Source organism: Streptomyces sp. AHU1 (assembly GCF_045343905.1).
GTDB lineage: Bacteria > Actinomycetota > Actinomycetes > Streptomycetales > Streptomycetaceae > Streptomyces > Streptomyces triticiradicis.
Window position 1 is genome coordinate 4,949,989 of record NZ_CP174283.1, and the last position, 56,768, is coordinate 5,006,756.

The 56,768-nt window shown below is 72.3% G+C and carries 49 protein-coding genes and 2 pseudogenes (2 of these 51 only partly in view); 28 read left to right on the forward strand and 23 right to left on the reverse strand.

The annotated features are described in order from the left end of the window. The 3 genes from hpt to folE form a co-directional block, all read left to right on the forward strand. Window positions 1-47, forward strand: partial view of a hypoxanthine phosphoribosyltransferase gene (gene hpt, locus ACICHK_RS22095; protein WP_151472548.1) — the final stretch only. It extends 514 nt beyond the left edge of the window; the window shows 47 of its 561 coding nt (coding positions 515-561); its start codon lies beyond the left edge, outside the window; its stop codon occupies window positions 45-47. 199 nt (window positions 48-246) lie between these two features. After that, a complete protein-coding gene (ftsH, locus tag ACICHK_RS22100) occupies window positions 247-2,274 on the forward strand; it encodes an ATP-dependent zinc metalloprotease FtsH (protein ID WP_151472562.1) in 2,028 nt (675 codons plus the stop codon). A 145-nt stretch (window positions 2,275-2,419) separates the two neighbouring features. After that, the gene (gene folE / locus ACICHK_RS22105) at window positions 2,420-3,025 is read left to right on the forward strand and encodes a GTP cyclohydrolase I FolE (protein WP_406838255.1); all 606 of its coding nucleotides are present in this window, start codon (window positions 2,420-2,422) and stop codon (window positions 3,023-3,025) included. 31 nt (window positions 3,026-3,056) lie between these two features. Here the strand turns inward: folE and ACICHK_RS22110 are convergent, their stop codons facing one another. From ACICHK_RS22110 to ACICHK_RS22135, 6 genes are all read right to left on the reverse strand, one after another. Then, window positions 3,057-3,545 (reverse strand): DUF3180 domain-containing protein, encoded by a 489-nt coding sequence (locus ACICHK_RS22110; protein WP_151472550.1) that lies wholly within the window; start codon window positions 3,543-3,545, stop codon window positions 3,057-3,059. Between the two features lie 73 nt (window positions 3,546-3,618). Continuing rightward, a complete protein-coding gene (gene folK / locus ACICHK_RS22115) occupies window positions 3,619-4,230 on the reverse strand; it encodes a 2-amino-4-hydroxy-6-hydroxymethyldihydropteridine diphosphokinase (RefSeq protein WP_151472551.1) in 612 nt (203 codons plus the stop codon). Then, a complete protein-coding gene (folB, locus tag ACICHK_RS22120) occupies window positions 4,227-4,586 on the reverse strand; it encodes a dihydroneopterin aldolase (protein ID WP_037625942.1) in 360 nt (119 codons plus the stop codon). The genes folK and folB overlap by 4 nt, the downstream gene beginning before the upstream one ends. A 268-nt stretch (window positions 4,587-4,854) precedes the next feature. Next, complete coding sequence (locus ACICHK_RS22125) at window positions 4,855-5,349, reverse strand: nuclear transport factor 2 family protein (protein WP_151472552.1); 495 nt, start codon at window positions 5,347-5,349, stop codon at window positions 4,855-4,857. Further along, window positions 5,346-6,257, reverse strand: coding sequence for a dihydropteroate synthase (folP, locus tag ACICHK_RS22130; protein ID WP_406838256.1), 912 nt, complete (start codon window positions 6,255-6,257; stop codon window positions 5,346-5,348). Before folP ends, ACICHK_RS22125 begins: the two co-directional genes overlap by 4 nt. Before the next feature lie 359 nt (window positions 6,258-6,616). Continuing rightward, complete coding sequence (locus tag ACICHK_RS22135) at window positions 6,617-8,446, reverse strand: phosphatidylglycerol lysyltransferase domain-containing protein (protein WP_406838257.1); 1,830 nt, start codon at window positions 8,444-8,446, stop codon at window positions 6,617-6,619. Window positions 8,447-8,645: 199 nt separating this feature from the next. On the opposite strand from ACICHK_RS22135, the gene ACICHK_RS22140 reads away from it, so the two are divergent. Then, window positions 8,646-9,776, forward strand: a complete 1,131-nt coding sequence (locus tag ACICHK_RS22140) for an alpha/beta hydrolase (RefSeq protein WP_406838258.1) — start codon at window positions 8,646-8,648, stop codon at window positions 9,774-9,776. Between the two features lie 298 nt (window positions 9,777-10,074). Then, complete coding sequence (locus tag ACICHK_RS22145; RefSeq protein ID WP_406838259.1) at window positions 10,075-11,841, forward strand: hypothetical protein; 1,767 nt, start codon at window positions 10,075-10,077, stop codon at window positions 11,839-11,841. A 197-nt stretch (window positions 11,842-12,038) separates the two neighbouring features. Here the strand turns inward: ACICHK_RS22145 and ACICHK_RS22150 are convergent, their stop codons facing one another. Then, the gene (locus ACICHK_RS22150; RefSeq protein ID WP_406841286.1) at window positions 12,039-13,355 is read right to left on the reverse strand and encodes a PH domain-containing protein; all 1,317 of its coding nucleotides are present in this window, start codon (window positions 13,353-13,355) and stop codon (window positions 12,039-12,041) included. 92 nt (window positions 13,356-13,447) lie between these two features. Beyond that, window positions 13,448-13,951, reverse strand: coding sequence for a PH domain-containing protein (locus ACICHK_RS22155; RefSeq protein ID WP_151474328.1), 504 nt, complete (start codon window positions 13,949-13,951; stop codon window positions 13,448-13,450). 25 nt (window positions 13,952-13,976) lie between these two features. Between ACICHK_RS22155 and ACICHK_RS22160 the strand changes: the two genes are divergently transcribed. Then, window positions 13,977-15,134 carry an NADH-quinone oxidoreductase subunit D gene (locus tag ACICHK_RS22160; protein ID WP_406838260.1) on the forward strand — a complete coding sequence of 386 codons (1,158 nt, stop codon included), beginning with the start codon at window positions 13,977-13,979 and terminating at the stop codon, window positions 15,132-15,134. On the opposite strand, the pseudogene ACICHK_RS22165 reads toward ACICHK_RS22160, so the two are convergent. Further along, window positions 15,099-15,641 (reverse strand): annotated as a pseudogene (locus ACICHK_RS22165) (hypothetical protein); the annotation flags it as partial. The gene ACICHK_RS22160 and the pseudogene ACICHK_RS22165 sit on opposite strands and share 36 nt — an antisense overlap. 486 nt (window positions 15,642-16,127) lie before the next feature. Next, window positions 16,128-16,664, reverse strand: a pseudogene (locus ACICHK_RS22170) (SAM-dependent methyltransferase); the annotation flags it as partial. 118 nt (window positions 16,665-16,782) lie between these two features. Here ACICHK_RS22170 and ACICHK_RS22175 point away from each other — a divergent pair. Genes ACICHK_RS22175 through ACICHK_RS22185 form a run of 3 tightly spaced genes read left to right on the forward strand, consistent with a single transcriptional unit; the run spans window position 16,783 to window position 19,390 of the window. Beyond that, entirely contained in the window at window positions 16,783-17,988 is a 1,206-nt protein-coding gene (locus ACICHK_RS22175; RefSeq protein ID WP_406838261.1) for a sensor histidine kinase, read from the forward strand. Between the two features lie 53 nt (window positions 17,989-18,041). Continuing rightward, window positions 18,042-18,713: a response regulator transcription factor gene (locus ACICHK_RS22180; RefSeq protein ID WP_151474325.1), complete on the forward strand. Its 672-nt coding sequence runs from the start codon at window positions 18,042-18,044 to the stop codon at window positions 18,711-18,713. Between the two features lie 44 nt (window positions 18,714-18,757). Continuing rightward, on the forward strand, window positions 18,758-19,390 hold the full coding sequence (locus ACICHK_RS22185) for an AAA family ATPase (RefSeq protein ID WP_406838262.1): 633 nt from the start codon (window positions 18,758-18,760) through the stop codon (window positions 19,388-19,390). A gap of 147 nt (window positions 19,391-19,537) precedes the next feature. On the opposite strand, the gene ACICHK_RS22190 is transcribed toward ACICHK_RS22185, so the two are convergent. Next, a complete protein-coding gene (locus ACICHK_RS22190) occupies window positions 19,538-20,647 on the reverse strand; it encodes a DUF5937 family protein (protein ID WP_406838263.1) in 1,110 nt (369 codons plus the stop codon). Window positions 20,648-20,805: 158 nt separating this feature from the next. On the opposite strand from ACICHK_RS22190, the gene ACICHK_RS22195 reads away from it, so the two are divergent. Continuing rightward, window positions 20,806-21,024 (forward strand): hypothetical protein, encoded by a 219-nt coding sequence (locus ACICHK_RS22195; protein WP_151474322.1) that lies wholly within the window; start codon window positions 20,806-20,808, stop codon window positions 21,022-21,024. Window positions 21,025-21,125: 101 nt separating this feature from the next. On the opposite strand, the gene ACICHK_RS22200 is transcribed toward ACICHK_RS22195, so the two are convergent. Beyond that, window positions 21,126-22,361: a threonine aldolase family protein gene (locus ACICHK_RS22200; RefSeq protein WP_406838264.1), complete on the reverse strand. Its 1,236-nt coding sequence runs from the start codon at window positions 22,359-22,361 to the stop codon at window positions 21,126-21,128. A gap of 219 nt (window positions 22,362-22,580) precedes the next feature. Here ACICHK_RS22200 and ACICHK_RS22205 point away from each other — a divergent pair, with 219 nt between their 5' ends. The 11 genes from ACICHK_RS22205 to ACICHK_RS22255 all read left to right on the forward strand — a co-directional run bounded on the left by ACICHK_RS22205 (window position 22,581) and on the right by ACICHK_RS22255 (window position 32,554). Beyond that, window positions 22,581-23,519, forward strand: coding sequence for a Rossmann-like and DUF2520 domain-containing protein (locus ACICHK_RS22205; RefSeq protein WP_151474320.1), 939 nt, complete (start codon window positions 22,581-22,583; stop codon window positions 23,517-23,519). Beyond that, a complete protein-coding gene (panC, locus tag ACICHK_RS22210) occupies window positions 23,516-24,508 on the forward strand; it encodes a pantoate--beta-alanine ligase (RefSeq protein WP_151474319.1) in 993 nt (330 codons plus the stop codon). The genes ACICHK_RS22205 and panC overlap by 4 nt, the downstream gene beginning before the upstream one ends. Next, window positions 24,505-26,274, forward strand: a complete 1,770-nt coding sequence (locus ACICHK_RS22215; RefSeq protein WP_406838265.1) for an L-aspartate oxidase — start codon at window positions 24,505-24,507, stop codon at window positions 26,272-26,274. Before panC ends, ACICHK_RS22215 begins: the two co-directional genes overlap by 4 nt. 5 nt (window positions 26,275-26,279) lie before the next feature. Continuing rightward, on the forward strand, window positions 26,280-27,257 hold the full coding sequence (nadC, locus tag ACICHK_RS22220; RefSeq protein ID WP_406838266.1) for a carboxylating nicotinate-nucleotide diphosphorylase: 978 nt from the start codon (window positions 26,280-26,282) through the stop codon (window positions 27,255-27,257). Window positions 27,258-27,265: 8 nt separating this feature from the next. Further along, the gene (locus tag ACICHK_RS22225; protein WP_406838267.1) at window positions 27,266-28,063 is read left to right on the forward strand and encodes a type III pantothenate kinase; all 798 of its coding nucleotides are present in this window, start codon (window positions 27,266-27,268) and stop codon (window positions 28,061-28,063) included. A 117-nt stretch (window positions 28,064-28,180) separates the two neighbouring features. After that, a complete protein-coding gene (locus tag ACICHK_RS22230; RefSeq protein ID WP_406838268.1) occupies window positions 28,181-29,824 on the forward strand; it encodes a hypothetical protein in 1,644 nt (547 codons plus the stop codon). A 131-nt stretch (window positions 29,825-29,955) separates the two neighbouring features. Further along, window positions 29,956-30,582: a hypothetical protein gene (locus tag ACICHK_RS22235; protein WP_225860993.1), complete on the forward strand. Its 627-nt coding sequence runs from the start codon at window positions 29,956-29,958 to the stop codon at window positions 30,580-30,582. Between the two features lie 13 nt (window positions 30,583-30,595). Beyond that, complete coding sequence (locus tag ACICHK_RS22240) at window positions 30,596-30,781, forward strand: hypothetical protein (protein ID WP_151474316.1); 186 nt, start codon at window positions 30,596-30,598, stop codon at window positions 30,779-30,781. 213 nt (window positions 30,782-30,994) lie between these two features. Next, complete coding sequence (locus tag ACICHK_RS22245; RefSeq protein ID WP_406838269.1) at window positions 30,995-31,411, forward strand: BlaI/MecI/CopY family transcriptional regulator; 417 nt, start codon at window positions 30,995-30,997, stop codon at window positions 31,409-31,411. A 9-nt stretch (window positions 31,412-31,420) separates the two neighbouring features. After that, a complete protein-coding gene (locus tag ACICHK_RS22250; protein WP_406838270.1) occupies window positions 31,421-31,990 on the forward strand; it encodes an amino-acid N-acetyltransferase in 570 nt (189 codons plus the stop codon). A 228-nt stretch (window positions 31,991-32,218) separates the two neighbouring features. Then, window positions 32,219-32,554, forward strand: coding sequence for an Lsr2 family protein (locus tag ACICHK_RS22255; RefSeq protein WP_406838271.1), 336 nt, complete (start codon window positions 32,219-32,221; stop codon window positions 32,552-32,554). Here the strand turns inward: ACICHK_RS22255 and ACICHK_RS22260 are convergent. Continuing rightward, window positions 32,533-33,303: an SCO3374 family protein gene (locus ACICHK_RS22260; RefSeq protein WP_406838272.1), complete on the reverse strand. Its 771-nt coding sequence runs from the start codon at window positions 33,301-33,303 to the stop codon at window positions 32,533-32,535. The two genes, ACICHK_RS22255 and ACICHK_RS22260, sit on opposite strands and share 22 nt — an antisense overlap. Before the next feature lie 490 nt (window positions 33,304-33,793). Here ACICHK_RS22260 and ACICHK_RS22265 point away from each other — a divergent pair, with 490 nt between their 5' ends. Further along, window positions 33,794-36,319, forward strand: a complete 2,526-nt coding sequence (locus ACICHK_RS22265; RefSeq protein ID WP_103552418.1) for an ATP-dependent Clp protease ATP-binding subunit — start codon at window positions 33,794-33,796, stop codon at window positions 36,317-36,319. Between the two features lie 116 nt (window positions 36,320-36,435). Here the strand turns inward: ACICHK_RS22265 and ACICHK_RS22270 are convergent, their stop codons facing one another. After that, window positions 36,436-39,561 carry an NACHT domain-containing protein gene (locus tag ACICHK_RS22270; RefSeq protein ID WP_406838273.1) on the reverse strand — a complete coding sequence of 1,042 codons (3,126 nt, stop codon included), beginning with the start codon at window positions 39,559-39,561 and terminating at the stop codon, window positions 36,436-36,438. A gap of 558 nt (window positions 39,562-40,119) precedes the next feature. On the opposite strand from ACICHK_RS22270, the gene ACICHK_RS22275 reads away from it, so the two are divergent. Next, the gene (locus ACICHK_RS22275) at window positions 40,120-40,800 is read left to right on the forward strand and encodes a M23 family metallopeptidase (RefSeq protein WP_406838274.1); all 681 of its coding nucleotides are present in this window, start codon (window positions 40,120-40,122) and stop codon (window positions 40,798-40,800) included. A 139-nt stretch (window positions 40,801-40,939) separates the two neighbouring features. On the opposite strand, the gene ACICHK_RS22280 is transcribed toward ACICHK_RS22275, so the two are convergent. After that, window positions 40,940-41,539, reverse strand: a complete 600-nt coding sequence (locus ACICHK_RS22280) for a TetR/AcrR family transcriptional regulator (protein ID WP_406838275.1) — start codon at window positions 41,537-41,539, stop codon at window positions 40,940-40,942. 181 nt (window positions 41,540-41,720) lie between these two features. Between ACICHK_RS22280 and ACICHK_RS22285 the strand changes: the two genes are divergently transcribed. Next, window positions 41,721-43,334, forward strand: a complete 1,614-nt coding sequence (locus ACICHK_RS22285; RefSeq protein ID WP_406838276.1) for an MDR family MFS transporter — start codon at window positions 41,721-41,723, stop codon at window positions 43,332-43,334. Between the two features lie 125 nt (window positions 43,335-43,459). Here the strand turns inward: ACICHK_RS22285 and cseC are convergent, their stop codons facing one another. The 5 genes from cseC to ACICHK_RS22310 all read right to left on the reverse strand — a co-directional run bounded on the left by cseC (window position 43,460) and on the right by ACICHK_RS22310 (window position 48,078). Beyond that, window positions 43,460-45,004: a two-component system sensor histidine kinase CseC gene (gene cseC / locus ACICHK_RS22290; protein ID WP_406838277.1), complete on the reverse strand. Its 1,545-nt coding sequence runs from the start codon at window positions 45,002-45,004 to the stop codon at window positions 43,460-43,462. A 7-nt stretch (window positions 45,005-45,011) separates the two neighbouring features. Continuing rightward, entirely contained in the window at window positions 45,012-45,713 is a 702-nt protein-coding gene (gene cseB / locus ACICHK_RS22295; RefSeq protein ID WP_151474307.1) for a two-component system response regulator CseB, read from the reverse strand. 17 nt (window positions 45,714-45,730) lie between these two features. After that, entirely contained in the window at window positions 45,731-46,327 is a 597-nt protein-coding gene (locus ACICHK_RS22300) for a hypothetical protein (protein WP_406838278.1), read from the reverse strand. 41 nt (window positions 46,328-46,368) lie between these two features. Then, on the reverse strand, window positions 46,369-46,908 hold the full coding sequence (locus tag ACICHK_RS22305; protein WP_103552411.1) for a SigE family RNA polymerase sigma factor: 540 nt from the start codon (window positions 46,906-46,908) through the stop codon (window positions 46,369-46,371). 252 nt (window positions 46,909-47,160) lie between these two features. After that, window positions 47,161-48,078, reverse strand: coding sequence for an A/G-specific adenine glycosylase (locus ACICHK_RS22310; protein WP_406838279.1), 918 nt, complete (start codon window positions 48,076-48,078; stop codon window positions 47,161-47,163). A 191-nt stretch (window positions 48,079-48,269) separates the two neighbouring features. On the opposite strand from ACICHK_RS22310, the gene ACICHK_RS22315 reads away from it, so the two are divergent. After that, window positions 48,270-49,121 (forward strand): hypothetical protein, encoded by an 852-nt coding sequence (locus tag ACICHK_RS22315; protein ID WP_406838280.1) that lies wholly within the window; start codon window positions 48,270-48,272, stop codon window positions 49,119-49,121. Window positions 49,122-49,221: 100 nt separating this feature from the next. On the opposite strand, the gene disA is transcribed toward ACICHK_RS22315, so the two are convergent. Both disA and radA read right to left on the reverse strand, forming a co-directional pair. After that, window positions 49,222-50,346 (reverse strand): DNA integrity scanning diadenylate cyclase DisA, encoded by a 1,125-nt coding sequence (gene disA / locus ACICHK_RS22320; RefSeq protein WP_103552408.1) that lies wholly within the window; start codon window positions 50,344-50,346, stop codon window positions 49,222-49,224. Between the two features lie 68 nt (window positions 50,347-50,414). Then, window positions 50,415-51,824, reverse strand: a complete 1,410-nt coding sequence (gene radA / locus ACICHK_RS22325) for a DNA repair protein RadA (protein ID WP_103552407.1) — start codon at window positions 51,822-51,824, stop codon at window positions 50,415-50,417. Window positions 51,825-52,121: 297 nt separating this feature from the next. On the opposite strand from radA, the gene ACICHK_RS22330 reads away from it, so the two are divergent. Beyond that, window positions 52,122-53,918, forward strand: a complete 1,797-nt coding sequence (locus tag ACICHK_RS22330) for a BACON domain-containing protein (RefSeq protein WP_406838281.1) — start codon at window positions 52,122-52,124, stop codon at window positions 53,916-53,918. A gap of 36 nt (window positions 53,919-53,954) precedes the next feature. Here the strand turns inward: ACICHK_RS22330 and ACICHK_RS22335 are convergent, their stop codons facing one another. Further along, on the reverse strand, window positions 53,955-54,794 hold the full coding sequence (locus ACICHK_RS22335; protein WP_406838282.1) for a hypothetical protein: 840 nt from the start codon (window positions 54,792-54,794) through the stop codon (window positions 53,955-53,957). A gap of 126 nt (window positions 54,795-54,920) precedes the next feature. Here ACICHK_RS22335 and ACICHK_RS22340 point away from each other — a divergent pair, with 126 nt between their 5' ends. Both ACICHK_RS22340 and ACICHK_RS22345 read left to right on the forward strand, forming a co-directional pair. After that, window positions 54,921-55,853, forward strand: coding sequence for a Ppx/GppA phosphatase family protein (locus ACICHK_RS22340; protein ID WP_151474299.1), 933 nt, complete (start codon window positions 54,921-54,923; stop codon window positions 55,851-55,853). 717 nt (window positions 55,854-56,570) lie between these two features. Next, window positions 56,571-56,768 carry the start of a sugar phosphate isomerase/epimerase gene (locus tag ACICHK_RS22345; protein WP_192582803.1) on the forward strand. The gene runs 627 nt beyond the window's last position, so the window shows 198 of its 825 coding nt (coding positions 1-198); its start codon is at window positions 56,571-56,573; its stop codon lies beyond the right edge, outside the window.

Consider the following 56,768-nt stretch of genomic DNA (forward strand, 5'->3'; position numbering starts at 1 on the left):
ACCTTCCGTTCGTCGGTACGCTCGCGCCTCACGTCTACGGCGGCTGACCGTCCCCTTCCTGAGGGCGGCTCAGCCCTTGTAGGACGATCGGGAACCCCAGCGGGTTTCCCGCCGTTGGAGCATGCGTGGACGGGATTGCCAGCAGTCCCCTGCGGCTTCGGGTGACAATGCTGGGGTACCGTCCGAAGAACAGTCTTTATCAAACTCACTATGGCAGGAGGGACGGGGCGGCACCGCTCCGTATGGATGGACGTGAAGCGATACTTCCGTGGGCCGGTCATGTGGATCGTGCTGGCCGTCCTTGCCGTGGTCGTGTTGATGCAGGTCGTCGGTTCGTCCGGCGGCTACAAGACGGTGGACACCGGCCAGGTCGTCAAGGCGATCAACGACAACCAGGTCGAGTCGGCCAAGATCACCACTGGCGACGAGCAGGTCATCAAGGTCTCGCTGAAGGACGGCGAGAAGGTCGAGGGCAGCTCGAAGATCCAGGCGAGCTACATCGGCGACCAGGGCGTGGCCCTCGCCAACACACTGCAGGACAAGTACCAGAACAAGCAGATCCCGGACGGCTACACCGTCTCCCCGTCCAAGCAGAACCCCTTCGTGGGCATCCTGCTGTCCCTGCTTCCCTTCGTCCTCATCGTCGTCGTGTTCCTGTTCCTGATGAACCAGATGCAGGGCGGCGGCTCCCGGGTCATGAACTTCGGCAAGTCCAAGGCGAAGCTCATCACCAAGGACACCCCGAAGACGACGTTCGCCGATGTCGCGGGCTCGGACGAGGCCGTCGAGGAGCTCCAGGAGATCAAGGAGTTCCTCCAGGAGCCGGCGAAGTTCCAGGCCGTCGGCGCGAAGATCCCCAAGGGCGTCCTGCTGTACGGGCCTCCCGGTACGGGCAAGACGCTCCTCGCGCGCGCCGTCGCGGGCGAGGCCGGCGTCCCCTTCTACTCGATCTCCGGTTCCGACTTCGTCGAGATGTTCGTCGGTGTCGGTGCCTCCCGGGTCCGTGACCTCTTCGAGCAGGCCAAGGCGAACGCTCCGGCGATCGTCTTCGTCGACGAGATCGACGCGGTCGGCCGTCACCGCGGCGCCGGCCTCGGCGGCGGTCACGACGAGCGCGAGCAGACCCTCAACCAGCTGCTCGTCGAGATGGACGGCTTCGACGTGAAGGGCGGCGTCATCCTGATCGCCGCCACGAACCGGCCCGACATCCTCGACCCGGCCCTCCTGCGCCCCGGCCGCTTCGACCGCCAGATCGCGGTCGACCGTCCGGACATGCAGGGCCGTCTGGAGATCCTCAAGGTCCACCAGAAGGGCAAGCCGGTCGCTCCGAACGTCGACCTGTCCGCGGTGGCCCGCCGGACCCCCGGCTTCACCGGTGCCGACCTGGCGAACGTGCTGAACGAAGCGGCGCTCCTCACGGCGCGCAGCAACCAGAAGCTGATCGACAACGGCATGCTGGACGAGGCGATCGACCGTGTGGTCGCGGGCCCGCAGAAGCGGACCCGGATCATGTCGGACAAGGAGAAGAAGATCACCGCGTACCACGAGGGCGGACACGCCCTGGTCGCGGCGGCTTCCCCGAACTCCGACCCGGTCCACAAGATCACGATCCTGTCGCGCGGCCGTGCCCTCGGCTACACGATGGTCCTGCCGGACGAGGACAAGTACTCCACCACGCGCAACGAGATGCTGGACCAGCTCGCGTACATGCTGGGCGGCCGCGCGGCCGAGGAGCTCGTCTTCCACGACCCGACCACCGGTGCCGCGAACGACATCGAGAAGGCCACGGCCACCGCTCGCGCGATGGTCACGCAGTACGGCATGACCGAGCGTCTCGGCGCGATCAAGTTCGGCGGCGACAACACCGAGCCCTTCCTGGGCCGGGAGATGTCGCACCCGCGCGACTACTCGGAAGAGGTCGCCGCGCTCGTCGACGAAGAGGTCAAGAAGCTCATCGAGAACGCGCACAACGAGGCCTGGGAGATCCTGGTCGAGAACCGCGACGTCCTCGACCAGCTCGTGCTCCAGCTGCTGGAGAAGGAGACGCTGAGCAAGGAGCAGATCGCCGAGATCTTCGCTCCCATCGTGAAGCGCCCGGCCCGCCCCGCGTGGACCGGCTCCTCCCGCCGCACCCCGTCCACCCGCCCGCCGGTGCTCTCCCCCAAGGAGCTGTCGCTGACGAACGGGGCGAACGGCTCGACGGCTTCCATCGCCACCGCGACGGAGTCCGTCCCGGCCACGGAGACGGCCCCCGAGGACCGCACCGACAGCTGAGTCCGCTCGGCTCCGGGCGGCCTCACCAGGCCCGGAATGGATGCCGCGCCCCCCAGGTTCTAGCCTGGGGGGCGCGGCATTTTCGTGTGCCCGCACCTTTTGGACGCGTCGAGGCACGCGCAGGCTCCACAGGAACGAGGACCAGATGACCGACCCCGTGACGCTGGACGGCGAGGCCGCGATCGGCGAGTTCGACGAGAAGCGCGCCGAGAACGCCGTACGGGAACTCCTGCTCGCGGTCGGCGAGGACCCGGACCGCGAGGGCCTGCGGGAGACGCCGGCCCGGGTCGCGAGGGCGTACAAGGAGATATTCGCGGGCCTGCGGCAGCAGCCCGAGGACGTGCTGACGACGACGTTCGACCTGGGCCACGACGAGATGGTCCTGGTGAAGGACATCGAGGTCTTCAGCACGTGTGAACACCACCTGGTCCCGTTCAGGGGTGTCGCGCACGTCGGCTACATCCCGTCCACCAGCGGCAAGATCACCGGCCTGTCCAAGCTGGCGCGTCTCGTCGACGTCTACGCCCGGCGTCCTCAGGTCCAGGAGCGGCTGACGACCCAGATCGCCGACTCCCTGATGGAGATCCTGGAGCCGCGCGGTGTGATCGTGGTCATCGAGTGCGAGCACATGTGCATGTCCATGCGCGGCATCCGCAAGCCCGGCGCGAAGACCATCACGTCGGCGGTGCGCGGCCAGCTGCGGGACGCGGCGACCCGCAACGAGGCGATGAGCCTCATCATGGCCCGCTAGCCTCCCAGGGGCCGTAGCCCCGGTGCCGGGGCTACGCCACCGGGGCCGTTCCGCCGTGGTGTTCGTCGTCATCCTCCGGGAGCTTGCAGACGCGCTCCATGAAGAAGGCGGCCGCTATCACGCCGATTCCGGCGAGGACCGAGAAGCCGGCGTAGATGGCCTGGTCCCGGCGGGCGGGAACCTCCAGGGACTCCAGGAGGAAGACGCCGGTGCCGCCGTACATCCCGGCCACCAGGGCGGCCACCAGGGCGCTCGCCTGACCGAAGACGACCGCGCGGGCGGCCATCAGCGGGTCGACGCCCTTGGCGCCGGGGCGGCGCTCGCGCTGGGCCTTGAGGCGGGAGCGCAGCGACAGGGCCGTCGCGAGGAGGACGATCGCGATCAGGGCGAGGACGATGGGGGCGGCCAGCGGGACCCGGGGCAGCGTGCCCACCGCGTTCCACAGGCGGGCGCCCGCCCAGGACAGCACTCCGGCCACCACGAACACGGCAGCCAGTGTCCTGATCCGCAGCTCTTTCACGTTGCCCCTTCGGTAGCCCGCCTGCGGCCGGGGCCCGTGCCGGGCCGGCCTGTGGTCGTCTTGACCTTAACGACTACTCGGGCAGCCGGAGTTCCAGGTCGGCGCGGGCCACGACGCCATCACGGGTGACGGTGTCGAGGAGCCGGGCGACGGGTCCGTGGCCGGGGAGCTGTGCCTCGGGGTCCACGTCGTACCAGGGGGCGAGGACGAAGGCCCGCTCGTGGGCGCGCGGGTGAGGGAGGGTCAGCACCGGGTCGTCGGAGACGGCATCGGCGTACGCCACGATGTCCACGTCGATCGTGCGCGGGCCCCAGCGCTCGTCCCGCACCCGGTGGAAGGCCTCCTCGACCGCGTGGGCGCGCTCCAGGAGCGAGGACGGCGGCAGGGTGGTCCTGAGCACCACGACGGCGTTGAAGTACGAGGGCTGGCTGCCCGGTTCGACGCCCCACGGCTCGGTCTCGTAGACGGGGGAGACGGCCTTGACCCGGACGCCCGGGGTGTCCTCCAGGGCGTCGACGGCCCCCTGGAGGTTCTCCATGCGGTTGCCCAGGTTCGACCCGAGGGAGATCACCGCGCGCTTGGGGTTGCTCAGCGTCGTGTCGGCGGCGTCGACCTGCTCGACCACGGAGGCGGGCACCGGCTGTACGGTCGGGTCGCTGTGGTCCTCGGTGAAGGACGTGGTCATACTCGGCTCCGGATGATCGTGACGGTCACGTCGTCGAAGGGGACCGTGATGGGCGCGTCCGGTTTGTGGACGCAGACCTCGACCTCCTGGACCCCGTCGTGCTTGAGACACGTCTGGGCGATGCGCTCGGCGAGCGTCTCGATGAGGTCGACCGGCTCGCCCTCGACCACGGCGACGACCTCTTCCGCCACGATGCCGTAGTGCACGGTCTTCGCCAGGTCGTCGTCGGCCGCGGCCGGCCGGGTGTCCAGGCCCAGCGTCAGGTCCACGATGAAGGTCTGGCCCTCCTCGCGCTCCTTCTGGAAGACGCCGTGGTGCCCGCGGGCCTTGAGGCCGCGCAGCGCGACACGATCCACGCGAATCACTCCTGCAATCGTCGGTGAAGGCCGTCATGCGCCGGGTGCGGTCGGCGCACCGGCCTCGAACGAATCTACCTGCGGGCGCCGACAACGCTCGCCCGCGGGGACGGGCGTCCCGGTGAAGGCCACGAGACTTCACCGGATGTTCCCCCCGGGGAACGCGGCGGCTCACGGGCCGATAGCGCCGCCCCTACCCAGGACCGGCGGTTCCAATCACCTTTTGCTCCCCTTGCTCCCCCCGCTTCCCGGGGAGCCGTGCGCCCGCTCAGCCGGCGGTGTCCTCGTCCTCCTCCTCGCCGGACTCGGCCAGCACGGGGGAGGCGTGGTGGGACCAGAGCTTCCAGCCGTCGGCGGTACGGCGGAACACGTTCGTGGCGACGACCAGCTGGCCGACGAGCGGGCCCAGCTCGTCGCCGCCGTCGGGGGCGGGGCCGCCGCTGAGGATGTTCTCGGTGCAGGTCACCAGGGCCGTGTCGCCGGACACGCTGACGCGCACGTCGGTGAGGAAGAACTGGATGTACTCCGTGTTCGCCATGATCAGCGCGTACGAGCGGAGCACCTCGCCGCGGCCGTTCAGGACGGGCCAGCCGGGGTGGACGCAGGACACGACCGCGCCCTCGCCCTCGAAGTCGTCGTCGGAGGTGTCCAGGGGGACCAGCCACAGCGAGGACAGCTCCTCGAAGTCACCCCGTTCCATCGCCTCGTAGTACGCCGTGTTGGCGAGTTCGACCTGCTCGACGTCGGTCCGCGGTGTGCTCACCGGGCTCCCTCTGCGGCCGGACCGCCGGCGGTTCCCGTCGCCCCGTCGGTTCGGGCGCCCTCGACGGCGCGGGCGACCCGTACGGCGTCGGCCGTGGCCCGTACCTCGTGCACGCGGACCGCCCAGGCGCCCTGCTGGGCGGCTATCGCCGAGACGGCGGCGGTGGCGGCGTCGCGTTCGCGCGCGGGTGGCGGCGCGCCTTCGGGGCCGGCCAGGACCCGGCCGAGGAAACGCTTGCGGGAGGCGGCGACCAGCAGGGGGTGGCCGAGGGTACGGAGGCGGTCGAGGTGGGCCAGGAGAGCCAGGTCGTGCTCCGGGTCCTTGGAGAAGCCGAGCCCGGGGTCGACGACGACGCGGTCGGGGGCGATGCCGCCCTCCAGGACGGCCTCCACGCGCGCGTGGAGCTCGTCGAGGACTTCCGCGACCACGTTCTCGTACGTCCCCCGGACGTTCCCGCCGGCCAGGAAGCCGCGCCAGTGCATGACCACGAAGGGCGCGCCCGCGGCGGCCACGGCCGGGATCATCGCGGGGTCGGCGAGACCGCCGCTGACGTCGTTGACGAGGGCGGCGCCCGCGGCGAGGGACTGTTCGGCCACGGAGGCGCGCATGGTGTCCACGGAGACGGTGACGCCTTCGGAGGCGAGGCCGCGGACGACCGGGATGACGCGCTTGAGTTCCTCGGCCTCGTCCACGCGGGTGGCTCCGGGGCGGGTGGACTCGCCGCCCACGTCCACGAGGTCGGCACCCTCGGCGACCAGGCCGAGTCCGTGCTTGACCGCGGCCGTCGTGTCGAACCAGCGGCCGCCGTCGGAGAAGGAATCGGGGGTGACGTTCACGACCCCCATGACCGCGCAGCGGTCCCACGTCGGCAGTCCCGCGACTCGGCCGCGCCCGCGCTCGATACTCATACGTCCAGCCTAGGCCCCATGGGCGAGCCCTCATCGCCCGTTGACGGGTCCCGGCGTTCCGCGGGCCCCGGCGCGAGGGCACGGCCCCCGTACGCCGCGGGCCGCCCCACCGGCTTCCGACGGCCCCCCGGACCGCCCGCCGGGCCCTTCCCGGGGGGAGCCGGGCGGCGGCGGCACCCGCCCGCGGACCGGGCCCGCCCGCGGACCGGGCCCGCCGGCCGCGAAGGTCCCGGCAGCGCGGACGCGGCACCGACTGCTTCGGGCCGTCCGCCCCCCTCGGGCCGTCCGCCCCCGGTCGTCCGGCCTCCTGCCCGGGCAGCCGGGCGTTCCCGGTTCGGGGCCCGCGGGGGCGCTCCCGGCTACGCCGCCCTGACCCCCCGCTCCGCCGCCGCGTGGGCGCAGGGACGCGGGGCCGGTGCGCGGCGGCGCAGCACCCGGGGCAGGGCCAGGTTCACGAAGCCCTCGGCCTGCATGGCGGCGAGGCCGATGCGGGGGAGGTCGCGGGAGGCGGCGTAGACCACGAAGCGCGGCTCCCAGCGCGGCCGGAACTTGGCGTTGAACTTGTACAGCGACTCGATCTGGAACCAGCGGGACAGGAACACGAGCAGTCCGCGCCAGGCGCGCAGCACGGGTCCCGCGCCGATCTTCTCGCCGCGCGCGAGTGCCGCGCGGAACATCGCGAAGTTGAGCGAGACCCGGTCGATGCCGAGGCGGGGGGCCGCCTGGAGCGCCGCCACGATGAGCAGTTCGTTCATGCCGGGGTCGGCCGCGCGGTCACGGCGCATGAGGTCGAGAGACACGCCGTCCGGGCCCCACGGGACGAAGTGCAGGACGGCCTTCAGGTCGCCGTACGGGCCGGGCGGATCGTCGGCCTTGTGCGCCGTGGCGATCAGACAGTCGCCGTCGGACGGGTCGCCGATGCGGCCGAGCGCCATGGAGAAGCCGCGCTCGGTGTCGGTGCCGCGCCAGTCCTCCGCCGCGCGCCGTATCCGCTCCAGCTCGCCCTCACCGAGGTCACGGATGCGCCGTACCCGGGTCTCGTAGCCGGCGCGTTCGATGCGCTTGACCATCTGGCGCACGTTGCGCATCGCGCGCCCGGACAGGGAGAAATCCGCGACGTCCACCACCGCCTCGTCGCCGAGTTCGAGGGCGTCGAGGCCGGTCTCGCGGGTCCACACCTCGCCGCCCGTCTCGGAGCAGCCCATGACGGCGGGCGTCCAGGAGTGCGCCCTGGCCTCGTCCATGAAGCGCTCGATCGCGCCGGGCCAGGCCTCCACGTCGCCGATGGGGTCACCGCTGGCGAGCATCACCCCGGAGACGACCCGGTAGGTGACCGCGGCCTTGCCGCTGGGCGAGAAGACGACCGCCTTGTCGCGGCGGAGCGCGAAGTGGCCGAGGGAGTCGCGGCCACCGTGCTTGTCCAGGAGGACGCGCAGCCGGGCCTCGTCGTCCTCCGTGAGGCGGGCGGCGGGGTGTTCGGGCCGGAAGGCGAGGTAGATGGTGGTGACGGCGGTGAGCCAGCCGAGGGCGCCGAGGGAGAAGGCGACGGTCCAGGACGTGGGTCCCGCGTAGTCGACGGGGCCCTCGAAGCCGATCAGGCCGTACAGGACGTGACTGATGCGGTCGGCCAGGCTCGGATCGCCGATCATGCGGTCCTCGTGGACGCTGACGATGACGAGCCCGAGGACGAGGGAACCGGCGCCCATGAGGACGAAGTTGGCGAGCGCGCGCCAGCGGCTGCGCGGATCGGGCAGCGCGGCGAACTCGTCGCGGTGCCGCAGCAGCGGTGCGAGCAGCGCGACCGAGAGGACGACGCCGATCACCGAGTGGCGGTACGCGAACTGCGCGGCGGCACCCGCGGGCAGCAGCAGGACCGCGGCGCGCCACGCCCTGCGCTTGCGGCGCCGCAGCCCGTGGGCGAGCAGCAGCAGGAGCACGCCGACGCTGAGCGAGAGCGCCGCGGCGAACGGCCCGAACGAGCCGGGCAGCACCTCGGCCAGGGCGTGCATACGGCTGTGACGGAAGCGCGGGAAGACGCCCCCGGCGATGTCCAGGAGACCTACGAGCGTGCAGGCCCTGGCGACCAGGGTGGGAACGGCCTCCGCGCTCGGACCGCGCAGTACGCGCCGCGTCCGGCCCGACCGGCCTGGAACCCCACCCGACAATTCCCCATCTATCCTGACAGACATCGCATCCCGTGGTTCCGCGAGAGACCTTGAATCCGGTGCCATTCAGGCATCCGGCGACATTGCGCCCTCTAGGACGGTGTCTTGAGGGGACAGGTTCACTCCCTTCCGGAAAGCCGGTTCAAAAGGCAAGGAAAGTCCAGGGCAAGAACTCGCCGACGCGTGGGGCGGACCCGGACGGAAAGCGCAGGCGGAGCAGCCCATGGGTCTCACGAGCAACAAGGTGCTGGCATTGGTGGTCGTGCTCGCCGTGCTGCTTTTCGTCGGCACGGTGTGGTGGTGGCCGCGGCTCGCCAGACGTACCTGGTGGTCCGTCAGCGGACGGATCGGGCTGCTGCTGGCCACGCAGGTGCTGCTGTTCGCCTCGGTCGGACTGGGCGTCAACCAGGCGTTCGGGTTCTATGCCAGCTGGGCGGACCTCCTCGGCCGTGAGAAGGGCGAGGGCGTGGTCGTCGACCACAACGGCGCGGCCGGTCCGGGCGGCGGTCCCCTCCAGGTCGTGGACACCGAGCCGGTGATCGTCTCGGGCGGGGCCAGGCCTGGGACCGGCGGCCAGATCCAGAAGATCGACATCGTCGGCCGTACGACCCGTATCGCCACGCCGGCGTACGTCTACCTGCCGCCGGAGTACTTCCAGCCGCGGTACCGCACCCGCACGTTCCCGGCCGTCACGGTGCTGACCGGCTACCCCGGCACCGCCCGGGCGCTCATCAAGGGCCTGCACTTCCCGCAGACGGCGAATCGTTTGGTCAGGGAGGGCAGGAGCCAGCCGATGATCCTGGTGATGCTGCGGCCGACCGTCGCTCCCCCGCGGGACACCGAGTGCGTGGACGTCCCCGGCGGCCCGCAGACCGAGTCCTTCTTCGCCAAGGACCTTCCCGAGGCCGTGTCGGACCATTACCGGGTGGGCAAGAGTCCCCGGAACTGGGGCGTCATCGGCGACTCGACGGGCGGGTACTGCGCGCTGAAACTCGCCGTCCACCACCCCGGGACGTACGCGGCGGGCGCCGGCTTGTCGCCGTACTACAAGGCGCCGACCGACCGCACGACCGGAGACCTCTTCCACGGCGACAAGGTCCTGCGCGACAGCGCCGACCTGCGCTGGTATCTGAGGAACAGGCCCGCGCCGGACACCTCGCTCCTCGTCACCAGCAGCAAGGAGGGCGAAGCCAACTACAAGGCCACGCTGGACTTCATAGACCTCGTGAAATCCAAAAGGCTCACCAGGATCTCGTCGATCATCCTCGACAGCGGCGGCCACAACTTCAACACGTGGCGGCGGGAGATCCCGGCGACGCTCCAGTGGATCAGCGGGCGGCTGAGCGACCACTGACGCGTGCCGCGCCGGTGCGGGCGGCGCCCGGTGCGGTGCCGGGCGGACGAATTGGGTTGTCCGGCACGGGGAAATGCCGCCCCGCGGGGGAATGCCGGGTCCCGGTGATTACGATTCGGGAGACCTTCCGGAGCCGTCGGAATTGACCGGGGAGCCGGTGGGATCGGGGGGCGTGGCGGTCTTTGTGGGACAAGCGGTGTGTCTTGCGGACGGCTGGTACAGGACAAAGCCTCCGGGGAGACTGTGTTTTTACCGTGCGGGGCACCAAGATTCGCCTACGCGCGGTAAGTTTCTGGCCATGCCACGTGGACGCCACCGCCATTCCCCGCCCCTGCACAGGGTGCTGCCTTCTTCGGCGATCGCCGGCGTGTCGCTCGTTTTCGCCATAGGACCCTGGCTGTTCACGGACGCGTTCGCGCTCCGTGTCCTGGCTGCGGGCGCCGCGGCGACGGCGGTCGTCAGCGCGGTCGTCCTGCGCCGCTGGGACAGCGCGGCGGGCAAACGCGTAGCCGACCTCACGCGCGCGCGGGCGAGCGACGAGTGGCGTCACGAGGAGCGCGTCGCCGAACTGGAGACGGACCTCGAGGAGTCGCGCGAACTGCGCGTCAAGCTGGAGCAGAAGCTGCGCGCCAAGCGCACCGAGCTGGCGGGCCTGCGCAACGAGCACGCGGCGCTGCTGCGGCGGTACGCCACGGCGGAGACGGAGCGGGCCACCGCCCTGGAGGGGCGCCGGCAGCTCGCCATAGAGGCTTCGGTACCGGCCCGTGCCCTGCCAGCCGCGCGGACGGCTCCGGACGAGCTGGAGAACCACGACTCCCACGACGAATCCTCCGGCACGCCGGGCTCTTCGGACAGCACGGACACCACGGACCCCTCCGGCGCGGTGGACTCGCCGGACATGCCCGGGACGGCCGAGACGTCCGGGGGACCGGACGGGTCCGGGACGCACGAGGAGACGGCGGAGTCCGTGTCCGGCAGCGGGACGGACGCCATCGAGGCCTTCATGGCGCCCGACGACGACGCCTTCCCGGACGGGGACGACGACACGGCTTCCTCTTCCTCGGACGACGAGGACGACGAGGACGAAGACGCGAAGGCGGAGGCCGACGCCGGGACCGGCGAATCCTCCGAGGTCTTCTCCCCGGCCGGCTCGTCGCTCTTCCTGCGGGCCGGAGCGGCGCTGAGCCGTACGACGGGCGCCGCCGGACAGCCGGAGGGCACCGAGGCCCGGACGGCCTCGACGTCCGTGGCCCTGGCGCTGCCGGACGCGGACCACGACGCGGACCCCGACCCCGACGACGCCGTTCCGGCCGCCGCCCCCGACGCCGACCCCGTCCAGGCCCCCGCCACCGGTTCGGCGAGGTCCAGGTCCCTGTCCCCGAACGACGTGCCCCCTCGCGGCGAGTCCGCGCTGGACGCGGCCGTCAGGCGGGACGCGGCGGCCAAGAAGCGCGCGGCGATGCAGAAGGGCGCGGCCGCCACGAAGGAACTGGTCGCGGCGAGGGACCTGGCGGCCGAGCGGGACGCGGCCGCGAACGGCGAGGCCGCCACGAAGGGCGCTCCGGCCGCCGGGACGGGTCCGTCCTCGGACTCCGCCGCGGAGGCGGGTGGGGCGCAGGGGAAGCCCGAGGCGGCCCGCGAGCACGAGCGCGCGGTCGCCGAGGCCGAGCCGTCGCCCGCCGCGCCCGAGACGTCCCGCCGGGCGGTGGCGGCGCCGCCGGCGCGGGCGGCGCTTCCCCCCGCCAAGCCCGCCCAGCGCTCCGGTCACTTCACCGTGCCGACGGCGGTGGCCGTCGTCCCGCACACCGCGCCGGTGCGGCGTCCCTCGGCCGAGGGAGGCTTCGACTTCTTCGGTACGCAGAAGGAGGCGGCCGACGACGCCGCGATGGAGGCCGTGCAGAACGAGGACCTCGCCGACGTGGTCGGCCAGGAGGCGCTCGCCGCGCACGAGGCCGAGTCCGGGGGCGAGACCCCGGACGGCGCCGACCGTCAGGTCATCGACCTGACCGAGCACGACGAGACCGAGCACATCGACATGACGGGGCTGCGGAGCGCGGCTTCCTGAACCGCGCGCCCGCCGGACGGGCGTGACGAACCGAGGGCAGTGGCACCCCGCCACTGCCCTCGGTTCGTTCGTCGGAGGCCCTCGACCGGGAGGCTCCTCGACCGGGAAGCCTCACACCTCCCGCCCCGGCTTCCCGGGCGGAACGTCCCGGGCGTCCTCCCGGAACCGCTCGGCGTGGATTCCCGGTCCATCGTGGTTCAGGCCATCCAGCGGTCCGGTGGGGCCTCCCGCCGTCCCGTGCGGGAGCGGTCCGCCTGCGTGCGGAGAAGGTCCGCCGCCTCCGTGACGTCCCGCAGCCGCGCCGTCACCGTTCTGCCGGCCCCGGTGTCGACGTGGACGTCGGCCAGCCCCTTGCGGCGCTCCCAGGGCCCCTGGGCCAGCCGGACGCTCTGCGCTTTCGCGTGCGGGACGAGGAAGAGGCGGCGTCGCAGCAGCCCGCGGCGCACGGCGAAGACGGTGCCGGTGACGGCGAGCCCGTACCCGCGCCACCAGAGCGGCACGCACCAGCCGGCCCGCCGCGGCGGGCGGTCCAGGGACGCGGGAACGGTCACGCCGGGCAGCACCGCGGCGATCACGGCGTGCGCCACCTCGGGCGGGGCGACGGGCACGAGGACCGAGTTCGACGACCCGGCCACGTCCAGCTCGACGCGCACCCATCTGCCGCGCCACAGCAGGGGTTCGACGATCCGTACGGTCTGCACGCGGCCGGGCGGCACCGTCTCGTGCGCGCGGTCCAGGAGCCCGTGATCGATGCGCAGGCCGTCGGGCGACTCGCCCACCGTCCAGTCGTACTCGCCGACGAAGCGCCCGACGCTGCTCGCGCCCGCCGCGCCGAGCAGGGGCAGTCCGGTCGCGAGGACCGTCCAGACGCTGTGCGTGGCGAACCACAGCAGCGTGGGGACGACGAGCGCGGCGGCCAGGGAGGCCCAGGTGGCACCGGTGAGCAGCAGGGAGGCGGCGAGGACGCCGGGCGGGACGTGCAGCAGCCGGCGGACCGGCGCCTCGCCGACCTCGCCGGCGGACTCGGGCGCGAACCCGGCCGCCCGGGCGAGGAGTTCGGCGCGCAGCCGCCGGGCCTCGCCCTCGCCCAGGTAGGCCAGCTCGTCCTTCTCGTCCGTCCCGACGACGTCGAGCTTGAGCTTGGCGACGCCCGCCACGCGGGCCAGCAGCGGCTGGGTGACGTCGACGGCCTGGAGCCGTTCGAGCCGGATGTGCGCGGTGCGGCGGAACAACAGGCCGGTGCGGATGCGCAGTTCGGTGTCGGTCACCGCGAAGTGGGTGAACCACCAGCTCAGAAAGCCGTAGAGGGCGGCACCCGGGACGATCACGGCGAGTCCGAGGAGCAGCGCGGTCGTCGTGAGTCCGGCCAACTGCTCCTGCGCCTGGCCCGGGTCGTGGACGGCCCAGCCGGCCAGCACGGCGACCGGCGCCCAGGCGCGCCGCAGCGGGGTCACCGGGTGCAACCGCCGCTCGGACGGCTGCTTTCCGTCCGGTGCGGAGCCCTCGCCGTCCAGTACGGAGCCCTCGCCGCCCGGGGCGCCCGTCGCGCCGGGAAGGCCGCCGGGCGCGGCGGACGGGTGCCCCGAGGGGTCCGGGGCGGCCGTGCTCACAGCCCCGCCGATCGGGCCTCGCCCAGTTCGGTCAGCCGGTCCCGCAGCCGCTCGGCCTCGGCCGGGTCGAGACCCGGGATGCACGCGTCGGTGGCCGCGGCGGCCGTGTGGAGCTGCACACTGGCGAGCCCGAAGCGACGTTCCAGCGGCCCGGAGGTCACCTCGACGAGCTGCATGCGCCCGTACGGGACCACGGTCTCCTCACGCCACAGCACGCCCCGGCTGATCAGCAGGTCGTCCGCGCGTTCCGCGTACCGCCAGGAGCGCCAGTTGCGGTCCAGAAGGTGCCAGCCCCACGCGGCGAGGGCGAGCGGCAGCAGGGCGAAGGCCGCCCAGCCCGGACCGGCGAACAGGGCGAGGAGCACCCCGGAGGCGATCGTCAGGATTCCCAGCCACACCACCAGCAGCAGTCGCCGCATGTGCAGCAGCCCCGGAGGCAGTCCGGTCCAGACCGGCTCCCCCGGCGCGCTCTCCCCGGTCCGCGCGCTCCCCGTCTCCATGGAGCAAGCGTACGTACGAGAGACTGTGGCCATGACTCCCACGACGGAGACCGTGGTCGGCATCGGCGGCGCCGCCGAGAGCACCGACATGGTGCTCAACATCGGACCCCAGCACCCCTCGACCCATGGCGTGCTGCGACTGCGGCTCGTACTCGACGGCGAGCGGATCCAGCACGCGGAGCCGGTCATCGGCTACATGCACCGCGGCGCCGAGAAGCTCTTCGAGGCGCGCGACTACCGCCAGATCATCATGCTCGCCAACCGCCACGACTGGCTGTCGGCCTTCTCGAACGAGCTGGGCGTCGTCCTCGCCGTGGAGCGGATGCTCGGGATGGAGGTCCCCGCGCGCGCGGTGTGGACGCGCACGCTGCTCGCGGAGCTCAACCGGGTCCTCAACCACCTGATGTTCCTCGGCTCCTACCCCCTGGAGCTGGGCGGGATCACCCCGATCTTCCACGCCTTCACCGAGCGCGAGGAACTCCAGCACGTCATGGAGGAGATCTCCGGCGGGCGCATGCACTACATGTTCAACCGCGTCGGCGGCCTCAAGGAGGACCTCCCGGCCGGATGGGCCACACGCGCGCGTGCCTGCGTCGCCGCCCTGCGCTCGCGGATGGGCGTGTACGACGACCTGGTGCTCGGCAACGAGATCTTCCGGGGCCGTACGCGCGGGGTGGGCGTCCTCACCGCGGAGGCCGTGCACGCGTACGGCGTGAGCGGCCCCATCGCGCGGGCCTCCGGCGTCGACTTCGACCTGCGGCGCGACGAGCCCTACCTCGCCTACGGGGAGCTCCAGGACGCCCTGAAGGTCGTCACGCGCGAGGAGGGCGACTGCCTGGCCCGCTTCGAGTGTCTCCTGGAGCAGACGCACAACTCCCTGGACCTCGCGGACGCCTGCCTCGACCGGCTGGCCGAGCTGCCGCCCGGCCCGGTCAACCAGCGCCTGCCGAAGGTCCTGAAGGCGCCCGAGGGGCACACGTACGCCTGGACCGAGAACCCCCTCGGCATCAACGGCTACTACCTCGTCAGCAAGGGCGAGAAGACCCCGTACCGGCTGAAGCTGCGGTCCGCCTCCTTCAACAACATCCAGGCGCTCACCGAACTGCTGCCCGGGACGCTGGTCGCCGACATGGTGGCGATCCTGGGGTCACTGTTCTTCGTGGTCGGGGACATCGACAAGTAGCGCGTCGCGCAGGACGGCGTCGGTGCTGGCGCCGGCACCGACATCGGGGAAGCCGACGGGCTGGAGCAGCCAGCCGAAGTCGCCCAGCCCGCCCGGCGCGGTGAGTTCCGCGGCCTGGCCCGCGCCCGCGAGGGCGCGCACATAGGCGGCGGGGTCCGTCGACGCCAGGGCGAGCGGGGGGCGGGCGCCGCTCACGCCCAGCGCGCGCAGCGCCGCGCGCTGGGTCACCACGCGGCCCCCGGGCAGCGCGCACGCGTCGAGCGCCACGTGCGCGGTGATGTCGCACGAGCCGTCCGGCACCGGCGCCGTCTCGCGGCCCTCCCGGAAACCCGTGAGCGTCCCGAAGGGCGGCCGTCCGCCCGCGAAGTGCGCGTAGTCGACGGCGACGGCGAGACCCCGGTCGAGCGCGGACACGGCGGAGGCCCAGGCGAGGTCCCGGGGGAGCCCGATCTCGGCGCGTGCGCCCTCGGCCGGCGCGAGGGGCGCCCCGGACGACAGGTCCGCCCCCGCGGGACGGGGCGCTTCTTGTATGGACACGCGCTCGGACAGGCCACCCGCGGCGGGACCGCGCCGCCCTTCCGGCGTGGGGTCCAGCAGCCCTCCCGGCATGGGGTCAGGCTGGCTTTCCGGCATGGGGTCCGGCAGCCCTCCGGGCATGGGGTCAGGTCGGTCTTCCGGCGTGGGGTCCGGCAGTTCTCCTGGCGTGGGGTCCGGGAGCCTTTCCGGGGTGGGGTCAGGTCGGTCTTCCGGCGCGGGGCCAGGCCGGTCTTGCGGCATGGGATCCGGCAGCCCTCCGGGCGCGGGGTCCGGGAGCCTTCCCGGGGTGGGGCCAGGTCGGTCTTCCGGCGCGGGGCCAGGCCGGTCTTGCGGCATGGGATCCGGCAGCCCTCCGGGCGCGAGGTCCGGGAGCCTTCCCGGGGTGGGGTCCGGCAGCCCTCCCGGCATGGGGTCCGGTCGGCTTTCCGGGGTGGGCCGGGTGTTGGTCGGTGGCCACCACCAGTTCCGGAGCCACCGGGCGTCCTCCCCGGTGACCGGCTCCCCGAGGCGTTCGGTCCCGTCGGCGCGGACGAGGACCCGCCGCGGCACTCCGTCCGCGCCGACCTCGGCCACGTCCACGGGCACGTTGTCCAGCCACTCGTTGGCGAACAGCAGCCCGGTGACCCCCCGAGGCGGCTCGGAGAGCCACGAGATCCGCCGGTCGAGGCCGGCCGGCCGGTCCGCCCGCTCGACGGCGTACGCGCGCACGCGGCCGGCGACGTCGGCGGGCAGGGCGGCGAGGACGCCGGTCACCAGCTCGCCGCGGCCGGCCGCCATGTCGACGAAGGCCAGCGGATCCGGGTGGCCCAGCGCCGCGTCGAGACGGCACAGCAGCCGCGCCACGGCGCCCGCGAACAGCGGGGACGCGTGCACCGAGGTCCGGAAGTGCCCGGCCGGTCCCTCGGGCCTTCGGTAGAAGCCGGAGGGGCCGTACAGCGCCTCCTCCGTCGCCTCGCGCCACCCGCGCCATCCGTCCGCCGCCGCACGTTCCACGGGGCCAGGCTAAGCGTCCCGGAGCGGGAGGCCTCCACCTTGGGGAGTACGACGGGTGGCGCCGGATCGGTCCTCCGGTTGACCCCGGCACACCGCGCGCCTCCATACTCTGGGTTACGTGCAGCGCCTCTACGACTTTCTCCGCAGGTACCCGACATGGGTCGACAGCTTCTGGGCCGTCGCCCTGCTCGGGATCTCCTGGGTGAGCATCAGCAATGTCAACGGCGCCGCGAAGGGACCGCCGTCGGTCTCCACGGCGCTCCCGATCGCCGTCGCGCTGAGCGCGGTCGTCGCGCTGCGCCGCCGCATGCCCGAGAAGATGCTGCTCCTGGCCGTGGCGGCCGGCCTCGCACAGCTCGTCCTGGACGTCCCGTCGGCGCCCGAGGACTTCGCCATGCTGGTGATCATCTACACGGTCGCCGCGAACGGAGCCCGCTGGGCCTCCCGGCTCGCCCTGATCGGCGGCCTGTGCGCGGGCACGCTCTCGCAGCTGCGCTGGCCCACGACCGAGACCAGCGGAGCCGGCAGCGTCTTCATAGCGATCTTCCAGACCGTCCCGTTCGCGCTCGCCTGGGTGCTCGGCGACTCGATCCGCACCCGTCGCGCCTACCTCGCACAGCTGGAGGAGCGGGCCGCCCGGCTGGAGAAGGAGCGCGAGGCGCAGGCCAAGGTCGCGGTCGCCGCCGAGCGGGCCCGGATCGCGCGCGAGCTGCACGACGTCGTCGCGCACAACGTCTCGGTCATGGTGGTTCAGGCCGACGGCGCCGCGTACGTCATGGACACCGCCCCGGACCAGGCCAAGAAAGCGCTGGAGACCATCTCCGGGACCGGCAGGCAGGCCCTCGCCGAGATGCGCCGGCTGCTCGGCGTCCTGCGCACCGGCGAGCACCAGGAGGTCGGCGAGTACGTGCCGCAGCCCGACGTGGAGCAGCTCGACGACCTCATCGAGCAGTGCCGCACCTCGGGCCTGCCCGTCGACTTCAAGGTCGAGGGCACCCCGCGCCCCCTGCCCAGCGGCGTCGAACTCACGGCGTACCGCATCGTCCAGGAGGCGCTCACCAACACCCGCAAGCACGGAGGCCCGAACGCGGGCGCCAGTGTCCGTCTGGTCTACTTCGACGACGGTCTCGGCCTGCTCGTCGAGGACGACGGCAAGGGCGCGCCCCACGAGCTGTACGAGGAGGGCGGCGCCGACGGGCAGGGGCACGGCCTGATCGGCATGCGGGAGCGCGTCGGCATGGTCGGCGGCACCCTGGACGCCGGGCCGCGGCCCGGCGGGGGATTCCGCATCAGCGCCCTGCTGCCGCTCAAAGCGGCCCATTGACACCTGTACACATTCGACCCTCCGAACGATCCTGACGAAGTGAAAGGCCCCCGATGGCGATCCGCGTGATGCTCGTCGACGACCAGGTGCTGCTGCGCACCGGTTTCCGGATGGTGCTCGCCGCCCAGCCGGACATGGAGGTCGTGGCCGAGGCGGGCGACGGCGTCGAGGCCCTGCAGGTGCTGGCCGCCACCGAGGTCGACGTGGTCCTGATGGACGTGCGCATGCCGAAGCTCGACGGGGTGGAGACCACCCGCCGCATCTGCTCGGAACCGAACCCGCCGAAGGTGCTGATCCTCACCACCTTCGACCTCGACGAGTACGCGTTCTCCGGACTGAAGGCGGGCGCCTCCGGATTCATGCTCAAGGACGTTCCCCCGGGCGAGCTGCTCGCCGCCATCCGCTCCGTGCACAGCGGCGACGCCGTGGTCGCGCCGTCCACCACCCGGCGGCTGCTCGACCGGTTCGCGCCGCTGCTGCCCAACGCCGGCAAGGAGCCCCAGCACAAGGGGCTCGAACGGCTCACCGACCGCGAGCGCGAGGTCATGATCCTCGTCGCGCAGGGGCTGTCCAACGGGGAGATCGCGGCCCGTCTCGTCCTCTCGGAGGCCACCGTGAAGACGCACGTCGGGCGCATCCTCACCAAGCTGGGACTGCGTGACCGCGTCCAGGTGGTCGTCCTCGCCTACGAGACGGGACTCGTCCGGGCGGGCGGACTCGGCTGAGGAGACGTGACCGGGACGTGACCGGCGCGCACTAGGGTCTGCCCATGCTCCTGTGGATCAACGGGCCCTTCGGGGGCGGCAAGACACAGACCGCACACGAGATCCAGCGCAGGCTGCCCGGCAGCGTCATCTGCGATCCGGAACACGCCGGTTTCGGCCTCCACCGCATGCTCCCGCCCGAACTGCGCGGCGATTTCCAGGACTTGGTGTCCTGGCGGCAGGGTGTGGTCGAGGTGCTCGACCTCGCGCTCGGCGCGCGGGACGGCGTGGTCATCGCCCCCATGACGGTCACGGACCCCGGGCACTTCGGGGAGACGGTCGGACGGCTGCGCGAACTGGGCCACGACGTACGGCACTTCACGCTGCTGGCCGAGCGCGAGACCGTCCTGCGGCGGCTGCGCGAACGCGGCTTCGGACACCTCGTCGGCCAGGTCGCCGGGAAGGACGCCCCGCTGCGGCGCGAGAGCTGGGCCGTGGGGCGGCTCGACCACTGCCTGGAGCGACTGCGCGAGCCGGAGTTCGCCGAGCACCTGTGGACCGACGGGACGTCGGTCGCCAGGACCGCCGACCGCATAGCGGTCCTGGCGGGGCTGACCCTCGCGCCGAACCGCGACGGCGCCCTGCGCGGACGCCTGCGGCGGGCGCGGACGAGCGTGCGCCACATCCGCTTCGACTGACCCGCCCACGGGCTTCCGCCCGAGCCCCCAGGCTTTCGCCGCGACGCACCCGCAGCCGGGATCCGGCGCGGCCCCGATCCACCCCCGGTCCGACCCACCCCCCAGTCCGAGCCGCTCACGGGCTTCCGCCCGGGCCGGCCGTGGGCCTCAGCGCAGGATCCCCTCCAGGAAGTCGCTGCCCAGCCGGGCCACCACGCCGACGTCGAGCTGGTGCAGCACGTACCGGCCGCGGCGCCGCGTGGTGATCAGGCCCGCCTTCTTGAGCACGCTCAGGTGCCGGGATATCTCCGGCGCGGTCATGCCGTGCGCCTGCGCCAGCTCGCCGGTGGTGTACGCGCTGCGGGCCAGGTGGCGGCAGATGCGCATCCGGACCGGGTGGGACAGGGCGGTCATCCGCAGGGTGAGCTGCTCCACGGAGAGCGGGGCGGCGAGTTCGGGGGAACTGACGGGGTACTGCAGCACCGGCTGCCACCGGTACCGGTGCAGCACCAGCAGGTGCGGACGGCCGAGGCTGGTGGGGACCAGGAGCAGACCGCCGTCCGCCGTGACCGTCGTGCTCCCCTCGGTCAGCTTGTCGACGGTGATGACCCGCGCCGTCTCGTCCAGGGACAGGGCGGAGGAGACGGAGGCCAGCGCCTCGGACAGGCCCTTGTGCCGGAGCAGATCCGTCTTGTGACGGGCCTCCGCGGCGAGCGGGTGGCGCAGCCGGGACCAGGTCTCGGCGAAGAAGGCCTCGTCACAGTCCTCCAGGAACTGCCGCAGCCAGGCCCGCACGCCCGGCGGGTCCACCAGCAGCCGCTCGGTGAACCGCGTCTGCTGCGGCCCCCGCGAGGCGGCCAGATCCACGGCGCGCCGCCGCACCTCGGGGTCGGAGAGGGCGTGCGGCCCCTCGGAGCCGTAGGCCGGGGCGCAGGTGAACTCCAGGGCCGCGTCCACGAACTGCTCGTCCGTGAGCTTGTCCAGCAGGTCCAGGTCCTCGGCGAGCGTCGCGCCCGGCAGCGAGGCCCCGCCCGGGAGGCCCGCGCACGGGAGGAACAGGTCCGAGAACGTCGTGCGCCACAGGAAGTCCGCCTCGCACATCCGGTCCGCGAGATGGGGGTCGAGCCCGGCGGCCACCCCCGTCACCCAGCCCTGCAGCCCGGGGTGGTGCCCCGGCTCCGCCAGCGCGTGCAGCGCCATCCCCAGCTCGGCCAGCGGCGACGGCACGACGGCGACGCGCTCCGGCCGCAGCCCGCCGATGTCGATGCGCACGCTCATGTCCCCATGGTGCACCCCGCCACCGACAGCGGCCGTCGCCGATTGACGGCGGCCGTCAATCGGAGCGACAGCCGCCGCGATCAGGCGCAGCCTGGGACGAACGGGGCGGTTCGGGCGGAACCGCCGGGCCCCGCCCCCGTCCCGAGAGGGGATCGGTCATGAGCATCACCCAGCAGTACCTCCTGGACGGCTACCGGGCCGCGCAGCACGGTGAGGCCGCGCCCCCGGCGCCCGGCAGCCACGACCGGGAGACCGTGCGGGAGCTGCGCGACTACCGCCGGTTCCGGGCCGTGATGGCCGGGCGTCCGGCCACGGGGCGTCTGCGCGGGGCCCTGGGCCGGTGGCTGCGCGGCGGGCACCGGCGGCCGGTCCACTGAGAACCGCGCCGCCGCCCCGCCCCGGTCCTCGTACCGTGCCGGGTCCCGAGGCGCCTCGCACCTCCGTGCCGCGCGGTGCCCCCGGACGCGGCGCCCCCGGACTAGGGGGTGATCCGGTCCGGCAGCCGTTCCACGAACGTGCGGACCGCCGCCCGCACGTCGTCCGCCGTCCACTCCAGCCCCGGTTCGGCCACCGTGACCTCGGTGTACGCCAGTCCCGGGCCGCCCCGGTTCCAGCCCTGGGCGAACAGGCCCGTCCCCGTCTCCTCCACGTGCCGCAGCGCCGCGTCCCCGAGGGCGTCCGGCTCGTACGGCAGCCAGACCTGGAACTGGTGGGTGTGCGGCTCCTCCGGGAAGACGCGGGCCCAGGGGAGACCGGCCTCCGCGAAGCCCTCGCGCAGGGCGCCGGCCACCACGCGCGCGTGGGCGACGTACTCCGGCAGCCGGGGCAGCTCCCGCTCCAGGCCGATCAGCGCCGACAGGACGGTCGGGAACTGCTGGATGATCATGCCGCCGTACCGGTGCCGCCAGGTCTTCGCCTCGTCCACGAGTGTCTTCGGCCCCGCGACGGCGGCACCGCCGAAACCGCCGAGCGACTTGTAGAACGAGACGTACACGCTGTCCGCGAGGCCGGCGATCTCCGCCAGGGGGCGGCCGAAGTGCGGGACGCACTCCCACAGCCGGGCCCCGTCGACGTGGACCACCGCGTCGCGCTCCCGGGCCGCCTCCACGACCTCGGTGAGCTCCTCCCAGGTGGGCAGGACGAAACCGGCGTCCCTGAGGGGCAGTTCCAGCAGCAGCGCGCCGAACGGCTCGGGGAAGTCCCGTACCTCCTCGGCGGTCGGCATCCGGGGCTCGTCCGTCAGACGGACCGGGCACAGGCCGCTGACCTGGCTGAACGCCTGCCGTTCATGGACTTCGGGATGACTGAGGGCGTGCAGGGCCACGGTCGGGTTCCCGGTCCGGCCCGCCCAGCAGCGCAGCGCGACCTGCTGGGCCATGGTCCCGGTCGGGAAGAAGACCGCCGCCTCCGTGCCCAGCAGCTCGGCGACCCGCTCCTCCAGGGTCTCGACGAGGCCGCCGCCGTACATGTCGACCCGTTCGTCGAGGTCGCACACCTCGCCGGCGCCCTCGCCCAGCCATTCCAGACGCTCGCGGAGCGTCAGCTGGTAGCCGGGCCGCCACAGCACCCGCTCGGCCACCTTCCAGGCGGCCGCGCGCCGCTCGAACCGTTCCTGGTGAGACAGCCCCGCCGTCTCCCGCCCGTCCCGCTCCGCGGGTTCCGTACCGTCCCGCTCCGCAGGTTCCGTACCGCTCCGTGCCGCCGTATCGCTCATCCCAGGATCATGTCCCGCCCCACCCCTTCGGGGCACCCCGAATTCCACACACCGGTGACCTGTGGAAATCCCGCCCGCGCGGCCGTCGCGCACGACACCTCGACGGCCCGCGGAAACCCACAGCCTGTGGACGACCGGACTGCCCTCCGGCCAATCGCGTTAACATGACGAGAAATCGTCCGGTACCCCGAGCGGACTGGAACGGAAGGCCGCCGTCGAGTGAGTACACATCCCCAGCCAGAGCCCAAGGACCGCCCCGCGCGGCTGACCGTCGGCGTCGTCGGCGCCGGCCGCGTCGGACCCGCGCTCGCCTCCGCGCTCCAGCTCGCCGGACACCGCCCGGTGGCCGTCTCCGGCGTCTCCGACGCCTCCCGGCGGCGTGCCGCGCAGCTCCTGCCCGGCGTTCCGCTGGTGTCCCCGGCCGAGGTCCTGGAGCGCGCCGACCTCGTGCTGCTGACCGTTCCCGACGACACGCTCCCCGGGCTCGTCGAGGGACTCGCCGAGACGGGTGCCGTCCGTCCGGGACAGCTGCTGGTGCACACCTCCGGACGGTACGGCGCACGCGTGCTCGACCCGGCCCTCAGGGCGGGCGCGCTGCCGCTGGCCCTGCACCCCGCGATGACGTTCACGGGCACCGCGGTGGACGTCCAGCGGCTCGCCGGATGCTCCTTCGGGGTCACCGCCCCCGAACAGCTGCGGCTGGCCGCCGAGGCTCTCGTGATCGAGATGGGCGGCGAGCCCGAGTGGATCGCCGAGGAGTCCCGGCCGCTCTACCACGCGGCCCTCGCGCTCGGCGCCAACCACCTGGTGACCCTGGTCGCCGAGTCGATGGACCTGCTGCGCACCGCCGGTGTCGGGGCCCCCGACCGGATGCTCGGCCCGCTCCTCGGCGCCGCCCTGGACAACGCGCTCAGGTCGGGCGACGCGGCCCTGACCGGACCCGTCGCGCGCGGGGACGCGGGCACGGTCGCCGCGCACGTCGCCGAACTGCGCGAGCACGCCCCGGAGACCGTCGCCGGTTATCTGGCGATGGCCCGCGCGACCGCCGACCGCGCGCTCGCCCACGGACTGCTCAAGCCGGAACTCGCCGAGGACCTCCTGGGGGTGCTCGCCGCCGGGACGGACGCGGCCCAGGGGACCGAGGGAGACGCCCGATGACCACCACCCTGCTGCGCACCGCCGGTGAACTGTCCGCGCGGGCCCGGACCGGCCGCAGAGCCGTCGTGATGACCATGGGCGCCCTCCACGAGGGGCACGCCACCTTGATCCGCACCGCCCGCGAGATCGCGGGGGACGCGGGCGAAGTGGTCGTCACCGTCTTCGTGAACCCCCTCCAGTTCGGGCAGGGCGAGGACCTCGACCGCTACCCGCGCACGCTCGACGCCGACCTGAAGATCGCCGAACAGTCGGGCGCGGACGTCGTGTTCGCGCCGTCCGTCGACGAGGTCTACCCCGGCGGCGAGCCCCAGGTCCGGATCTCCGCGGGACCGATGGGCGAGCGCCTGGAAGGCTCCGTGCGGCCCGGTCACTTCGACGGCATGCTCACCGTCGTCGCCAAGCTGCTGCACCTGACCCGGCCCGACGTGGCCCTGTTCGGCCAGAAGGACGCCCAGCAGCTGGCCCTGATCAAGCGCATGACGCGCGACCTGAACTTCGGCGTGGAGATCCTCGGCGTCCCCACCGTGCGCGAGGAGGACGGGCTCGCCCTCTCCAGCCGCAACCGCTACCTCTCGGCCGGGGAGCGGCGCACCGCCCTCGCCCTCTCCCAGGCCCTGTTCGCCGGCCGCGACCGGCACGCCGCCCAGGAGGCGCTGCGCGCGCGGGCCCTGGAGGTGCCCGCCACGCGCGAGCGCGCCGAGGCCCTCAGCGCCATAGGCGAGTCGCGGGCCGCGGCCGACGCGCACGCCGTCGCCAAGGCCGTCCCCGGCTGGCCCGGCGGGGTCCGCTCGGCGGCCCGGCTGGTCCTCGACGAGGCGGCCCGCCTCAGTCCGCCGCTGGTCCTGGACTACCTCGCTCTCGTCGACCCCGACGACTTCACGGAGATCCCGGACGACTTCACCGGCGAGGCGGTCCTCGCCGTCGCCGCCCGGGTCGGGACGACCCGCCTGATCGACAACATTCCCCTCACCTTCGGAGCCGCCTCGTGACCGGCAAAGGCACAGGTTCAGACACCACCAACGGCACCGGCATACGCCTGCACGCGCCCGCCCCGGGCTGGGCCCTGAGCGCGGACGTCGTGGTCGTGGGCTCCGGCGTCGCCGGGCTCACCGCGGCCCTGCGCTGCGAGGCCGCGGGGCTGCGGACCATCGTGGTCACCAAGGCCCGCCTGGACGACGGCTCCACCCGCTGGGCCCAGGGCGGGGTCGCCGCGGCACTCGGCGAGGGCGACACCCCCGAGCAGCACCTGGACGACACCCTGGTCGCGGGCGTGGGCCTGTGCGACGAGGAGGCCGTGCGCACCCTCGTCACCGAGGGCCCCGACGCGGTGCGCCGGCTCATCGCGACCGGCGCCCACTTCGACGAGTCCTCCGAGGGCGACCTCGAACTCACCCGCGAGGGCGGCCACCACCGCCGCCGCATCGCGCACGCGGGCGGCGACGCGACCGGTGCCGAGATCTCCCGGGCCCTCGTCGAGGCGGTCCGCGCGCGCGGCCTGCGCACGGTCGAGAACGCGCTCGTCCTGGACCTCCTCACGGACGCCGAGGGCCGCACCGCGGGCGTGACCCTGCACGTCATGGGAGAGGGCCAGCACGACGGCGTGGGCGCCGTCCACGCCCCCGCCGTGGTCCTCGCGACCGGCGGCATGGGCCAGGTCTTCTCCGCGACCACCAACCCGTCCGTGTCCACCGGCGACGGCGTGGCCCTCGCCCTGCGCGCGGGCGCCGAGGTCTCCGACCTCGAGTTCGTCCAGTTCCACCCGACCGTGCTCTTCCTCGGCGCCGACGCGGAGGGCCAGCAGCCGCTGGTCTCCGAGGCGGTACGCGGCGAGGGCGCCCACCTGGTCGACGCGGACGGCGTGCGCTTCATGGTGGGACAGCACGAGCTGGCCGAACTGGCGCCCCGGGACATCGTCGCCAAGGGCATCACGCGCCGCATGCTGGAGCAGGACGCCGAGCACATGTTCCTCGACGCCCGGCACTTCGGCGCCGAGATGTGGGAGAACCGCTTCCCCACGATCCTCGCCGCCTGCCGCGCCCACGGCATCGACCCGGTGACCGAGCCCGTCCCGGTCGCCCCGGCCGCCCACTACGCCTCCGGCGGCGTCCGCACCGACGCCCGGGGCCGCACCACGGTCCCCGGCCTGTACGCGTGCGGCGAGGTCGCCTGCACGGGCGTCCACGGCGCCAACCGGCTCGCCTCCAACTCGCTGCTCGAAGGCCTCGTCTACGCCGAGCGCATCGCCGCCGACATCGCGGAGCGCCACGCCGAGGACGGCCTGCACGCGCGCGTGCCCGAACCCGTCCCGCACCCCGAGACGCCCGCGCACCCGCTGCTCGCCCCCGAGACCCGCTTCGCGGTCCAGCGGATCATGACCGCCGGCGCCGGTGTGCTGCGCTCCGCCGACTCCCTCCAGGCCGCGGCCGAGCAGCTCCAGCGGCTGCACACCGACGCGCGGGACGCCCTCGACGAGAACGGCAAGACCTCCGAGCCCGGCGTCGACACCTGGGAGGCCACGAACCTGCTGTGCGTGGCCCGCGTCCTGGTCGCCGCCGCCCTCCTGCGCGAGGAGACGCGGGGCTGCCACTGGCGCGAGGACCACGCCGACCGGGACGACGAACAGTGGCGCCGCCACATCGTCGTACGGCTGAATCCCGACCGGACGCTCGCCGTCGGCACCACCGATACCGCAGACTTCCCCCCGACATCCCGGCAGCCCCACCCGGCGCCCCAGTCCCGTCCCCAGGAGCAGTGACCGAAGTGAGCACCCACGACCTTCCCCTCGCCGAGAGCGGCGGCTGCGGCGACGGCTGCGGCTGTGGCGCAGACATGGACGAGGCGTACATGGAGTGCGGCCTCGATCCCGCTCTCGCCCAGCTCCTCGCCGACGCCGGTCTCGACCCCCTGGAGGTCGAGGACATCGCGAACGTGGCGATCCAGGAGGACCTCGACCACGGCGTGGACGTGACGACGGTCGCGACCATCCCCGAGGACGCCGTCTCCACCGGCGACTTCACCGCCCGGGACGCGGGCGTCGTCGCGGGCCTGCGCGTCGCCGAGGCCGTCCTGTCCGTGGTCTGCACCGACGAGTTCGAGGTCGAGCGGCACGTCGAGGACGGCGACACGGTCGAGGCCGGCCAGAAGCTGCTGAGCGTCACCACGCGCACCCGCGACCTGCTGACGGCCGAACGCAGCGCCCTCAACCTCCTGTGCCGCCTGTCCGGCATCGCGACCGCCACGCGCGCGTGGGCGGACGCCCTGGAGGGCACCGAGACGCGGGTGCGGGACACCCGCAAGACCACACCGGGCCTGCGCTCCCTGGAGAAGTTCGCGGTGCGCTGCGGCGGCGGCGTCAACCACCGCATGTCGCTGTCCGACGCGGCGCTGGTCAAGGACAACCACGTGGTCGCCGCGGGCGGCGTGGCCGAGGCCTTCAAGGCCGTGCGGGAGATGTTCCCGGAGGTCCCGGTCGAGGTCGAGGTGGACACCCTGCACCAGCTGCGCGACGTCGTGGACGCGGGCGCCGACCTGATCCTGCTGGACAACTTCACGCCCGTCGAGTGCGAGGAGGCGGTCGCCCTCGTCGCCGGCCGTGCCCTCCTGGAGGCGTCCGGCCGGCTCACCCTCGCCAACGCCGGGGCCTACGCGAAGACGGGCGTCGACTTCCTGGCGGTGGGCGCGCTCACGCACTCCTCCCCGATCCTCGACATCGGCCTCGACCTGCGAGCGGCGGAGTAACCCCGGCCATGCTGCTGACCATCGACGTGGGCAACACCCACACGGTCCTCGGCCTCTTCGACGGTGAGGAGATCGTCGAGCACTGGCGCATCTCCACCGACTCGCGCCGTACCGCCGACGAACTCGCCGTGCTGCTGCAGGGCCTCATGGGCATGCATCCGCTGCTCGGCGAGGAACTCGGCGACGGCATCGACGGCATCGCGATCTGCGCGACCGTGCCGTCCGTGCTGCACGAGCTGCGCGAGGTGACGCGGCGCTACTACGGCGACGTCCCCGCCGTCCTCGTCGAGCCCGGCGTCAAGACGGGCGTGCCGATCCTCACGGACAACCCCAAGGAGGTCGGCGCCGACCGGATCATCAACGCCGTGGCGGCCGTCGAGCTGTACGGCGGACCGGCGATCGTCGTCGACTTCGGCACCGCGACCACCTTCGACGCGGTGAGCGCGCGGGGCGAGTACGTCGGCGGCGTCATCGCCCCCGGCATCGAGATCTCCGTCGACGCGCTCGGCGTCAAGGGCGCGCAGCTGCGGAAGATCGAGGTGGCCCGGCCGCGCGCGGTGATCGGCAAGAACACCGTCGAGGCGATGCAGTCCGGCATCATCTACGGCTTCGCGGGCCAGGTCGACGGTGTCGTGAACCGGATGGCGCGCGAGCTCGCCGACGACCCCGAGGACGTCACCGTCATCGCCACCGGCGGACTCGCCCCGATGGTCCTCGGCGAGTCCTCGGTGATCGACGAGCACGAGCCGTGGCTGACGCTGATCGGACTGCGCATGGTCTACGAGCGGAACGTCTCCCGCAGCTAGGGCGGCACCGCCGGCTCCGGTTCGTGTGGAGTTCATACAACCTTCTGGTGGGGTTCAGGGTCATCTCGGGTGACTTCGGGGGCGTCCCGAGACCCTGGACCACCAGAGGGAGTTCGGATGAGATTAGTTCCGGCCGCGACCAGGACCGTCGGCAGGAGATGGGCCCGGTCCGCCGTGTGCGCCCTCGCCGCGGCGACGGCCCTGACGGGCCTGTCCACCGGATCGGCGGCGGGGGCGCCCACGCCGCCGGCCGGCACCCGAGTGGTGCTGGAGAGTCCGGCGACCGCGGAGGCCCTCCCGTACGAGTCCTACGGACTTCCGATGGACGTGTGGGTGCTCAACAGGGGGGCGGCGACGCTCGACTCGTACAAGCTCACCGTCGACGCCACCTCGCTCAAGGGCATCGCCGATGTGACGGCGTGCTGGAAGCCGGCGGACCCCGTCCGGGTCTGCGACTCCGACGGAATCATCTCGTCCGACGGGGGCCGCGCCCACAAGATCGATCTGCGGCGCGCGAAGAACGCGGTGGTCGGTGCCTCGGGCGAGATCCGCATGACCGTCGAGTCGCACGGCGTACAGCTCGCGACGCGGACGATCAAGGTGACGGTTCCCGACCCGGGCGTGGTCCTCGACCGGCTGGAGCGCACGCCCGGCGGCGAGAAGGTGAAGCCGGGAACCTCCATGAAGGTGACGAGCGGGTTCACGAACTACGGTGCCACCGCGAAGGACGCCGTGGGTCTCCACATGCTCTACGACGGCCTGACTCCCGACGAGGAGTTCAGCAACTGCGAGTACTCGACCTCCCACGGCACCGCGCACGGCGGTGGCACGGTCTCCTGCGTCTTCGAGGGGTCGTTCGCCGTCGGCGGATCGTACGACCTGGACCTGGGCTCGGTGACCGCCGACACCGCAGAGTTGAACGGATCCCTCTCGGTTTCGTACGGGAAGGCGGAGCACGACTGGGGCGACGAGGCCCACCACCGCGGCACCGGCCGTGAGTTGAGGCCGACGCCCCGGCCCGCCTCCGCGCCCCCGGGGGAGCCGCAGGAGCGAGGGGTCACGAGCTTCCGGATCGACAACACCGCGGACCTCCGGGCCGTGGGCGCCACGGTGCGGCAGAAGAAGGCCGGGGATCCGGTGAGGTTCACGGTGGGCGTGCGCAACGACGGTCCCGCCGGGATGCTCGCCTGGACCGGCAGCGAGCCGGGCGAGGACCCGCCCTACAAGACCCGCGTCTACCTCCCGGCCGGGACGGAGACGGTCACCACTCCCAAGGCCTGCCACGAGTTCACGAAGCACGGCGTCCTCGACTATTACGAGTGCCACGGGGACGTCGACGACTACTGGATCGACCCGGGCCAGTACACGAAGTGGGACTTCGACCTGCGGGTCGTCGATCCCGCCAAGCTGAAGCCGGGCCGGATCACGGTGGATTCGCTGCCGACCGATCCCGACAGGGCCAACAACACCGCGGCGATCGTCGTCCGCGCCCCGGGCGACGGTTCGGGCACGGGCGGTTCGGGCGCGGGCGGTACGAGCGGCGGTTCGACGGGCTCCGGCGGCACGTCCGGGGGCGACGGAAACGGCGGCACGGGCGGCGGTGGCGGCAGCACCACCACGACGACGGGCGGTACCGGGAGCGGCAGCATGGCCGCGACGGGCGCGGGCTCCTCGGTCACGCTCGCGGCAGGGGCGTCGGCGCTGGCCCTGCTCCTGGGCGGCGGCCTGTTCCTCGGCCTGCGTCGTCGGGGGACGCGCTGAGCACCGGGACGCCGTGACGTGACCCTCACGGGCCCTTCCTCCGGACCCCCTGGTCCGAAGGGAGGGCCCGAGCCGCGCCACAAGAATTACATTCTGCTGATTCTTCACATTCAGTGCGTATCGTCACTTTCATGCCCACGCCCTACGGATCCCACGGCGGTATGGCGTTCGGCGCGGAGGAGCTGCGCGTGCTCCGCCGTGCCCTCGCCCTCGCCCTGCACCCCAGCCCGGTCTCCGCCGAGGACGTCCAGAACTGCCTCCGCCTCGCCGAGTCCGTCGACGAGGCGGCCCGCGAGGGGGCCAGGCTCCGGGCCTTCCTGCTGGCCGACCTCGTCCGCTACCGGGCCGCGCTGCCGGGCACCGCGGCCGGCTACTTCGCCCTCCTGGAGGAGGTCCTCGCCTCCGGCTACCGGCCGGAGGCCGACGACCTCGCCGCGCTCCGCGCGCTGCGCGGCAACCCCGTCGCGGCGGCCCTCCTGGACCGCTGCCGGGTCCTCGCCGAGCAGGACGTGCGCGCCCGGCTCGCGGGCCGCGCGGTCGCCTCGGTGCCCCCGTCCCGCACCCGGCTGCTGGCCCTGCCCGGCGGCCGTGCCGCCGAGGAGCCCGACCGGAAGAGCGAGCCGAACCCGCGGCCCCAGCCGCCGGTCAGGACGCCCCGCCCGGACCGGCCCGTCCCCACCCCGGGCGAGGTCTTCCCGCCGAGGCGCAAACCGGGACCGCCTCCGGCCGACCCGGCGCAGCGGCTCGCGGCGGGCTAGCTACTCTGGGGACATGGACTACGTCTCCGCGCTCGTGCCCCCGGTAGTGATGGCCGTGTTCTTCATCGGGCTCATCGTGACGATCGTGAGGAGCCAGGGCGGGGCCAACAAGGCCAAGGAGGACGGGGTCGTCGACGCCGCCCTCGCGCGCGTGGAGGCCGCCCGGCAGACCCCGGCCCCCAAGGACACCGGGGCCTGAGCCCGGGGCGGCCCCACGCCCGCCCCGGGGCCCCTCCCGCGCACGGCCCCCGTCCCCTCCCGCGTACGGCCGCCCCGGGCCGGACCGCGCCGTCACCGGCGTACGACTCGGACGTTTCCCACGTCCTTCGAGTCGTACGCCCTTTTTGTTGGCCCTCTCCCACTATTGTTCTGAACTGTGCCTCGCCCATTGGGAGAACTCGAAGACGCGGTCATGACGCGGGTGTGGAAGTGGAACCGCCCGGTGACCGTTCGGGAAGTCCTGGAAGACCTTCAACGGGAACGGTCCATCGCGTACACCACGGTGATGACCGTTTTGGACAATCTCCATCAGAAGGGCTGGGTGCGCCGCGAAGCGGAAGGCCGGGCCTATCGATATGAGGCGGTCTCCACGCGGGCGGCCTACTCGGCGGCGCTGATGAACGACGCCTGGTCGCAGAGCGACAACCCCGCGGCCGCTCTCGTCGCCTTCTTCGGGATGATGAGCGAGGAACAGCGGGTGGCGCTCAGGGATGCCGTACGCATCGTGCAAGGGCCGGAACCACAAGTCTCCGAACCCGCCGAAAGGCCGCCGGCGCCCGGGCCCTCCGAGGAGAACCCCGCCGCCGACGGGGACCCCTCCGGGCGATAGCGTCCGCTCATGTCAGCAGAGCATCCCGCGGAGGTTCCGGCAGAGCTTCCGGCGGAGCATCCCGAAGTCACCGCAAAAGCCGTCACCGTCCGGCGGGCCAGGACCAGCGATGTCCCGGCCGTACGACGACTCCTCGACGCGAACGTGCGCCGCCGTATCCTGCTCGACAAAGCCACCGTCACCCTTTACGAGGACATCCAGGAGTTCTGGGTCGCGGAACGCGACGACAACGCCGAGGTGGTCGGCTGCGGGGCCCTGCACGTGATGTGGGAAGACCTCGCCGAAGTCCGCACCCTCGCGGTGAACCCCACGGTCAAGGGCATGGGCGTCGGTCATCAGTTGCTGGAGAAGTTGCTCCAGACCGCCCGCTGGCTCGGTGTTCGACGGGTTTTCTGCCTCACCTTCGAAGTCGGCTTCTTCGCGAAGCACGGCTTCGTGGAGATCGGTGAGACACCCGTCGACACCGATGTCTACGCCGAGCTCCTGCGTTCCTATGACGAGGGCGTCGCGGAGTTCCTCGGTCTCGAACGAGTGAAACCGAACACCTTGGGCAACAGCCGGATGCTTCTGCATCTGTGATCGCGGCCGGCTATTCCGGCGGAGTGCGATGCCCGCGTTCCCTATGTCCGAAACGCGCACGTTTCCGGGCGGGCGGAGTCCCATGAGTCTCCGCCAGGGGTTTGTGTTTTTCCGGCAAAAGCGGTTTGCTTTCCGACGTACTGCAGTACTGCATATAACAAGGGACGGCGAAACGGCGGACGCCGCGGGGCCCTCCTTGCCCTGAAGTTATCGATGAAAGGAAATCCGGTGGCACAGAAGGTTCAGGTCCTTCTTGTCGACGACCTCGACGGTGGCGAGGCGGACGAGACCGTGACGTTCGCGCTGGACGGCAAGACGTACGAAATCGATCTCACGACCGCCAATGCGGACAAGCTCCGTGGTCTTCTCGACCCCTACCTCAAGGGCGGCCGTCGTACCGGAGGCCGTGCTGCGGGCGGACGCGGAAAGGCCCGCGTGGCTTCCGGCGGCAGCCAGGACACCGCGCAGATCCGCGCCTGGGCGAAGGAGAACAACCTGGAGGTCAACGACCGCGGCCGTGTTCCCGCGTCCATCCGCGAGGCCTACGAGAAGGCCAACGGCTGAGCGCACGCGCGCCGCAGCCGCACGCGGTGGCACTGCGTCGCCATCGTCTGCACCAGTCGTACGAGATCGGGGGCGCCCCCAACGCCCCCGCCGCCCAGTGCCGACAGCGTCGGCAGGGCCGGCTCCACCTCGCGGCCGGGCTCAGGGGGCCGCAGCCAGCGGGCGGCCCCTCCCGGGTCCCTCCGCGTTCGCGGACCGGCGGGCGGCCGCTCCCCGGGGCGGGCCCCCGGACGGTCCTCGGACCGGGTCCCGGACCCGCCCGGCAGCGGGGCGAAGGGGCCCGGCGACGCCGGGGCCCCGGGATCCGGTGACACCGGGACGCCGGGATCCGGTGACACCGGGACGCCGGGATCCGGTGACACCGGGACGCCGGGATCCGGTGACACCGGGACGCCGGGATCCGGTGACACCGGGACGCCGGGATCCGGTGACACCGGGACGCCGGGATCCGGCGGTGGGGGAGCCTCGACGCTCCCGCCCGCGCCGATCGCCGTGAGATCCAGCGCGAGAGCGCCCCACTCCAGCCAGTCGAGCAGCCCCGGCAGCTCCTCCGCGCTCCCCGCGGCCACCAGCAGCCGCATCCGCTCCCCGTGCAGAGCCACCGGGGACGCCGGCCCCAGATGCCGCAGCGCCGGGAATCCCGCCTCCGCCGGCACCTCCAGGACGTCGAAGCGCAGCCCCGTGACCAGCCGCACCGGCGATCCGGGCACTGCCGTCCAGCCCAGTTCGTTCTCGTACCACCGGCACACCGGATCGGCCGGATCGCCCGGATCGAAAGGCCGGCGAGGGACAGGGACGGCGGGAACCATGCAAGGAGCAACCGCGGGAAGACCCCCGGAGTTACGCTGGGCGTTTCCGCGAACGCGAAGAGTTCCGGGAAAAGGGGCGCGAGGAAGCGTTCGACCGGGCATCGATGTTCGCCCGTAGCTGAGGGAACCGGTGCGCGCGGCATGGACTGTCGGTGCGTGCGGGTAAGACATGCCTAGTGGGAGGGGCGACACGCAGGACTTGGGCATCTCACGTTCGCCATCGGCGTACAGCGGGAGAGGGTATCTGCCTGGCCTGCGGGAACATCGTCTCGCACCATCGGGTTGGAGCAGATGTCGGCGTTCGGGGTCAGGAGGCCAAGGACGGTGTCGGCAGTTGGAATGAGCGGTCCCCGCTTGCGGGACTAAGCTGCGGAAGGACAGGGAGGGGAGCGTCCCCTTACTGCCTGACCGCTCTGAGGAGCGATTAACGATGTTCGAGAGGTTCACCGACCGCGCGCGGCGGGTTGTCGTCCTGGCTCAGGAAGAAGCCCGGATGCTCAACCACAACTACATCGGCACCGAGCACATCCTCCTGGGCCTGATCCACGAGGGTGAGGGTGTCGCCGCTAAGGCCCTGGAGAGCCTCGGGATTTCGCTCGAGGCGGTCCGCCAGCAGGTGGAGGAGATCATCGGCCAGGGCCAGCAGGCCCCCTCCGGCCACATCCCCTTCACCCCCCGTGCCAAGAAGGTCCTGGAGCTGTCGCTCCGCGAGGCCCTTCAGCTGGGCCACAACTACATCGGCACGGAGCACATCCTGCTCGGCCTGATCCGTGAGGGCGAGGGCGTCGCCGCCCAGGTCCTGGTCAAGCTGGGCGCAGACCTCAACCGGGTGCGGCAGCAGGTGATCCAGCTGCTCTCCGGCTACCAGGGCAAGGAGACCGCCACCGCCGGCGGTCCTGCCGAGGGCACCCCCTCCACGTCCCTGGTCCTCGACCAGTTCGGCCGGAACCTCACCCAGGCCGCTCGTGAGTCCAAGCTCGACCCGGTCATCGGGCGCGAGAAGGAGATCGAGCGGGTCATGCAGGTGCTGTCCCGCCGCACGAAGAACAACCCGGTGCTCATCGGTGAGCCCGGCGTCGGCAAGACCGCCGTCGTCGAGGGCCTCGCCCAGGCCATCGTCAAGGGCGAGGTGCCCGAGACCCTCAAGGACAAGCACCTCTACACCCTCGACCTCGGCGCGCTGGTCGCCGGCTCCCGCTACCGCGGTGACTTCGAGGAGCGCCTGAAGAAGGTCCTCAAGGAGATCCGCACCCGCGGCGACATCATCCTGTTCATCGACGAGCTGCACACGCTGGTCGGTGCGGGTGCCGCCGAGGGCGCCATCGACGCCGCTTCGATCCTGAAGCCGATGCTGGCCCGCGGTGAGCTCCAGACCATCGGCGCGACCACCCTGGACGAGTACCGCAAGCACCTCGAGAAGGACGCGGCCCTCGAGCGCCGCTTCCAGCCGATCCAGGTGGCGGAGCCTTCCCTCCCCCACACGATCGAGATCCTCAAGGGTCTGCGCGACCGGTACGAGGCCCACCACCGTGTGTCCATCACGGACGAGGCCCTGGTGCAGGCGGCGACGCTCGCCGACCGGTACATCTCGGACCGCTTCCTGCCCGACAAGGCGATCGACCTGATCGACGAGGCGGGCTCCCGGATGCGCATCCGCCGGATGACCGCGCCGCCGGACCTCCGCGAGTTCGACGAGAAGATCGCGGGCGTGCGCCGCGACAAGGAGTCGGCCATCGACTCCCAGGACTTCGAGAAGGCGGCCTCTCTCCGCGACAAGGAGAAGCAGCTGCTGGCGGCGAAGGCCAAGCGCGAGAAGGAGTGGAAGGCCGGCGACATGGACGTCGTGGCCGAGGTCGACGGCGAGCTGATCGCCGAGGTCCTGGCCACCGCCACCGGCATCCCGGTCTTCAAGCTGACCGAGGAGGAGTCCTCGCGTCTGCTGCGCATGGAGGACGAGCTCCACAAGCGGGTCATCGGCCAGAAGGACGCCATCAAGGCGCTCTCGCAGGCGATCCGCCGTACGCGAGCGGGTCTGAAGGACCCGAAGCGTCCCGGTGGTTCCTTCATCTTCGCCGGCCCCTCGGGCGTCGGTAAGACGGAGCTGTCGAAGACCCTCGCGGAGTTCCTCTTCGGTGACGAGGACGCGCTGATCTCCCTCGACATGTCGGAGTTCAGCGAGAAGCACACGGTCTCGCGTCTCTTCGGTTCGCCCCCCGGTTACGTGGGCTACGAGGAGGGCGGCCAGCTGACCGAGAAGGTGCGCCGCAAGCCGTTCTCCGTCGTCCTCTTCGACGAGGTCGAGAAGGCCCACCCGGACATCTTCAACTCGCTGCTGCAGATCCTGGAGGACGGTCGTCTGACCGACTCCCAGGGCCGGGTCGTGGACTTCAAGAACACGGTCATCATCATGACGACCAACCTCGGCACCCGGGACATCTCCAAGGGCTTCAACCTCGGCTTCGCGGCCGTGGGCGACGTCAAGACCAACTACGACCGGATGAAGGCCAAGGTCAACGAGGAGCTGAAGCAGCACTTCCGCCCCGAGTTCCTGAACCGTGTCGACGACACGGTGGTCTTCCACCAGCTGACCGAGGAAGACATCATCCAGATCGTCGACCTCATGATCGCCAAGGTCGACGAGCGTCTGAAGGACCGGGACATGGGCATCGAGCTCAGCCCGACCGCCAAGTCGCTCCTCGCCAAGAAGGGCTACGACCCCGTCCTGGGCGCCCGGCCGCTGCGCCGGACCATCCAGCGCGAGATCGAGGACGTCCTCTCGGAGAAGATCCTCTTCGGCGAGCTGCGTCCCGGCCACATCGTGGTCGTCGACACGGAGGGCGAGGGCGAGGCCAAGACCTTCACCTTCCGGGGTGAGGAGAAGTCGGCGCTCCCCGACGTCCCGCCGATCGAGCAGGCCGCCGGCGGTGCCGGTCCCAACCTGAGCAAGGAGGCGTGACCTCCGGGTCCGCCTGAAAAGGGGCTGCCCCGGGACTCCGGTCCCGGGGCAGCCCCTTTTCCCGTGCGCGCGGAGCCGCGCGCGGAAGTTCCCGCGCGGGGACTCCCGCGCGGGAGTCATAGAACGCTCTGCGTCGTGGTCGCGGTGTGTTCGCCCGGCAATTGACCCGAGAGATGTTCCGGCACGCCTCCGATGTCGAAATCGAGGACGAAATCGACCGTCCGCAGATTCGGCAGCAGGGCCCTCAGCCGGGAAAGGTCCTCGTCCCCCGCCAGTTTCCTCAGTTCCAGGTGTTCGACGGACGGCAGCGGCGGCGCCGACGCGAGGGCTTCCAGCGCGGCCCGGTTGATCCGCAGTTCTCGGAGTTCCGGCAGGGCGGCGACCTCGGACCAGTCGTCCGGGCCGAGCTCCCCGGGCACCCGGCTCAGCCACAGGGTGTGCAGCGACCGCCAGTGGCGCAGCCCCCGCAGCCCGGTCTCCCGCAGGACGTCATGGCCGAAGGAGAGGACCTCCAGCGGCGAGTCCGGCGGGAGCGCCTCGGTCAGGGAGCGTCCCGCGAGCCGGTGTCCGACGTTCAGCTCACGCAGGGACCTCAGCCCCGTCAGACCGCCGGGTGCCCGGGTGCTGCCCCGGGCCGCCAGGAGGGACAGCACCCGCAGGGGCAGTTCCCCGAGGGGAGTGAGGTCGTCGACCCCCGTGCACTGGTCGAGGCTGAGCTGCTCCAGCCGCCGCTGGCCGGCCAGGAAGTCCAGGTCCCGCAGCCGGCTGTTGTACCGCAGCGCCAGATGCGTCACCCGGCCGGGCGGCAGGCAGGAGCGCAGCTCCGCGGAGTCGATGTCACCGACGATCTGCAGCCTGGACCTGCCGCCCAGTTCACGCAGGGCGTGGAGCTGGCCGGCCGAGTGAGCGGTGAAGTACAGGCCCTCCGGGTCCAGTCCGGCGATGACCTCGGCCGCGTAGCGCTCGGTGTCGAACCGGTGCCACGCCCAGGTGAGCTGGGCCCGCACGGACAGGGCCGGGTGGGAGCGGAAGCGCGCCAGTACGGGGACGGCCGCGTCGGTGCCGATCAGGGAGGCGGTGATCACGACGCCCCGGGCCTCGGCCTCGGTCAGCCCCTCCGGTCCCGGCAGCAGTTCCAGGACGAGGGGACCCACCTCGGCCAGGGCGCGGGCCTCCGCGGCCGATCCCGGCGGGACGAGGGCCGCCGCGTCGTCCTCCACGGCGGCCCGCACCTCGGGCGCGAGCTGTGTGGCGTGCTCCAGCGAGGCGAGGGCGAGGAGCCGTACCCGGGCCGCGGCCGCCCCGTCGAGCCGTGGCGCCGCCGCGGTCATGGAGCCCAGCAGTTCGGCCCGTTCGCGCGGCCGGGCGTGGGCGACGGCCATCCGGATCACGTCCGCCCACTGGGACTCCCCGGCGTTGCGCACCAGCAGCCCGAAGTCCCCGTCCTCCACGGCCGCCTTGGCGCCCAGGTAGTCCTGGAAGGTGCGGTGGACGAACTCCACCGTGCCCGGGGTGGGTTCACGCAGGAGGCCGCTGCGGACGACGAGGTGGCGCAGGATCCGTGAGGCGTCGCCCTGCCGGGCGGCGGCCGGGAGGGAGGGCAGGAGGTCGGCGACGATGCGTTCGGCGCGCTCCCGGTCCACCTCCACCCGGTTGTTGCGGACGAGCCAGTAGGCGAGCCGCTGCAGCAGCTGGATCTGCGGGAGTTCCGTGAGCCGGACGCCGTCGTGACCGCTCGCGCCGGCGAACATGTCGCGCTCCTCGTCGCGGCGCGACAGCAGCATGGAGAGTGCGGCGTCGTACAACTCCTTTCTGCCGTGAGGCAGATAGCCCCGCCGGTCGCGGTGCAGCGCGCAGATCAAACCGCACATCAGGGGATTGGTGGCGAGGCGGCCGAGGTCCTGCTTGGTGCGGACGGCGTCGAGGAGGGAACGCTCGTAGCCGTCGAGCCGGTCCGTGTCGGGGGCGTCCAGGCGTGCCGCGGCGTGCCAGCGGCGGATGAACGCGGTCACGTCGTCGCCGGTCATCGGCGAGAGCACGAGTTCGGTGAAGCCGTCGGACGCGAGCCAGTCCTCCCGTACGGCCGAGGGGCGGGAGGTGACCAGCCACTGGTTGCCGGGGTAGGCGTCGAGGAGTTCGCGCAGCCAGCGGCGGGTGTGTTCGCGGTCACGTTCGGGGATCTCGTCGAGTCCGTCGATCAGCAGCAGGCCGCGGCCGTGGCGGAGCACCCGGTCGGCCCAGCCGTCCGGCTGGGTGGCGTGGAAGGGGACACGGACCGCGGACAGGAACGCGTCGGGAGCCGGAAGGCCGTCGGGACGGCGGACGAGGGTGCGCAGCGGGAGGACGAAGGGGATGCGGTCCCCCCGCTCCCCGCGGGCCGCGGTCACCGCCAGCCACTGCACGAGCGTGGTCTTGCCGGAACCGGCCACACCGCGCAGGAGGACGAGGTCCTGTTCCGACAGGGCCTGTTCGGCGGGGAGCGGGGCGCCGGCGGCGGGGACACCCCCGGGCCCGGCGCTCTGTTCGTCGTCCCCGGGGCGCAGGGACTGGAGGCTGAGGTAGGCGGCGTCGAGGGGCCAGCGCTCCGGGGAGTCGACGAGATCGATGCCGTAGATGGTGAGGTGGCCGTGCCGGGTGCCGACATGGGCGAGGTAGCGCTGCTCGAAGGCCTGGTCGGTGCCGCCCGTCATGGGGGTGCGCGCGATCAGTTCGTCCACCTTGGCGATCAGCTCGCGCTGTCTGCGGCTCTGCTCCACGAGGGTGCGGGGGACAAACGTCGAGCGCTGGGTGAAGAAGTGCAGGATGTGGAGGCAGGCGGTGTCGAGCAGCCCCTCGTGGAACACGGCCGCGTCGAGGGACAGGTCCCGGTCGGGGTTCCCGGCGGCGGCGCGCAGCCGCAGGGCGAGCGCCCGGTGGCCGAGCTCCACCGCCTGGACGTCCGTCATGGTGAGGTCGCCCAGGGCGCGCAGCGTCGTACCGAGGGCGTGGACGACGGCCGCCTCCTCGTCGGCGGGGAAGGGGCGCTCCCCGCCGCGCAGCGCCCGGCCGACCAGGGCGGCCGAGAGGGCGGCCACTTCCTTCTCCCCGACGGTCCGTTTCTCGCCCTTGAAGGAGACGAGCGCCGATATCCGTACGGGCTTGTCCACGAGCCCCGCTCCCGGGCCCTCGGCCACGAAGAGCTTCCTGACCAGCGGCGCGGCCACGCTCGAGGCCAGGCGCGTGCCGATGGTTACTGGGTCCATGACGATCCCCCGGGAGAGCGTTGAGCCAGAAGGACAACCGTATGTTCTGACAGCCGATCGGCACAGTCGCGCCGTGGGACGTCCGTGAGGGGCCGGCCGGTTCCCCAAAGCCCTTGAGAACAGGGGCCGGAGCGTAGCCCGCGTCACATTCAGGGGGTCCCGGATCCGGTGCCCCGGTGACATGACGCACAGGCGTTCAGGACGGTACTAGGGCGGATAGTGGATATGCGAAAACGGACAAAAAGGACACTCGCCCCAGAGTGGAGAGGGGTGGCGGCGAGTCATCCGAATTGATGGGGTGAGGGATGTTTGGCAAGGGGTGTACGGGTTTGAAGTGGGGTTAAACCCTGCTTTCCGGGCCAAACGGACAAGATCCCCGGCCGGATGTCCGAGGTGTCAAGGTTCGGGAAGTTTTGCGGTTAAGTACTACTTAGCACCGTAGATAGGGGGTTTGAGTGCGGCTGGGGGGCCGGGTTACCAATGAATGGCCCGCTCGGTGGCCAGCACCGCACCGGAGTGGTTGTTCCAAGCCCCCGTCCCCGTTCTCACGAGGTATTCATGTCGAAGCGCGTCACGTCCCGCAAGTCCCTCACGTCCCTGGTCCGCACTCGGGCGGCCGTCGTGGCCGTCAGCCTGGGAGCCTCGGTCGCACTGGGCGCAGGGGTCGCGACCGCCGCCGAAGCGGGCGTCAGCAGCAGCGCCACCGTGGCCAACGCGGTGCAGACCCAGGCCGCCGCCCAGGCCAAGGCCGCCACCGCGAAGAAGGTCGCCGCCACCAAGGCGGCCGTCGCCAAGAAGGCCGCCGCGAAGAAGAAGGCCGCCTCCTGGGTCGACCCGGTCGCGAAGTACTCCCTGTCCGCCAGCTTCAACCAGGCCGGCGGCATGTGGGCCCACAAGCACTCCGGCCAGGACTTCGCCGTGCCGACCGGCACCAACGTCATGGCCGCCCACGGCGGCACCGTCGTCAAGGCGGGCCCCAACGGCGCCGGTGACGGTCCGGCGTACGGCAACGCCGTCGTCATCAAGCACGCCAACGGCAAGTACTCGCAGTACGCCCACCTGTCGCGCGTCGACGTGCACGTCGGCCAGGTCGTCAGCACCGGTCAGCACATAGCCCTGTCCGGCAACACTGGCAACTCCAGTGGCCCGCACCTGCACTTCGAGATCCGTACGACCCCGAACTACGGCTCGGCCGTCAACCCGGTGGCGTTCCTGCACAGCATGGGTGTCACCGTCTGACCCACCCCGCGCCGGTGATCCGGTGCGCGGTCCCGGCATGAAGTGCCGGAGTGGAACAGGGGATCGAGCCCCGGCGCCGAAGAGGCGCCGGGGCTCTACCTGTGTGCGCGGAACGGAATCCGGCGGCCAGGAGGCGCGGCTAGGAGGCTTCGCCCCCGCGGGCCGCCGCGCCCCCGTGAGCCTGTGTCACCAGATCGATGGCGACCTCCAGGACGGCCTTGCGCTTGTCCTCGGGGTCGCCCTCGACGTCTTTCAGGACGAACATGCCGGCGTGCATCGTGAAGAGCGCGCTGATGCAGCGGACCTGGTCGGTCAGCGCCGCCTCGGGCTCCTTGATGATCTCCAGCATGCTGATCATGCGGTCCTTGAAGGTCTCGCCGACGCTCAGCTCGCGCACCGTCGCCTGGTTCTCCTGCATGAAGCGGAAGAGCGGGGACGCGCCGCCGAGGGCGTTGCTGTACCGGCGCAGGACTTCCTGCTTGGTCTCCAGGGTGTGCGGCTGCTGCCCGCCCCACTCGATCAGTTCGTCGAGCGGCCGCGTCAGATCCTCGAAGATGCTGATGAGGATCTCTTCCTTGGTCTTGAAGTGGTAGTAGAGCGCCGCTTTGGTGACGTCGAGGTGTTCGGCGATCTCGCGCAGTGAGGTCTTCTCGTAGCCCTGCTCGGAGAAGAGTTCGAGGGCTACGTCCTGGATGCGCTGCCGGGTGTCGCCCCGGCGCTGCCGCTTGGTGCCGTCCATGATGCCGCCCATCTTCGTATGCCTCGCGCTCCCTTGAAACTTACCTGTCGACCGGCAGGGGAAGCTAGACTTACTTACTTGACGCCCGGCTAGTTGCGGGTTATTTTCCCGAGTGTAGTCAGCTTGCCGGTCGACAAGTAAGTACCGGACGGCGGCAGGGAATCCCAGGGGAGTGGAAACGATGGCGGACGAGACGAAAGCGGCCGAACCGGCCGCGGAAGAGGCCGGGAAACCGGCCGAGGGCCAGAAACAGCAGCGGAGCGTGCGCGTCATCCTGATGGCGCTCATGATCACCATGATGCTCGCGATGCTGGACAACATGATCGTGGGCACCGCGATGCCGACGATCGTCGGCGAGCTGGGCGGTCTGGAGCACCTCTCCTGGGTGGTCACCGGCTACACCCTCGCCACCGCCGCCTCCACCCCCATCTGGGGCAAGGTCGGCGACATGTACGGGCGCAAGGGCGCCTTCCTCACCTCGATCGTGATCTTCCTGATCGGCTCCGCGCTCAGCGGCATGGCCCAGGACATGGGGCAGCTCATCGGCTTCCGTGCCGTCCAGGGCCTGGGCGCCGGCGGTCTGATGGTCGGCGTCATGGCGATCATCGGTGACCTCATCCCGCCCCGCGAGCGCGGCAAGTACCAGGGCATGATGGCCGGCGTGATGGCCTTCGCCATGATCCTCGGCCCGCTGGTCGGCGGTTCCATCACCGACCACTGGGGCTGGCGCTGGTCCTTCTACATCAACCTGCCGCTCGGCGCCGTCGCGCTCGTCGCCGTCACCACCGTGCTGCACCTGCCGAAGAAGCGCGTCCAGGCGAAGATCGACTACCTGGGCGCCGCTCTGCTCGCCCTCGGCATCTCCTCCATCGTGCTCGTCACCACCTGGGGCGGCACCGAGTACGCCTGGGGCTCCGCGCGGATCATGGAGCTGACCGGGATCGGCGTCGCCGCCCTCGTCGGCTTCGTCTTCTGGCAGACCAAGGCCGCCGCGCCGGTCATGCCGCTGCACATCTTCCGCAGCCGCAACTTCACGCTGATGTCGACGATCGGCTTCATCACCGGCTTCGTGATGTTCGGCGCGGTGCTCTTCCTCCCGCTGTACCAGCAGGCCGTGCAGGGCGCCTCCGCCACCAACTCCGGTCTGCTGCTCCTGCCCATGCTCGGCGCCATGCTCGCCGTGTCGATGGTCGCCGGACGCGTCACCACCAACAGCGGCCGCTACAAGGTCTTCCCGCTCGTCGGCAGCGTGCTGATGATCATCGGCCTGTTCCTGCTCTCGCAGATGGACACCGAGACCACGCGCCTCACCTCCGGCCTCTACATGGCGGTGCTCGGCGCGGGCATGGGCTGCCTGATGCAGATCACGATGCTCGTCGCACAGAACAGCGTCGAGATGAAGGACATGGGCGTCGCGTCCTCGTCCACCACGCTCTTCCGCACGCTCGGCTCGTCGTTCGGCGTCGCCATCATGGGCGCGCTGTTCAACCACCGGGTGCAGGACGTCATGGCCGAGCGGGCCGGGGCGCTCGGCTCCAAGATGACCGAGCGGTCGGCGCAGCTCGACGCGGCCAGCCTGGCGAAGCTGCCGGCCGCGGCCCGGGACGCCTACCAGCACGCAGTGTCCGCCGGTACGCACTCCGCGTTCCTGCTCGGCTCCGCGGTCGCCGTGCTCGCGCTGGTGGCGGCGGTGTTCGTGAAGGAGGTCCCGCTGAAGGGGGCGGGAGCTCCCAAGCCCGGCGAGGACGGGGCGCCGGACGAGGCACCCCAGGTCCCGCTCGCCGAGCCGGTCTGACCTGATCGCGGGACCGGCCCTCCCGGTCCCCGAACCATCACGACGAAGGCCCCCGGCGTCGTCCGCCCCGGGGGCCTTCTCCTGTGCGCGGTGACGGCCGCCACCACGGCGGCCGGGCCTCCCGGCTATTTCCCGGGCGCCTGCAGCATCGGATAGCTGCCGGTGTTCGTCGGCGCGTGCTCCGGCAGCCACAGCACCGCGACCGCGCCCTCGGCGGGTACGCCGTCGGGGGCCCCGATGGGCCGTACGTTGCGGAAGGTCAGCCGTGCGCCGAGTACCCGGGCCTGGCCCGCGGCGATGGTGAGGCCGAGGCCGTGGCCGTCGCCCGCACGGTCGGTGCTGCCGGTGCGGAAGCGGCTCGGCCCCTCGGCGAGGAGCTTCTCGGGGAAACCCGGACCGTGGTCGCGGACACGGATGACACGGCCCTCGACGGTGACCTCGATGGGCGGCCTGCCGTGCCGGGCCGCGTTCGCCAGGAGGTTGAGCAGGACGCGCTCCAGCCGGCGCGGGTCCGTCGTGACCTCCGACTCGTGCACCACGCGGACCTCGACGTCCGCTCCCTTGGCGGCGATCCGCCGGGACACGAACTCGCCCAGCATGATGTCCTGCAGCTCGGCCCGCTCGGAGGCCCCGTCGAGCCGGGCGACCTCCAGGACGTCCTCGACGAGCGTGCGCATGGCCTGCGCGCGGTCCCGTACGAGTTCGGTGGGGCGGCCGGGCGGCAGGAGCTCGGCCGCCGTGAGCAGTCCGGTCACCGGGGTGCGCAGTTCGTGGGCGATGTCGGCGGTCACCCGGCGCTCGGCCTCGAGGCGCTGCTGGAGCGCGTCGGCCATGGCGTCCACGGCCCGCGCGAGGTCGTCGGTCTCGTCGAGCACGACACCGCCGATCGCGTCCCGCACCCGGACGTCCGGCTCGCCCTTGGCGACCCGGTTCGCCGCGGCCGCCGCCTTGCGCAGCCTGCGCGACAACTGGCCCCCTATGAGCACCCCGAGCGCGCTGCCGCCGAAGACGACCGCGATGGAGCCGATGATCAGCGCCTGGTCGAGGTCCTTCATCACGTCCGCGTTGCGGTCCGTGAAGCGCTCGTGCCAGGACAGCACCTGGCCGTTCCTGAGCGGTACGGCGGCCCAGATGTCCGGCACGCCGGTCGGGCTGTCGGAGACGTAGGTCGCCCGCCGCCCCTCGGAGACCTTCGCCATCAGGTCCGACGGAATGGAGGGGTCGTCTATCTTCGCCCCGAACGGCGGCGGCCGGCCCGGCCCGTACATGCGCTGGGCGAGCTGGATGCGCTCGTCGGCCAGGTCGCGCGAGTTGTCCAGCATCGAGACGCGGGCGGCGTTGTGCACGACCAGGCTCAGCGCGACGGCGACCAGCGCGCCGACCAGGGCGATCGCCGTGCTGAGCTTCCAGCGGATGCCCGTGCGGATGCTCGTACCCGAATCCGTGCCCCGGTCGATGCCGATGCCGATCCTCCGGCCCCTGACCCTGACCGCGCCGGGCCGCCCGGCCCCGCCGGGGTCCCGGCCGAGGATCTCGCCCCCGCCGAAACCGGCTCCCGCGCGCGAACCGCCGCTCACACCGCCCCCCGCCTCCGCGCGTGCGCCCGGAACCCGTGCCCGCCCCGCGGCCGAGGATCTCCCCGGAGCCGAGCGCCGAAACATTCCCCGCATGGCGTGCTCAGGCCTTCAACTTGTAGCCGAAGCCGCGGACCGTCTCGATACGGTCCTGGCCGATCTTCGTACGCAGCCGCTGCACATGGACGTCGACCACCCGGGTGTCCCCGCCCCAGCCGTAGTCCCACACCCGCTCCAGCAGCTTGTCGCGGCTCAGCACCGTCCCCGGCGCGGACGAGAACTCCAGGAGCAGCCGCATCTCGGTGGGCGTCAGCGCCACCGGCGTACCGCTCCGGGTCACCTCCATGCCCTCGGTGTCGACCTCCAGGTCACCGAAGACGAGCACCCCGCCCTCCCCCGGAGCGGCACCCTCGCCCGCCGCGCCCCCGCTCGCGTGCCCGAAGCGGCGCAGCACCGCGCGGATGCGGGCGACCAGCACGGCGCCGTCGAAGGGCTTGGTCACGTAGTCGTCGGCCCCGGCCTCCAGGCCGAGCACGACGTCGATCGAGTCGGCGCGCGCGGACACCATGATGACCGGCACGGTCGACTCGTCGCGGATGCGACGGCACAGCGAGACGCCGTCGAGCCCGGGGACCATCACGTCCAGCAGGGCGATGTCGGGGCGGTCGGCGCGGAACGCCTCCAGGCCGGAGAGCCCGTCGGGCATGGCCGTGACCGCGAAGCCGTCGCGCTCCAGGGCGAGTTGCGTGGCCTCGCGGATGACGTCGTCGTCCTCGACGAACAGGACGTGGGTCTGCTCTGCCATCCAGCTGCTCCGCCCGTTCAGTTCGCTTCCGGGGCGGGCGGGTTGGAGCCGCCCACCGCGTTGCTGTAGTCGTTGTGTATCCGGGACCGCTCGACGAAGCGTGTCACGGACCAGCCGTAGGTGATCACTTCCTCGCTGGAGGGGTACGACACCGGGTCGCCCTTCGCGTACAGCTGCTGGGTGACCACCAGGTCGCCCCGGTCGATCTCTGCGTAGACCGGGGGCTCCTCGGCCTTGAAGACATTCTGGTACCGGCCGTTCTCCTCGCGATAGACGTAGCTGCCGACACCCACGGCGTCGGCACAGGTCATCACGTTGATCACGATGTCGTTCGCGGGCCCGCCGGTCAGGTCCCCGTACGACACGTCGACCGGGTACTCGTCGGCGACGCACGGCTTCAGATCGCGCTTGACCGCGGCGCTGACCGTTGGGTCGCCCTTGACGATCCCGACCGCGTCCACGCGCTCGGGCGTCCTGGAGGGCGAACCGGAGACGACGGGCTTGATGCTGCCCTTGGCGACCGCGTCGCCGCCCGCCGGACCCTCGTCGCGGGCACCGGTGCCGCCGGTGGCGCACGCGGTCAGGAAAAGGCCGAGGGCGGTGAGCCCGGCCACCGCCGAACTCCCCGCCTTCAGGGCCGTTCTGCCCCGGACTCCTAGGCCGCGCAACGCTCCCGCTCCTCACGTTCGAGCGCGCGGGCGTCCAGGTCGCGGCTCTCCAGCTCCTCGCGGAGCCGGGCCAGCGCCCGGTGCAGCGTGCTCTTGACCGTTCCGGCCGACATGCCGAGCGCGGCGGCCGTCTCCTCCGTGGACATCTGCTCCCAGTGTCGCAGCACCACCACACTGCGCTGCTTGGGTGCCAGCACCTTCATGATGTCCATCAGCAGCGCGCGGTCCGCGTGCTGCTCGGTGGCGTCCTCCACGCACGCGTCCGGCAGCTGCTCGGTGGGCACCTCCTCCAGCTTGCGGGCCCGCCACCACTCGGTCCGCGTGTTGATCATCACGCGGCGCAGATAGGCGTCGGCGAGGCGCTTGTCCGCGATGCCCTCCCAGCGGCCGTACGTCCGCACGAGCGCGGTCTGGAGCAGGTCCTGGGCGTCGACCGGGTCGGGGACCAGGCGACGGGCGCTGCGCAGCAGCGCGTCCTGCCGCGTGCGGACGTACTCCTCGAATTCGAGCACCTCACCGTGCACCATGATCAACCGCCTCCGTCCCCGTTTCCGACCCGCTTGCTGCCGGTTGTCCGTAGCCTGCGAACCGCTGCCTGTCCGCCGCCGGTCGAGCGGCGCTTCCGCGGTACGGCACTGAAGCTACGGAGGCGTTGTCACGGGGTTGTCCGAGACAGCCTGCGGCCAGCACTCGGCTGTCCGTCGGTTGTGTAACGGCTATGGATACGGGGTAAGAAGAAAGGCCATTGCGCGGTGGTTTGTCCGGTGATGTCCTCCGCGTCAGGCCAGGGGGAGCCGATACAGACCGCCGGGGAGCGGCTCCACCAGACCGTCGGCGACGAGCCCGTCGAGCGCGCGGCCCCGCTGCACCGGCTCGTCCCACACCCGGTCCAGCGCGGCCTGGGGGACCGGAACGTGCGCCTCCCGCAGGACGGCCAGCAGCTTGCCGCGCACCTGGCGGTCCGTGCCCGCGTACGTCTGTCCCTTGCGCGGCGGCCCGTCGTGCTCCGGCTTGCCGGCCAGCCGCCACGCACACCGCTCGGCGATCGGGCAGCGGTGGCACGTCTCGTTCTTCGCCGTGCAGACCAGCGCGCCGAGCTCCATGGACGCGGCGGCCCAGCGCGCGGCCGTGCTCTCGTCCTCGGGCAGCAGGGCGCGGGCGAGCCTGCGCTCGGCGGCCGTGGTGGCGTTCGGCGGGTACTGCACGCCGGTGACGGCGCGGGCGAAGACCCTGCGGACGTTCGTGTCCAGTACGGGATGGCGCTGGCCGTACGCGAACGACGCGACCGCCGCCGCCGTGTACTCCCCGATGCCGGGCAGCGCCAGCAACTGTGCGTGATCGGTCGGTACGTCGCCGCCGTGCCGTTCCGTTATGGCCACCGCGGCGCCGTGCAGGCGCAGGGCGCGGCGCGGGTAGCCGAGCCGGCCCCAGGCCCGGACGGCCTCGCCGGGCGCGTCCTTCGCCAGATCGGCGGGGCGCGGCCAGCGGGCCAGCCACTGCTCGTACACGGGCAGGACGCGGTTGACCGGGGTCTGCTGGAGCATGAACTCGCTGACCATCACCGCCCAGGCGCCGGCATCGGGATGCCGCCAGGGCAGATCGCGGGCGTGCTCGTCGAACCAGTCGATGACGGGGGCGTGGAGGTCCTCGCCGGAGGTGTTCCGGGTGGGCCCGGTGGGCTCGGTGGGTGCAGTCATGGCGATATCGATCCTGCCATGCGACGGTGAGGATGCGGGGACGACGCCGGGGCGGGCGGTGGTGAAAGACCGCACCCGGCGGCCGTCATGGCGCCGGAATGGATGTCCGCCAGGATGATGATCCGGAAAAGTTGGTCCCGGGGCGGCGGGTAGGGCCTGTGACGCGGCCGATCTCTCGTACAGTTTGCGCCGTGGGATCTCTGCGCAATCCGGTCGGGCCGCTACCCTCCACCATCTACTGGCGTCGGAGGGCCGTTCTGCTGTCCGTACTAGGGCTGTTGGCGCTCCTCACCGTCTGGGTGGTCGGCACCCGCGGAGGCGGTGGCGACAACGACGCCGGCGGGTCGAACGGCAAGAACCCCGCCTCCTCGATCACGCCGGGACCGTCCGGCTCGGGTCCCGCGATCAGTCAACACCCGGGCGGGCGGGACGAGTCGAGCGGCGACACCGACAGCGGCGGCGGCACGGGCGACGACGGAAGCGACAGCGGCGGTGGCTCGGGCGGCGGTTCCGGTGACGGCTCGGGCGGCGGTTCGGGCGACGGCTCCACGGGTTCCGGCGCGAGCACCGGCGGCGGCTCCGACGACGGGGCCAAGAACGGCGGCGGGGCGGCCGACCGGCTCCCGGCCGGCTCCACCGTCCCCAACTGCACCCAGGGCAGTGTGAAGTTGACGCTCAAGAGCGTGCGCAACACCTACGCGCCCGGAGAGCAGCCCGAGATCGAGATCGTCGCCAAGAACAGCTCGGGCAGCGACTGCAAGGTCGATCTCGGCCCGAAGAACACGGTCTTGACGATCACTCAGGCCGGGAGCGACGAGGACATCTGGGCCTCGGACGACTGCCCGAAGGACGCGGCGGGCGTCCTCTTCCGCGTACCGGCCGGCGGCCAGACCGTGCACACGGTGAAGTGGGACCGCAAGCCCGGCGCCCCCGCGTGCGCCACGCCCCCTTCGGGTTCGGCGCCCGCCGGCACCTATCTGGTCGAGGCGAAGGCGCCGGGTCTGGCGAAGGCGCAGACGTCGTTCGTCCTGTCCAAGGACTGAGCGCCCCAGGGCCCGGTGAGCGGACCCGGTGAACCCGGGTCCGGAGAACCCGGGTCCGGAGAACCCGGGGCCCGGTGACGAGGGCTCCTGGACGTAACGCTTAGACGTAACGCTCCAGGATCGACGACTCCGCGAGACGGGACAGGCCCTCGCGGACGCTGCGCGCCCGCGCCTCGCCCACGCCGTCGACCGTCTGGAGATCGTCCACGCTCGCGGCGAGCAGCTTCTGGAGCCCGCCGAAGTGCTCCACGAGCCGGTCGATGATCGCGCCGGGCAGCCGCGGCACCTTGGCGAGGAGGCGGAAGCCGCGCGGGGAGACCGCGGAGTCGAGCGCCTCGGGGGAGCCGGTGTACCCCAACGCCTTCGCCACCGTGGACAGTTCGAGGAGCTCGGCGTGGGAGAGCGCGTCCAGCTCGGACAGCGCCTCGTCGACCGTGCGGGAACGCTTGGCGGTGGGCTCGGGCACGTAGTCCCGGACGACCAGCTCGCGGTCGGGCTCGACACCGGCGATCAGCTCGTCGAGCTGGAGGGTCAGCAGCCGCCCGTCGGTGCCCAGTTCCACGACGTACTCGGCGATCTCGGTGGCGATGCGGCGCACCATCTCCAGGCGCTGGGCGACCGCGGAGACGTCCCGGACGGTGACGAGGTCCTCGATCTCCAGCGCCGACAGCGTTCCCGCGACCTCGTCCAGGCGGAGCTTGTAGCGCTCCAGGGTCGCGAGGGCCTGGTTGGCGCGGGAGAGGATCGCGGCGGAGTCCTCCAGGACGCGGCGGTGACCGTCGACGTACAGCGCGATCAGGCGCATCGACTGGGAGACCGAGACGACGGGGAAGCCGACCTGCTTGCTCACCCGGTCCGCGGTGCGGTGCCGGGTGCCCGTCTCCTCCGTCGGGATCGTCGGGTCGGGCACCAGCTGCACACCCGCCCGGAGGATCTTGGTGATGTCCTTGTCGAGCACGATGCCGCCGTCGAGCTTGCACAGCTCGCGCAGACGGGTCGCGGTGAACTCGACATCCAGGACGAATCCACCCGTGCACATCGCTTCGACGGTCTTGTCGGAGCCGAGCACGATGAGTCCGCCGGTGTTGCCGCGGAGGATCCGTTCCAGCCCGTCGCGCAGTGCCGTGCCGGGTGCCACGGCGCTCAGTGAGGCGCGCATCAGGCCATCGGCACCGGAGCTCCCGCCGGACTTTCCGGGAGCTGCTGCCCGGTCGTTGGCTGCCACTGCACTCCTCCGGTCGCAGGTTTTCGGTCGCCCTCGTTTCGTACGGACGGGCGAGACCAGGGCAAAGTCTACCGGCGCGGCTCCTCGTCCCGTGGGGCCTCTCTGCGACGCGAGCGCGGAAGGACACTCAGGGCCGCGCCGATGTCGGCCACTTCCAGGACCTTCATACCGGCGGGAACCTTGCCCGGATCGGTCGGTACGAGGGCGTGGGTGAAGCCCAGACGGTGGGCCTCGGCCAGTCGCCGCTGGACCCCCGTGACCCGTCTGACCTCGCCCGCGAGCCCCACCTCGCCGATCGCCACGAGGTTCTTGGGGAGCGGGACGTCACTGGCGGCGGACGCCAGCGCGAGCGCGACGGCGAGGTCCGCGGCGGGCTCGGAGAGCTTCACACCGCCGACGGTCGCCGAGTAGATGTCCCGCTTGCCGAGGGCGCTGATCCGGCCGCGCTGCTCCAGGACGGCGAGCATCATCGAGACGCGGGAGGTCTCCAGGCCGGATGTCGTACGGCGCGGGGAGGGGATCTGGGAGTCGACGGTGAGCGCCTGGACCTCGGCGACCAGGGGACGGCGGCCCTCGAGCGTGACGGTCAGGCAGGTGCCGGGGACGGGCTCGGCGCGGCGCGTCAGGAAGAGCCCCGAGGGGTCGGCGAGCCCGGTGATGCCCTCGTCGTGCAGCTCGAAGCAGCCGACCTCGTCCGTCGTCCCGTAGCGGTTCTTGACCCCTCGCACGAGCCTCAGCCGCGCGTGCCGGTCGCCCTCGAAGGACAGGACGACGTCCACGAGGTGTTCGAGCAGCCGGGGGCCGGCGATCGCGCCGTCCTTGGTGACGTGGCCCACGAGCAGGGTGGACATGCCGCGTTCCTTGGAGGCGCGGATGAGCGCGCCCGCCACCTCCCGGACCTGGGCCATGCCGCCGGGCGCGCCGTCGATCTCCGGGGAGGCGACGGTCTGGACGGAGTCCAGGATGAGCAGGGAGGGCTTCACCGCGTCCAAGTGGCCGAGGACGGCCGCCAGGTCGGTCTCCGCGGCGAGGTAGAGGTGGTCGTCGATCGCCTTGATGCGGTCAGCGCGCAGCCGCACCTGGCTGGCCGACTCCTCACCCGTCACGTACAGGGTGCGGTGTTCGTCACTCGCCGACTTGGCCGCCACGTCCAGCAGGAGGGTGGACTTGCCGACGCCGGGCTCGCCCGCGAGGAGGACGACGGCCCCGGGCACGAGACCGCCGCCGAGGACGCGGTCCAGCTCGGGCACGCCGGTGCTGCGGGCGGCGGCCTGGCGGCCGTCGACCTGTCCGATGGGCAGCGCGGACGTGGTGACCCGCCCCGGAGCCGTCGTACGGACGGCGGGCGCGCCGTACTCCTCGACCGTTCCCCATGCCTGGCACTCGGCGCAGCGGCCGAGCCATTTGGCCGTCTGCCAGCCGCACTCGGTGCAGCGGTAGGACGGCCGGTCCTTCGCGGATTTCGTACGGGCAGCCATGACCGAACCGTAACCGGAGCCACTGACAACCCGGCACGCCCCCGCCCGGCCCCGGCACGCGACGGCACGCCCTCATCCGGCCCCGGCCCCGTGTCCCGTTCCGGCACCCCCGCGCGACCGGGTCCCGCGCGGAGCCGTCGCCGCCCCCATCTGCCATGGACCGCCATCGCCGCCCGTGACGGCCCAGGCCAGAGGTCGAAGACTCCTGTCCCCTTATGAGGGATCGTTTCACCCGTACGGATTAAATGTGCTCAAGGTGCAGGGAGGTGCTGGCCCCGGGCACCTACGGTCGCACGGGTGATGAGCAGCAGTCCGGAGACCTCCACGCACACCACTGGCGCACGCCGGGCGCACGGAGCCGCGCGCAAACGGGCGGCCGCGCCCCGCGGCGCCACCTCCCGCGCCCTGGTCCAGCGTCCCCCCGCGCGTTACGAGCCCTATCTGGACGGTCTGTTCACCTATTGCCTGTCCGTGCTGTGCGACCACGACGCGGCCACCGCCGCCCTGGGGGACGCCCTCGCCCTCGCCGAGCGGCGCGGTCCGCGCGGACCGGAGGCCGCCGGCGACCGCAGGGCCTGGCTCTACGCGCTCGCGCGCTGGGCCTGTCTGCGCAAGCTCACGGAAGCCCGGCGCAGACGGCAGGCGGCGCACGCCTCCGCGCGGCACACCCCCCGCCGGAACGGTCATCAGGGCGCGTCGAGGGGGACCCGCGGAGAGGCCGCCCTCGAAGGGGCGCGCAAGGCCGCCGCCGACCGGCGCGCGGCCGAGGCGCTGAGCGCCGTTCCCGTGCCCGAGGAGGTCCAGGACCACCGTCGCCGCGAACTCTCCCTGCTGGCCTGGCCGGAGGCCGCCGGGACCACCCCGGAGCAGCGCGAGGCGCTCGAACTCGCGGTGCGCCACCAGCTCGCCGCCCACGAGGTCGCCGCCGTCCTCGGCATGGACCTCGCCGTCGCGCGCGAGCTGCTCGCCTCCGCCGCCTGCGAGGTCGAACGCACCCGCACGGCCCTCGCCGTCGTGGAGACCGGCGCCTGCCCCAGCGTCGCCCGGCTCACCGGCGACAGCAGGCTCGTGCTGAGCAGCACCCTGCGCGGCGAGCTGGTCCGGCACGTCGACGACTGCCCGCGCTGCCGCCGTGCCGCCGAGCGCGCGGTGCCCGGCGCCTGGCCCGGCACCAGCGTCACGCCCGCGGCGCTCCCCGTGCTCCAGGCCCCGCACGCGGCCCTGTGCTCCGCGATGGCGCACGCCCCCCGCGCGCGGGGCAGTGCTCCGCGCTTCGACCGGCGCGGCTTCCCGATGGACCCCAAGGACCACGCTGCCCGGAGGGACCGCCTGCGCGCGCGTGCCGTCACGACGACCATCGTCGCCACCGTCGTCGCCGCCCCCGTTCTCGCCCTGTGGGCCGCGTACCGGGGCGCGCCCCTGGCCGGGGAGGGCGTGGACGGCCGCCCGGCCAGCACCAGCGAGGCCCAGGACCCCGAGGGCCTGGACGGCGGACGGGCGGGCTACGAGAACGCCGGGAACGCCAGCGCGGGCCCCGGCTCCCGCTTCACCGGGGGTCCCGGCTCGTCGGACGTGTCCGTCGAGGTCGTCAGCGCCCGCGGGACCACCCCGGGACACCTGTCGGTGGCGGCCGGAACCAGCGGTGACACGACCCTGATCAGGCTGACCGCGTCCGGCAGCGCCCCGGTCCGCTGGTCCGCGCGCACCGGCGCGTCCTGGCTCTACCTCAGCCGGTCCTCGGGAACGCTCGATCCGGGCGAGTCACTGACGGTCAGGGTGCACGTCGATCACCTTCGCGAGCCGGCGGGCCGCTGGACCGCGCGGGTGGCGATCGCCCCGGCGGGCGCGGTGGTCACGATCACCGGGTACGGGAAGGCGGGCCCGTCCCGCCCCGGCGGGAAACCGGCCCCCACCACGAGCGTCCCGACCCCCTCGGGGCAGGTCTCCACCCCGGCCGCGACCCCCAGCAGCCAGGACCCGTCCCCGACCCCGCCCGACCCGACGCCGACGGCCACCGTCACCGACCCGCCCTCCCCGGACCCGGGCACCTCGTCACCGCCGCCGGGCGACAGCGGCGACCCGGGCACGCCGTAGGGACCGAGCCGCCGCCCGCGGGACCCGGACCCGGACTCAGTCCACCGGATCCGCGGGATGGGGCGCCACCAGCGGCAGCCGCGAGGCCAGCCGCTCCTCGCACAGCTGGGCCAGACGGTCGTACCCCGCCTTGCCCATCAGCTCGATCAGCTCCGGACGGTACGAGACGTACACCGGGTCGCCGGCGCCGTGTGCCGAGGTCGCCGACGTGCACCACCAGTGCAGGTCGTGGCCGCCCGGCCCCCAGCCGCGGCGGTCGTACTCGCCGATGGAGACCTGGAGCACCCGGGTGTCGTCGGGCCGGTCGATCCATTCGTACGTACGGCGCACGGGCAGCTGCCAGCAGACGTCCGGCTTGGTCTCGAGCGGCTCGCGTCCCTCCTTGACGGCCAGGATGTGCAGCGAGCAGCCCGCGCCGCCGGCGAAGCCGGGACGGTTCTGGAAGATGCAGGAGCCCTCGTAGGGGCGGGTCTGGCGGTCGCCGTCCTCGTCCTCGGACACCCAGCCCGTCTCCACGCCCACGTCGTGGTGCTGCCAGATCTCCGGTGTGAGCCGGGCCACGTGCTCGGCCACCCGCTTCTCGTCGTCCTCGTCGGAGAAGTGCGCCCCCAGCGTGCAGCAGCCGTCGTCGGCGCGGCCCGCCTGGATGCCCTGGCAGCCGCTCCCGAAGATGCAGTTCCACCGAGAGGTCAGCCAGGTCAGATCGCACCGGAACACCTGCTCGTCATCGGCAGGGTCGGGGAACTCCACCCACGCGCGAGCGAAGTCGAGGCCCTTCTCGTCGCTCTTCTTCGCGGGCTTCTGGGACTTGGTGGCCTTCGCCCGCGCAGAGTCCGTGGCTGATTTGTCGGACTTCGCCTTTTTCGTCTTTGGCACGCGTCCAGGGTAAGTCGCTTCGGACCGCTCCGGGGACGTCCCCCGCAGTACCACGCAGGTAACCGTTCGACGTGGGCTTTCGCCCCGCTCCACGGGAACCGGCGTGTGGGCAGTAGCGTTCCGTACATGAGACTCGGTGTCCTCGACGTGGGTTCGAACACGGTGCATCTGCTGGTGGTGGACGCACACCCCGGCGCCTGCCCGCTGCCCGCGCACTCGCACAAGGCCGATCTGCGGCTCGCCCAACTGCTCGACGCGAGCGGGGCGATCGGCCCCGAAGGCGTCGACAAGCTGATCGAAACGGTCCAGGACGCCCTGGAGGCCGCCGAGGACAAGGGCGTCGAGGCCCTGCTGCCGTTCGCGACGTCGGCCGTGCGCGAGGCCGGCAACGCCGACGAGGTCCTCGCCCGGGTGAAGGCCGAGACCGGCGTCGAGCTGCAGGTCCTCACCGGCGCCGAGGAGGCGCGGCTCACCTTCCTGGCGGCCCGCCGCTGGTTCGGCTGGTCGGCGGGCAAGCTCCTCGTCCTCGACATCGGCGGCGGCTCCCTGGAGATCGCGTACGGGATGGACGAGGAGCCGGACGCCGCGGTGTCGCTGCCGCTCGGTGCCGGCCGGCTGACCGCGGGCTGGCTGCCCGCCGATCCGGCGGACCCGGCGGACGTGCGGGCGCTGCGCCGGCACGTACGGGCCGAGATAGCCCGGACGGTCGGGGAGTTCAGCCGCCTCGGCACCCCGGACCACGTGGTCGCCACCTCCAAGACGTTCAAGCAGCTCGCCCGGCTGGCCGGCGCCGCCCGCTCCGCCGACGGCCCGTACGTCCAGCGCGAGCTCAAGCGCCGCTCCCTGGAGGACTGGGTCCCCCGCCTCGCGTCCATGACGGCCGACGAACGGGCCGAGCTGCCGGGCGTCTCCCCGGGCCGCTCCGGCCAGCTCCTCGCGGGCGCCCTGGTCGCCGAGGCCGCCATGGACCTGTTCGGCGTCGAGACCCTGGAGATCTGCCCCTGGGCCCTGCGCGAGGGCGTCATCCTGCGCCGCCTGGACCACATGGCATCGGAGTAGAAGAAGAGGGACCGAGCGCCCGGAAGGGGCCCGGGGAACGGCGCGCCCAGCCCCCGCAGGGGAAAGCCGCCCACCGACACAAGCCCCAACGGCGATGGGCTGCCCGGCGCAGGGGCCTTCGGAACGTCCGGAGGCGAGTCGCCCTGAAGGGGCGCGGGGAACGGCGCGCCCAGCCCCTCGCAAGGGGAAGCCGCCCACTGGTCCCGCCCCCACGGTGATGGGGCGCCGCCCCGCGGGTCCCTTGGGAACGTCCGGGGGCGAGTCGCCGTGAAGGGGCGCGGGGAACGGCGCGCCCAGCCCCTCGCAAGGGGAAGCCGCCCACTGGTCCCGCCCCCACGGTGATGGGGCGCCGCCCCGCGGGTCCCTTGGGAACGCCCGGGGGGGGCAGGCGCCCGGAAGGGGCGCGAGGAACGGCGCGCCCAGCCCCCCGCAGGGGGGAAGCCGCCCACCGACACAAGCTCCAACGGCGACAGGGCGCCCCGGGAACGCCCGGCAGGGCCGTGGCATCGATCACAAGCGCAGCCCGGCCCCAGCCCCCACCCCCGCGACCGGGAGCCGAGCCCCACCCCCGGCCGCGGGCCCGAGCGTCCCAGGCCGGAGCCCCCGCCCGCCTCCCGGGCCGGAGGCCGGTCACCCTCCGAAGGGGGCGAACAGCGGCCCCCGGCCGGGCTCGCCACCCCCGCCCAACCGCCGGAGGCACCCCGTACGCTGTCCCTCGTGGCAGAACCAGTCGTGCGGATCCCGGATGCGAAGGTCGCGCTGTCCACGGCCTCCGTGTACCCGGAGTCGACCGCGACGGCCTTCGAGATCGCCGCGCGCCTCGGATACGACGGCGTCGAGGTCATGGTGTGGACCGACCCCGTCAGCCAGGACATCGACGCGCTGCGCCGCCTCAGCGACTACCACCGGATGCCG

What these genes read in the sequence shown, in the direction of transcription:
- ACICHK_RS22280 (WP_406838275.1), bottom strand. Translation starts at nt 41,539, where the DNA reads ATGGACGGCACCAAGCGGCAGCGCCGGGGCGACACCCGGCAGCGCATC.
- ACICHK_RS22235 (WP_225860993.1), top strand. Translation starts at nt 29,956, where the DNA reads ATGCCCACGCCCTACGGATCCCACGGCGGTATGGCGTTCGGCGCGGAG.
- ACICHK_RS22240 (WP_151474316.1), top strand. Translation starts at nt 30,596, where the DNA reads ATGGACTACGTCTCCGCGCTCGTGCCCCCGGTAGTGATGGCCGTGTTC.
- ftsH (WP_151472562.1), top strand. Translation starts at nt 247, where the DNA reads ATGGACGTGAAGCGATACTTCCGTGGGCCGGTCATGTGGATCGTGCTG.
- ACICHK_RS22140 (WP_406838258.1), top strand. Translation starts at nt 8,646, where the DNA reads ATGGGTCTCACGAGCAACAAGGTGCTGGCATTGGTGGTCGTGCTCGCC.
- cseB (WP_151474307.1), bottom strand. Translation starts at nt 45,713, where the DNA reads ATGGCAGAGCAGACCCACGTCCTGTTCGTCGAGGACGACGACGTCATC.
- ACICHK_RS22305 (WP_103552411.1), bottom strand. Translation starts at nt 46,908, where the DNA reads ATGGTGCACGGTGAGGTGCTCGAATTCGAGGAGTACGTCCGCACGCGG.
- ACICHK_RS22135 (WP_406838257.1), bottom strand. Translation starts at nt 8,446, where the DNA reads ATGTCTGTCAGGATAGATGGGGAATTGTCGGGTGGGGTTCCAGGCCGG.
- folK (WP_151472551.1), bottom strand. Translation starts at nt 4,230, where the DNA reads ATGACCACGTCCTTCACCGAGGACCACAGCGACCCGACCGTACAGCCG.
- radA (WP_103552407.1), bottom strand. Translation starts at nt 51,824, where the DNA reads ATGGCTGCCCGTACGAAATCCGCGAAGGACCGGCCGTCCTACCGCTGC.
- ACICHK_RS22265 (WP_103552418.1), top strand. Translation starts at nt 33,794, where the DNA reads ATGTTCGAGAGGTTCACCGACCGCGCGCGGCGGGTTGTCGTCCTGGCT.
- folP (WP_406838256.1), bottom strand. Translation starts at nt 6,257, where the DNA reads ATGAGTATCGAGCGCGGGCGCGGCCGAGTCGCGGGACTGCCGACGTGG.
- ACICHK_RS22180 (WP_151474325.1), top strand. Translation starts at nt 18,042, where the DNA reads ATGGCGATCCGCGTGATGCTCGTCGACGACCAGGTGCTGCTGCGCACC.
- ACICHK_RS22145 (WP_406838259.1), top strand. Translation starts at nt 10,075, where the DNA reads ATGCCACGTGGACGCCACCGCCATTCCCCGCCCCTGCACAGGGTGCTG.
- ACICHK_RS22285 (WP_406838276.1), top strand. Translation starts at nt 41,721, where the DNA reads ATGGCGGACGAGACGAAAGCGGCCGAACCGGCCGCGGAAGAGGCCGGG.
- ACICHK_RS22195 (WP_151474322.1), top strand. Translation starts at nt 20,806, where the DNA reads ATGAGCATCACCCAGCAGTACCTCCTGGACGGCTACCGGGCCGCGCAG.
- ACICHK_RS22225 (WP_406838267.1), top strand. Translation starts at nt 27,266, where the DNA reads ATGCTGCTGACCATCGACGTGGGCAACACCCACACGGTCCTCGGCCTC.
- folE (WP_406838255.1), top strand. Translation starts at nt 2,420, where the DNA reads ATGACCGACCCCGTGACGCTGGACGGCGAGGCCGCGATCGGCGAGTTC.
- panC (WP_151474319.1), top strand. Translation starts at nt 23,516, where the DNA reads ATGACCACCACCCTGCTGCGCACCGCCGGTGAACTGTCCGCGCGGGCC.
- ACICHK_RS22310 (WP_406838279.1), bottom strand. Translation starts at nt 48,078, where the DNA reads ATGACTGCACCCACCGAGCCCACCGGGCCCACCCGGAACACCTCCGGC.
- ACICHK_RS22340 (WP_151474299.1), top strand. Translation starts at nt 54,921, where the DNA reads ATGAGACTCGGTGTCCTCGACGTGGGTTCGAACACGGTGCATCTGCTG.
- ACICHK_RS22155 (WP_151474328.1), bottom strand. Translation starts at nt 13,951, where the DNA reads ATGGAGACGGGGAGCGCGCGGACCGGGGAGAGCGCGCCGGGGGAGCCG.
- ACICHK_RS22200 (WP_406838264.1), bottom strand. Translation starts at nt 22,361, where the DNA reads ATGAGCGATACGGCGGCACGGAGCGGTACGGAACCTGCGGAGCGGGAC.
- cseC (WP_406838277.1), bottom strand. Translation starts at nt 45,004, where the DNA reads ATGCGGGGAATGTTTCGGCGCTCGGCTCCGGGGAGATCCTCGGCCGCG.
- ACICHK_RS22190 (WP_406838263.1), bottom strand. Translation starts at nt 20,647, where the DNA reads ATGAGCGTGCGCATCGACATCGGCGGGCTGCGGCCGGAGCGCGTCGCC.
- ACICHK_RS22270 (WP_406838273.1), bottom strand. Translation starts at nt 39,561, where the DNA reads ATGGACCCAGTAACCATCGGCACGCGCCTGGCCTCGAGCGTGGCCGCG.
- ACICHK_RS22275 (WP_406838274.1), top strand. Translation starts at nt 40,120, where the DNA reads ATGTCGAAGCGCGTCACGTCCCGCAAGTCCCTCACGTCCCTGGTCCGC.
- ACICHK_RS22245 (WP_406838269.1), top strand. Translation starts at nt 30,995, where the DNA reads ATGACGCGGGTGTGGAAGTGGAACCGCCCGGTGACCGTTCGGGAAGTC.
- ACICHK_RS22250 (WP_406838270.1), top strand. Translation starts at nt 31,421, where the DNA reads ATGTCAGCAGAGCATCCCGCGGAGGTTCCGGCAGAGCTTCCGGCGGAG.
- ACICHK_RS22230 (WP_406838268.1), top strand. Translation starts at nt 28,181, where the DNA reads ATGAGATTAGTTCCGGCCGCGACCAGGACCGTCGGCAGGAGATGGGCC.
- ACICHK_RS22185 (WP_406838262.1), top strand. Translation starts at nt 18,758, where the DNA reads ATGCTCCTGTGGATCAACGGGCCCTTCGGGGGCGGCAAGACACAGACC.